The 44,737-nt window shown below is 71.7% G+C and carries 41 protein-coding genes; 24 read left to right on the forward strand and 17 right to left on the reverse strand.

The genetic code is table 11. The features are described from left to right. Positions 1-109: 109 nt before the first annotated feature. The 4 genes from MZC64_RS46465 to MZC64_RS46480 all read right to left on the reverse strand — a co-directional run bounded on the left by MZC64_RS46465 (position 110) and on the right by MZC64_RS46480 (position 1,624). Positions 110-430, reverse strand: a complete 321-nt coding sequence (locus MZC64_RS46465) for a hypothetical protein (protein WP_247766090.1) — start codon at positions 428-430, stop codon at positions 110-112. A gap of 35 nt (positions 431-465) precedes the next feature. Next, entirely contained in the window at positions 466-723 is a 258-nt protein-coding gene (locus MZC64_RS46470; RefSeq protein WP_247766089.1) for a hypothetical protein, read from the reverse strand. Beyond that, positions 720-1,016 (reverse strand): hypothetical protein, encoded by a 297-nt coding sequence (locus tag MZC64_RS46475; RefSeq protein WP_247766088.1) that lies wholly within the window; start codon positions 1,014-1,016, stop codon positions 720-722. Before MZC64_RS46475 ends, MZC64_RS46470 begins: the two co-directional genes overlap by 4 nt. Positions 1,017-1,342: 326 nt before the next feature. Next, positions 1,343-1,624: a hypothetical protein gene (locus MZC64_RS46480; RefSeq protein WP_247766087.1), complete on the reverse strand. Its 282-nt coding sequence runs from the start codon at positions 1,622-1,624 to the stop codon at positions 1,343-1,345. A gap of 181 nt (positions 1,625-1,805) precedes the next feature. Here MZC64_RS46480 and MZC64_RS46485 point away from each other — a divergent pair, with 181 nt between their 5' ends. The 6 genes from MZC64_RS46485 to MZC64_RS46510 all read left to right on the forward strand — a co-directional run bounded on the left by MZC64_RS46485 (position 1,806) and on the right by MZC64_RS46510 (position 5,299). Continuing rightward, positions 1,806-2,252 (forward strand): XRE family transcriptional regulator, encoded by a 447-nt coding sequence (locus MZC64_RS46485; RefSeq protein ID WP_247766086.1) that lies wholly within the window; start codon positions 1,806-1,808, stop codon positions 2,250-2,252. 16 nt (positions 2,253-2,268) lie between these two features. Further along, a complete protein-coding gene (locus tag MZC64_RS46490) occupies positions 2,269-2,772 on the forward strand; it encodes an ImmA/IrrE family metallo-endopeptidase (protein WP_247766085.1) in 504 nt (167 codons plus the stop codon). A gap of 1 nt (position 2,773) precedes the next feature. Then, positions 2,774-3,952, forward strand: coding sequence for an MAB_1171c family putative transporter (locus MZC64_RS46495; RefSeq protein ID WP_247766084.1), 1,179 nt, complete (start codon positions 2,774-2,776; stop codon positions 3,950-3,952). An 87-nt stretch (positions 3,953-4,039) separates the two neighbouring features. After that, positions 4,040-4,612 carry a biotin transporter BioY gene (locus MZC64_RS46500; RefSeq protein ID WP_185009671.1) on the forward strand — a complete coding sequence of 191 codons (573 nt, stop codon included), beginning with the start codon at positions 4,040-4,042 and terminating at the stop codon, positions 4,610-4,612. Between the two features lie 122 nt (positions 4,613-4,734). Further along, a complete protein-coding gene (locus tag MZC64_RS46505) occupies positions 4,735-4,992 on the forward strand; it encodes a hypothetical protein (protein ID WP_247766083.1) in 258 nt (85 codons plus the stop codon). Then, positions 4,982-5,299, forward strand: coding sequence for a type II toxin-antitoxin system PemK/MazF family toxin (locus MZC64_RS46510; protein WP_247766082.1), 318 nt, complete (start codon positions 4,982-4,984; stop codon positions 5,297-5,299). Before MZC64_RS46505 ends, MZC64_RS46510 begins: the two co-directional genes overlap by 11 nt. Positions 5,300-5,323: 24 nt before the next feature. On the opposite strand, the gene MZC64_RS46515 is transcribed toward MZC64_RS46510, so the two are convergent. After that, positions 5,324-7,789, reverse strand: coding sequence for a glycoside hydrolase family 3 protein (locus MZC64_RS46515; protein WP_247766081.1), 2,466 nt, complete (start codon positions 7,787-7,789; stop codon positions 5,324-5,326). 205 nt (positions 7,790-7,994) lie between these two features. Between MZC64_RS46515 and MZC64_RS46520 the strand changes: the two genes are divergently transcribed. Next, positions 7,995-9,959 (forward strand): ATP-dependent DNA helicase, encoded by a 1,965-nt coding sequence (locus tag MZC64_RS46520; protein ID WP_282107023.1) that lies wholly within the window; start codon positions 7,995-7,997, stop codon positions 9,957-9,959. A gap of 19 nt (positions 9,960-9,978) precedes the next feature. On the opposite strand, the gene MZC64_RS46525 is transcribed toward MZC64_RS46520, so the two are convergent. Further along, entirely contained in the window at positions 9,979-10,473 is a 495-nt protein-coding gene (locus MZC64_RS46525) for a hypothetical protein (RefSeq protein ID WP_247766080.1), read from the reverse strand. A 128-nt stretch (positions 10,474-10,601) separates the two neighbouring features. Between MZC64_RS46525 and MZC64_RS46530 the strand changes: the two genes are divergently transcribed. The 3 genes from MZC64_RS46530 (at position 10,602) to MZC64_RS46540 (ending at position 13,551) form a co-directional block, all read left to right on the forward strand. Continuing rightward, positions 10,602-11,099 (forward strand): NUDIX hydrolase, encoded by a 498-nt coding sequence (locus MZC64_RS46530; protein WP_247766079.1) that lies wholly within the window; start codon positions 10,602-10,604, stop codon positions 11,097-11,099. 87 nt (positions 11,100-11,186) lie between these two features. Beyond that, positions 11,187-12,935: an ATP-binding protein gene (locus MZC64_RS46535; protein ID WP_247766078.1), complete on the forward strand. Its 1,749-nt coding sequence runs from the start codon at positions 11,187-11,189 to the stop codon at positions 12,933-12,935. A 34-nt stretch (positions 12,936-12,969) separates the two neighbouring features. After that, entirely contained in the window at positions 12,970-13,551 is a 582-nt protein-coding gene (locus MZC64_RS46540; RefSeq protein ID WP_247766077.1) for a GNAT family N-acetyltransferase, read from the forward strand. On the opposite strand, the gene MZC64_RS46545 is transcribed toward MZC64_RS46540, so the two are convergent. From MZC64_RS46545 to ctaD, 3 genes are all read right to left on the reverse strand, one after another. Continuing rightward, positions 13,535-14,290, reverse strand: coding sequence for an aminoacyl-tRNA hydrolase (locus tag MZC64_RS46545; RefSeq protein WP_247766076.1), 756 nt, complete (start codon positions 14,288-14,290; stop codon positions 13,535-13,537). The two genes, MZC64_RS46540 and MZC64_RS46545, sit on opposite strands and share 17 nt — an antisense overlap. Before the next feature lies 1 nt (position 14,291). After that, a complete protein-coding gene (gene serB / locus MZC64_RS46550; RefSeq protein ID WP_247766075.1) occupies positions 14,292-15,524 on the reverse strand; it encodes a phosphoserine phosphatase SerB in 1,233 nt (410 codons plus the stop codon). Between the two features lie 138 nt (positions 15,525-15,662). Beyond that, entirely contained in the window at positions 15,663-17,459 is a 1,797-nt protein-coding gene (ctaD, locus tag MZC64_RS46555) for a cytochrome c oxidase subunit I (protein WP_247766074.1), read from the reverse strand. Positions 17,460-17,613: 154 nt separating this feature from the next. Here ctaD and MZC64_RS46560 point away from each other — a divergent pair, with 154 nt between their 5' ends. Both MZC64_RS46560 and MZC64_RS46565 read left to right on the forward strand, forming a co-directional pair. Further along, positions 17,614-18,015 carry a hypothetical protein gene (locus tag MZC64_RS46560; protein ID WP_247766073.1) on the forward strand — a complete coding sequence of 134 codons (402 nt, stop codon included), beginning with the start codon at positions 17,614-17,616 and terminating at the stop codon, positions 18,013-18,015. Positions 18,016-18,069: 54 nt separating this feature from the next. Then, positions 18,070-18,666 (forward strand): DUF305 domain-containing protein, encoded by a 597-nt coding sequence (locus tag MZC64_RS46565; protein WP_247766072.1) that lies wholly within the window; start codon positions 18,070-18,072, stop codon positions 18,664-18,666. Here the strand turns inward: MZC64_RS46565 and lepB are convergent. The 5 genes from lepB to MZC64_RS46590 all read right to left on the reverse strand — a co-directional run bounded on the left by lepB (position 18,656) and on the right by MZC64_RS46590 (position 22,718). Beyond that, complete coding sequence (gene lepB / locus MZC64_RS46570; protein ID WP_247766071.1) at positions 18,656-19,444, reverse strand: signal peptidase I; 789 nt, start codon at positions 19,442-19,444, stop codon at positions 18,656-18,658. The two genes, MZC64_RS46565 and lepB, sit on opposite strands and share 11 nt — an antisense overlap. 19 nt (positions 19,445-19,463) lie before the next feature. Beyond that, positions 19,464-20,156 (reverse strand): hypothetical protein, encoded by a 693-nt coding sequence (locus tag MZC64_RS46575; RefSeq protein ID WP_247766070.1) that lies wholly within the window; start codon positions 20,154-20,156, stop codon positions 19,464-19,466. 123 nt (positions 20,157-20,279) lie between these two features. Next, positions 20,280-20,993, reverse strand: a complete 714-nt coding sequence (locus MZC64_RS46580) for a hypothetical protein (protein WP_247766069.1) — start codon at positions 20,991-20,993, stop codon at positions 20,280-20,282. Between the two features lie 118 nt (positions 20,994-21,111). Continuing rightward, positions 21,112-22,152, reverse strand: coding sequence for a hypothetical protein (locus MZC64_RS46585; protein ID WP_247766068.1), 1,041 nt, complete (start codon positions 22,150-22,152; stop codon positions 21,112-21,114). Beyond that, positions 22,149-22,718 (reverse strand): RNA polymerase sigma factor, encoded by a 570-nt coding sequence (locus MZC64_RS46590; RefSeq protein WP_247766067.1) that lies wholly within the window; start codon positions 22,716-22,718, stop codon positions 22,149-22,151. The genes MZC64_RS46585 and MZC64_RS46590 overlap by 4 nt, the downstream gene beginning before the upstream one ends. Before the next feature lie 115 nt (positions 22,719-22,833). On the opposite strand from MZC64_RS46590, the gene MZC64_RS46595 reads away from it, so the two are divergent. The 8 genes from MZC64_RS46595 to MZC64_RS46630 all read left to right on the forward strand — a co-directional run bounded on the left by MZC64_RS46595 (position 22,834) and on the right by MZC64_RS46630 (position 33,849). Further along, complete coding sequence (locus MZC64_RS46595; RefSeq protein ID WP_247766066.1) at positions 22,834-23,592, forward strand: L,D-transpeptidase family protein; 759 nt, start codon at positions 22,834-22,836, stop codon at positions 23,590-23,592. 159 nt (positions 23,593-23,751) lie between these two features. After that, entirely contained in the window at positions 23,752-27,606 is a 3,855-nt protein-coding gene (locus tag MZC64_RS46600) for a Pls/PosA family non-ribosomal peptide synthetase (RefSeq protein ID WP_247766065.1), read from the forward strand. Further along, complete coding sequence (locus MZC64_RS46605; RefSeq protein WP_247766064.1) at positions 27,603-28,892, forward strand: M1 family metallopeptidase; 1,290 nt, start codon at positions 27,603-27,605, stop codon at positions 28,890-28,892. The genes MZC64_RS46600 and MZC64_RS46605 overlap by 4 nt, the downstream gene beginning before the upstream one ends. Positions 28,893-29,026: 134 nt before the next feature. After that, entirely contained in the window at positions 29,027-29,836 is an 810-nt protein-coding gene (locus MZC64_RS46610; protein WP_247766063.1) for a poly-gamma-glutamate hydrolase family protein, read from the forward strand. Positions 29,837-29,858: 22 nt separating this feature from the next. Then, complete coding sequence (locus tag MZC64_RS46615) at positions 29,859-30,242, forward strand: VOC family protein (protein ID WP_247766062.1); 384 nt, start codon at positions 29,859-29,861, stop codon at positions 30,240-30,242. 84 nt (positions 30,243-30,326) lie between these two features. Beyond that, positions 30,327-31,013, forward strand: a complete 687-nt coding sequence (locus MZC64_RS46620; RefSeq protein ID WP_247766061.1) for a response regulator transcription factor — start codon at positions 30,327-30,329, stop codon at positions 31,011-31,013. After that, entirely contained in the window at positions 31,010-32,053 is a 1,044-nt protein-coding gene (locus tag MZC64_RS46625) for an ATP-binding protein (RefSeq protein WP_247766060.1), read from the forward strand. The genes MZC64_RS46620 and MZC64_RS46625 overlap by 4 nt, the downstream gene beginning before the upstream one ends. Positions 32,054-32,121: 68 nt before the next feature. Further along, complete coding sequence (locus MZC64_RS46630) at positions 32,122-33,849, forward strand: DUF4153 domain-containing protein (RefSeq protein WP_247766059.1); 1,728 nt, start codon at positions 32,122-32,124, stop codon at positions 33,847-33,849. On the opposite strand, the gene MZC64_RS46635 is transcribed toward MZC64_RS46630, so the two are convergent. The 3 genes from MZC64_RS46635 to MZC64_RS46645 all read right to left on the reverse strand — a co-directional run bounded on the left by MZC64_RS46635 (position 33,808) and on the right by MZC64_RS46645 (position 37,393). Continuing rightward, on the reverse strand, positions 33,808-34,533 hold the full coding sequence (locus tag MZC64_RS46635; protein ID WP_247766058.1) for a DUF2306 domain-containing protein: 726 nt from the start codon (positions 34,531-34,533) through the stop codon (positions 33,808-33,810). The two genes, MZC64_RS46630 and MZC64_RS46635, sit on opposite strands and share 42 nt — an antisense overlap. Positions 34,534-34,643: 110 nt before the next feature. Next, positions 34,644-36,194 carry a sensor domain-containing diguanylate cyclase gene (locus MZC64_RS46640; protein ID WP_247766057.1) on the reverse strand — a complete coding sequence of 517 codons (1,551 nt, stop codon included), beginning with the start codon at positions 36,192-36,194 and terminating at the stop codon, positions 34,644-34,646. Continuing rightward, on the reverse strand, positions 36,194-37,393 hold the full coding sequence (locus MZC64_RS46645) for an FIST signal transduction protein (protein ID WP_247766056.1): 1,200 nt from the start codon (positions 37,391-37,393) through the stop codon (positions 36,194-36,196). The genes MZC64_RS46640 and MZC64_RS46645 overlap by 1 nt, the downstream gene beginning before the upstream one ends. A gap of 437 nt (positions 37,394-37,830) precedes the next feature. Between MZC64_RS46645 and MZC64_RS46650 the strand changes: the two genes are divergently transcribed. The 4 genes from MZC64_RS46650 to MZC64_RS46665 all read left to right on the forward strand — a co-directional run bounded on the left by MZC64_RS46650 (position 37,831) and on the right by MZC64_RS46665 (position 44,571). After that, positions 37,831-38,253, forward strand: coding sequence for a hypothetical protein (locus tag MZC64_RS46650; protein WP_247766055.1), 423 nt, complete (start codon positions 37,831-37,833; stop codon positions 38,251-38,253). 88 nt (positions 38,254-38,341) lie between these two features. Continuing rightward, positions 38,342-41,323 (forward strand): type 2 lanthipeptide synthetase LanM family protein, encoded by a 2,982-nt coding sequence (locus MZC64_RS46655; protein ID WP_247766054.1) that lies wholly within the window; start codon positions 38,342-38,344, stop codon positions 41,321-41,323. Positions 41,324-41,365: 42 nt separating this feature from the next. After that, complete coding sequence (locus MZC64_RS46660) at positions 41,366-41,593, forward strand: hypothetical protein (protein ID WP_185009726.1); 228 nt, start codon at positions 41,366-41,368, stop codon at positions 41,591-41,593. Between the two features lie 86 nt (positions 41,594-41,679). Further along, entirely contained in the window at positions 41,680-44,571 is a 2,892-nt protein-coding gene (locus MZC64_RS46665) for a LuxR family transcriptional regulator (protein ID WP_247766053.1), read from the forward strand. The last annotated feature ends 166 nt before the right edge of the window (positions 44,572-44,737 follow it).

Raw genomic sequence — 44,737 nt, forward strand, 5'->3', positions numbered from 1 at the left:
CCAGCATCGCCAGACCGGCGAAAGTCGCGGCCAGCACACCCCGTCGAACCATCGAACCCATTGCTTGTCTCTCCCCTGTTTGTCCGGAACTGACGTGGTCGCGCCTACGTCAGCGGGTGCAGCTGATGACCACGTTGGCGCTGAAGTAGCCCGCGCCGTGCGAGTAGGTCCGGCTGTAGGTGGTCACGCACTGGCTCTCCAGATAGCCAGCCACCGCGGCGGACTGCAGCGCGTAGTCCATCGCCTGCCTGAGCGCCCGCTTGGGCGAGCCGCCCGCGGAACCCTGACCGGTGAAGGTCCGGGTCTCCAGCGTGCCCGCTTCGCTCGCGGCGACCGGGGCCGAGTTGAGGGCGGGCGCGGCCTGTGCCGCCACCGGAGCCAGCATCGCCAGACCGGCGAAAGTCGCGGCCAGCACACCCCGTCGAACCATCGAACCCATTGCTTGTCTCTCCCCTGGTTCTGAACTCACGCACTCCTGCCCAGCTGGGCGAAGGAGGTCCTCGACTGACGGCAGCCGAGCACGACATATCCGGCGAGGACCCGGTTCACCGGTTCCGCGCAACCGCTCAGCACGACCTCGCACCGCTCGGACGGGAAACCCGCGGTCCTGGCCTGGAACAACGCGTTCTGCCGCGCCCTGGCCAGTGCCTCCTGGCGGTTCTCCCCGAACCCGTTCCCGATGAAGGCCGCGATCAGCGAAGGCCGTCCGCGACCGCTCCTCATCGCTGGCAGAAGACGTTCGCGGTGGCATACCAGATGCCGATGATGCTGCTCGGGCGGACGCTGGAGCTGTGCAGGTAGCACTGCGAACGCAGGAACCCGGCCGAGACCGCCTGACTGAAGGCGAAGTTCGACGCGCTGGTGATCGCGCCGCCCGGGGTGGTGTTCTGCGCGGTCGCACTGAACATGCGGGTCTCCCGCACCGACGTCGTCCCCGCGTCGGCGGCGAGTGCGGGCGCGGCGGCGCTCAGCACGGCGCCGGTGGCCAGCACGGCGGCACACAGCAACTTCTTCATGGTTGTTCCCCCTGCATTTTTTTGAAGACCGCCGGCCCCACCGGCCGACGGAGAAAGGGAGGGATGGCCTCCGGTGCACGCACGGGAGGCCATCCCACTGAACGTCCGGCCGGGACGGCACCCGACCGACAGGCTTCGCTGGGGGGCGTGAACGCCACCGATCGACGGCAGCCTGCGCCGGGCCGGACGTTCGTGTGAAGGGCCGCCGGGGCGTCCGACTGGGGGGCGCACGCCCCGGCGGCGATGTCCTCACGGTTCCGACCAGGACCGGCATCCCCCCTGTGGTAGCCGGCCACGCGGGTCAGCGCGTGAGGAGTCTGGTCAACTCAGATGCATGCCACGACCGCGTGGCCCTCCCAGTACGGCGGCAGCAGCGGCTGCGCGCTGTACTGGGTGAGGTGGCAGCGCGAAGCGGTGTAACCGCCGGCCGCCGCCGCCCGGTATGCGTTGTGCTGGGCCTTCTGGATGGCTTCCTCGCGCTGTTGGGCCAGGCTGCGCCCCTCGAAGCTCGCGGCGAGCGCCGAGGTCCCACCGACCTCGACGGCCTGCGCGGCCGGGGCGAACCCCAGCGCGGCGGCCACCACAAGCACTGCTGCGAGCTTCCGCATGTCTCCCCCTGCTCGTCAGCCTTGGTCGACTGACTTCCCCTTGGTCATTCATCTCAGCTAACGTTGTCTGGACACAAGTTAGCTCCGCATGACACGGGCTGTCAACTGATGTGGATGAGTTCCCTCCAACTCGTTCACTTCAGCTGATGCCCGCCGGATCTCCACACCCACAGAGGCGCAGATGACCGACGAGCAGGACCGCCAGCCAGAAGCCGGCACGCTCGCCGAACGGATCGACCACCTGTTCCAGGTGATCCGTCGCCCCAACGGCGAGCAGCACAGCCATGAAGAGGTAGCGAAGGCCTGCCGGGAGAGCACCGGCGAGACCTTCTCCGCGACCTACCTCTGGCAATTGCGCACCGGCCGCAGGGACAACCCGACCAAGCGGCACCTGGAGGCCCTGGCCGGGTTCTTCCAGGTGCCACCGGCCTACTTCTTCGACGACGAACAGGGGGCGGCGATCGCCAAAGAGCTGGAAATTCTGGGCGCGTTGCGCAACAGCGCGGTGCGCGATGTGGCCCTGCGCGCGGTGAACCTCTCCGAGGAGGGCCTTGGCACGATCACCGACATCATCGATGCTATTGCCCGCAGAGAGGCGCAACGGGGCGAGAGCGAGAGTGTTCGCTGACGCCAGGGGGAGAGACGTGCGGTACTCGCGAAACGCGCTGTGGCGGCGCTGCGCTCAACTGGTGTCCACTGTGGACATTCCAGAGCCGTTCGAGGTGCCGCTGCTGGTCGAGGCGCTGGCGGCCAGACGGGGTCGGCCGATCGAGCTGATCCCGTTGGCCGCCAGGCCGAACACGCCGTGCGGGGTGCTGGCCGCCACCGACCGGGCGGACTACGTCTTCTACTCGGTGGACACCTCGCCACTGCACCAGGAGCACATCCTGTTGCACGAGCTGGGCCATTTGCTGTGTGGCCACGCGGGTGACGGCGAACTGCACGAGACGGTGGCCCAGCTGCTGATGCCGAACCTGCCGGTGGAACTGGTGCGCCGGGTGCTCGGCCGCACGGGCTACGCCCAGGAGCAGGAGCAGGAGGCCGAACTGGTGGCCTCGCTGATCATGCACCGGGCCCGGCGCGCGCGGCCCGCGCCGGTCACCGGCGGGCTGGCCCGGCTGCGCTCGGCGTTCGGACCGGGGGTCTGAGGTGATCAGTTATGTCAGCGCCGGGCTGCTGGTGCTGATCAGCGTGGGCAAGTTGCTGGCCAGCCGGGGCGGGCCGCCCAGCCCCGGCATGCGCTACCTGATCGGCTTCTTCCTGAGCCTGGCCGCCGGACTGATCATCGCGGCCGAGCCGACCACCCCGCTGATCATGGCGATCGAGCCGTTCCCGCTGACCGGACGGCTGGTGTCCAACGCCTGCCAGATGCTGGCGGTGCATTTCCTGGTCCGGCTGGCCCGCTCCACCCAGACCCCGGAGCCGCGGACCAGGCTGTGGCCGCTGCTGCTGTGCTGGCTGGCGATGACCGGACTGATGCTGCACCTGACCCGGAAGCTGCCGGAGTACATCGCCAACGGCGGCACCGATCTCGCCTTCTACCCCAGCGTGGCCGGGTACCAGGCGGTGCTGGTCGGGTACGGGGTGAGCTGCCTGGTGATGTTCACCAGGGTGATCATCAGGCACGCCCGGCAGTGTCCGCCCGGCACCTTCCGCACCGGGCTGCGGGTGATCGGGCTGGCCGGGGTGACCACGGTGGTGTGGGGACTGGTGGCCGGGCTGCCCTCGGTGTGGCTGGTGCTGTTCCGCACCGAGCTGGCCTACTTCATGCCGGTGGTCGGCTGGCTCGGGCTGGCGGTGGCGCTGATGTGGGTGGTCGGCGCGGTGCTGACCACCTGGCAAGGGGTGCTGGAGCGGCCGCGCCGGTGGCTGGCGGCCTACCGCGGCTACCGGGCGGTGACGCCGCTGTGGTCGGTGCTGGTGCGCGCGCTGCCGGGGATCGTGCTGGCCTCGCCGCCGGGCTGGCCGGTGCGGATCGAGTTCGCGTTGTACCGGCGGCTGATCGAGATCAGGGACGCCTTCCTGACCCTGCGCGCGCAGGTGCCGCCGGAGGTGCCCGGCTGGGTGCGCGCGGCGGCCCGGCGACACGGGGTGGCCGCGCTGCCCGCGGTGCTGGCCGCGGCGGAACTGGCCGCGGCGCTGGCCGTGCGGGAGACCGGTCAGCGCTGGCCGCAACCGGCGGTGGACCCGGCCACGGCGGCGGCCAGCATCGAGGCCGAGACGGCCTGGCTGACCGAGGTATCGGCCGCCTTCGCGGACTCGCCGGTTGTAGCCGAGGTCCGGGCCCGAGCCGGAGCGACCTACGTCACAACGGCCGAAGCCGCCTGAATTTTGTAGGTATCCGACAATTTCGCCCGGGTCCGCGCCGAGTTAGGGTCAGCGAGCAAGAGATCCCACGTCTCCTGGAGGTCACGGGTGTCCGTGCTCACCGTCTCACCGCAGCGCCGGGTCCTGGCCGACCTGGTGCCCGGCGCCCTGGTCCGCGATATCGCGCTGGTGCTCGGCGGCGCCGCGCTGACCGGCCTGGCCGCGCAGATCGCGGTGCCCATCCCGGGCAGCCCGGTGCCGGTGACCGCCCAGACCTTCGCCGCCCTGCTGGTGGGCGCGACCCTGGGCTGGCAGCGCGGCGCGCTGTCCATGCTGGTCTACCTGCTGGCCGGCCTGGCTGGCGTGCCGTGGCACACCAGCGCGGGCTCGGCCACCATCGGCTACATCGTCGGCTTCGTGCTGGCCGGCGCCCTGGTCGGCGCCCTCGCCCAGCGCGGCGGCGACCGCACCCCGCTACGCACCGCGGGCACCATGCTGCTGGGCAACGCGGTGATCTACGCCGTCGGCGTGCCCTGGCTGATGCTCGCGGCCGACTTCACCGTGTCCGAAGCCCTGGTCAAGGGCCTGCTGCCGTTCCTGATCGGCGACCTGGTCAAGACCGCCCTGGCCGCGGGCCTGCTGCCGGCCGCCTGGGCCCTGGTGGGTCGTCGCGACTCCTGATCTCCGCCCGGCACAGAAGGCCCCCGGTCAAACCACCCGGGGGCCTTCGGCTTTTTGCCGCCCATCAGCGCGTAATACACCGTGTAGTACAGATGTCTTGCAGTCCGTACTACACTGGACACGTGACAGCGGACCCTGAAGTCATCAACTTCCGTCCGGACGCGGAGACCCGAGAGGCACTACGTGTGCTGATGCGGGCTTGCCATGCTGACCGCAGCACGGTGATCCGGCGCGCGATCGTGCAAGCGGCGCAGGAGGTGGAGGCCGCCGAGGCCGCCGAGGACCTGCGCGCCGAAGCTGCCCGGGTGGCTGCGAGTGAGAGCGACCGCGCCGAGATGGCCGCGGTGCAGGAAGAGTTGGCTGACCTGCGTGCGTGGTGACATCTACCGGCTACGTGCTTCTCGAGACGCTCGTGGCCACGAACAGGCCGGCGGCCGCTTCGGTGTGGTCGTACAAGCAAGCGAACTGGAAGCCCTCTCAACCTGGCTGATCGCCCCGACCTCGACCTCGGCCCACCCCGCGCGCTGGCGTCCCGAGATCGAGGTACTGGGCCGGACCACACTGCTGCTCTGCGAACAGACGACCGCGTGCGCGCAGGAGCGACTCGGGGACCTGGTTGGCCGGTGTTCCCTTGGCGAGATGCAACAGGTCGATGTTGCCCTGAAACTCGCGCTTGGACTTACCTGAGCGCAGCAGAGACCACCCGTGACATCAGTGCACGGTGACGACCGCGGTCAGGGGCAGGTCGCGGCTGTTGCGGCCGATTTCGGCCAGGTAGCTGCCGTGTTCCCAGGCCCAGTCGCCGCGCTGTTCGTCGTAGACGGCGAATGCCTTGGCGGCCAAGCGGATCTCCACTTCCAGGGTCTCCCCCGGTCCGGCCTCGGCCACCGCGAATCCGGCGAGCACCCGGGGTGGGCGGTCGTAGCGGCTGGCGTGGCGGCCCAGGTAGACCTGGACGATCTCGCGGCCGGGGCGGGCGCCGGTGTTGGTCAGGGTGACCCGGACCGGGACGGGCTCGCCCGCGTGCAGGGTGGCGGCGGAGACCGCGGAGGTGGCGTGCGCGGTGCGGTAGTCCCAGGTGGTGTAGCCCAGGCCGTGGCCGAAGCAGAAGGCCGGGTCCAGGCGGTGCTGGTCGTAGGCGCGGTAGCCGATCAGCAGGCCCTCGGGGTAGGGCAGCACGCCCTCGGTGGGGGTGGTGTCGAGCACCGGGGCCTGTTCGGCGGTGCGGGGGAAGGTGGTGGGCAGGCGGCCGCCGGGTTCGGCGCGGCCGTGCAGCACATCGGCCAGGGCGTGGCCGGCTTCCTGGCCGGGGAACCAGGTGTAGAGCACGGCGGCGACCTGGTCCGCCCAGGGCATCAGCACGGGTGAGCCCGCGTTGACCACGACCACGGTGCGCGGGTTGGCCGCGGCGACCCGGCGGATCAGCTCGTCCTGGCCGGGCGGGAGTTCCAGGGTGGTGCGGTCGTGGGACTCGCTCTCGATATCGGCGTTGGTGCCGACCACGACCACCGCCACCTCGGCCGCCGCGGCCTGCCGGACGGCTTCGGCCAGCTCGTCTTCGGCGTCCCGGCCGGGGGCGCGGTGGGTGAGGCCGCAGCGCAGGTAGCCGTGCGGGGCGGCGATCGGCAGGTGCTCCACCACCAGCTCCACCGGAGTGTCCACATCGGACAGTTCGATGGCGCCCAGCTGCTCGGTGATGTTGTCGAAGCTGTCCACCAGGCTGCCCCAGCCCGCGCGCACCGGTTCGATGATCTGGTGCCCGTTCACGGTGAGGCTGGTCGGGCCGAGCGCGGTGACGCCGAAGGTGTGCGTGCCCGCGACCCGGGGCCGGTAGTGCGCGCGCATGATCACGCGCAGGTCGTCGCGGCGCCACCGCTGTTCCGGCAGGCCGAGCCAGGCCAGCCGGGCGGTCTCGCGGTGCTCGCTGCCCAGGAAATCGCCGTCCCTGGTGCTGTACTCGACCAGGAAACCCGGTTCACCGGTGTGCGGGTTGGTGCAGTCGGCCAGGTCGATCAGCGGCTGCCGGCCGCCGGGACGGACGCCCTCGACCGGGTCCAGGCCAAGGCCCTGCGCGAAACTGACCACCCGGCGCGGGGACAGATCGGCGCTGCCGCCGCCGCGGGTGGCGGTGTGCGCGGCGTTCGGGCCGATCAGCGCGATCCGGGTGCCCTCGGCCAGCGGCAGCAGGTTGTTCTCGTTGCGCAGCAGCACCATGCCGCGGGTGGCGGCCTCGCGCAGCAGGTCGGTCTGGGCGGCCGAGCCGACCGGGTAGGAGCTGGTCACCTCTGGCGCGGGGAAGCCGTCCAGGACGCCGGTGTCGGCGGCCAGTCTGAGCAGCCGCAACACCTTGTCGTCGATCTCTGCCTCGGCCACCTCGCCGTCGCGCACGGCCTGGACGAGCTTGTCTCCCCACGGGCCGTCCGGGCCCGGCATGACCAGGTCCAGGCCGCCGGTGGCCGAGTCCGCGGTGCTGCGGGCGGCGGTCCAGTCCGAGACGATCGGGCCCGCGAAGCCCCATTCGCCCTTGAGCACACCCACCTGGAGCGGGTGGTTCTCGGTCATCGTGGTGCCGCGCACCGCGTTGTAGGCGGCCATCACCACCTTGACCCCGCCGGCGCGCACCACCGTCTCGAACGGGGCCAGGTACAGCTCGCGCAGCGCGCGTTCGGCGAGGTCCACGCTGAGGGTGAAGCGCTGGTTCTCCGAGTCGTTGGCCACGAAGTGCTTGGCGCAGGCCGCGACCCCACCCGCCTGCACCCCGCGCACGTAGGCCAGCCCGATCTCGCTGACCAGCAACGGGTCCTCGGAAAAGCACTCGAAGTGGCGGCCGCCCAGCGGGCTGCGGTGCAGGTTGATGGTGGGCGCGAGCAGCACCTGCGCGCCCTTGGCCCTGGTCTCCTCGGCCAGCAGCAGGCCGATCCGGTGCACCAGCGCGGTGTCCCAGGTGGCGGCCAGCGCGGTCGGGCTGGGGGTGTGCGCGGAGGGGTCGCGCTCGTCGAAGTGGGCGCCGCGGGCGCCGGCCGGGCCGTCGGTCATGACCAGGCGGCGCAGGCCGATCCTGGGCTCCTCGGGCAGGCCCCAGGCGTCGGCGCCGGTGAGCAGGCGGACCTTGGCGGGTAGGTCGAGTGCGCCGATCAGGGCCTTCAGCCGGTCCTCGATCTCCTCGGCGCTGCTCATCCAGGCTCCTCCAGACATCGTTGTACTGGCTGCGACACCACCGTATCGCCGGAGGACGGGCTTGTCGGCGGCGCGCGGTAGCGTTCTTCGCGTGCCCGAAGCCCTCACCCTGCAGCAGAACCTGACCACGGTCCCGGACGTCCGCACGCTGCTGTCCGCGGCCGTCGGCGGCGTGGGCGGCACCGAACGGCCCGGTCAGGTGGACATGGCCGAGGCGGTGGCCAAGGCGATCCGCACCGGCGAGCACCTGGCCGTGCAGGCGGGCACCGGCACCGGGAAGTCCCTGGCCTACCTGGTGCCCTCGGTGCACCACGCGATCACCGAAGCGGCCACCGTGGTGATCTCCACCGCGACCATCGCGTTGCAGCGCCAGCTGGTCGACCGCGATCTGCCCCGGCTGGCCAAGACGCTCAAGCCGTTGCTGGGCCGGGAACCCACCTTCGCCATCCTCAAGGGGCGGCGGAACTACCTGTGCATGCAGCGGGTGCACACCGGCGCGCCGGAGGAGCCCGAGGAACAGGCGCTGTTCGACCCGTTCGCGGTGTCCGCGCTGGGCAGGCACGTCAAGCGGTTGCACGAATGGTCCTCGGAGACCGAGACCGGCGACCGGGACGAGCTGGTGCCGGGCGTGCCGGACCAGGCGTGGCGGCAGGTGTCGGTCACCGCGAAGGAGTGCGTGGGCGCGGCCAAGTGCCCGATCGGCCAGGACTGCTTCGCCGAGCGGGCCCGCGCCGAGGCCGGTCGGGCCGACGTGGTGGTCACCAACCATGCCCTGCTGGCCATCGACGCGCTGGAGGGCTACAAGGTCCTGCCCGAACACGACGTGGTGGTCGTGGACGAGGCGCACGACCTGGTCGACCGGGTCACCTCGGTGGCCACCGCCGAGCTGACCAGCACCGCCATCGCGGTGGCCGCCCGGCGCTGCGGCCGCTTGGTGGAACAGGACACCGCCGACGCGTTGCTGGAAGCCGCGGACAACCTGTCGCTGACCCTGCAGGAGCTGGAACCCGGCCGGATCGACCAGCTGCCGCAGGTGCTGGGCGGCGCGCTGGCCGCGGTGCGCAACGCCGCGCACGCCTGCATCAGCTCGCTGGGCCCGGAACGCAAGGAGGACATCGAGGGCACCGCGGCGCGCAAGCTGGCGCTCTCGGTGCTGGACGAGGTGCACGACACCGCGGTCCGGCTGCTGGCCGCCTTCAAGGCCGAGCCGGACAAGCGGCACGACGTGGTCTGGCTGGCGGGCGATTTCGGCGAGTTCAACCGGGCCCCGTCGCTGCGGGTGGCCCCGCTGGGCGTGGGCGGCCTGCTCCGCGAACGGCTTTTCGCCCAGCGCACGGTCATCCTCACCTCCGCCACCCTGGCCCTTGGCGGCAGCTTCGACACCCTGGCCCGGCAATGGGGCCTGGCGGGCAACGGAAAACCCGCCACCGACCCGGACGCCCCCGCCGACCGCAAGGCCGAGGGCACCGCCACCGACAAGGCTCCACCATCCACTTCAGACAGTCCAGAGTGGACTGGCATGGACGTGGGCTCCCCCTTCGAGCACCGTTCCAGCGGCATCCTCTACGTGGCCAAGCACCTGCCCTCCCCCGGCCGGGACGGCCTGGCCGAGGCATATCTGGACGAACTGACCGGCCTGGTGGAAGCCGCCGGCGGGCGCACCCTGGGCCTGTTCTCCTCGATGCGCGCGGCCAAACAGGCCAGCGAGGCCCTGCGCGAGCGGGTCAAGTTCCCGATCCTGTGCCAGGGCGAGGACGCGACCAGTCAGCTGGTGAAGAAGTTCGCCGAGGACACCCAGACCTGTTTGTTCGGCACGTTGTCGCTGTGGCAGGGGGTGGATGTGCCGGGACCCGCGCTGCAACTGGTGGTGATGGACCGGATTCCGTTCCCCCGCCCGGACGATCCGCTGGCCTCGGCCCGGCAGCGCGCGGTGCAGGCCAGGGGCGGCAACGGCTTCCTGACCGTGGCCGGCACCCACGCGGCGCTGCTGCTGGCCCAGGGCGCCGGGCGGTTGCTGCGGTCCAACGACGACAAGGGCGTGATCGCGGTGCTGGACTCGCGGCTGGTGACGGCCCGGTACGGCGGCTTCCTGCGGGCCTCGCTGCCGCCGTTCTGGATGACCACGGATCCCGAGGTGGTCAAGGCCGCGCTCAAGCGAATCGACACCTGAGCGCGGCCAGTGCGCAGGATCAGACCTTGACCTTGAGCGAGACGCTCGCGCCACGGCTCAGGTCGTCGTAGGCGCGCTTGCGGTCCACGCCGATGTACCAGGTCTGCTGGCCCTCGAAGGTGCCACCGAGCACGATCTCCTTGACCGCGCCCTCGCCGGGCAGGCGCTTGGGGCCGCGGTAGGTGTCCTGGGTCCAGTTGTAGCAGGAGACGATGACCCGGATGAAGGCGTTCCCCTTGATGGCGATCGGGTCGCCGCTGCCGTCCTGGGTGGGCTTCTCACCGGCCGGGAGGTAGCTGATGTTCTTCTCGGTGACGGTGGCCGAGTAGGTGAAGGCGACGCCGACGCCGGTGCTGTCCGGCGAGGTGACGACCTTCTTCAGCACCACCGGCGTGCAGGCCGCCACGGGAGTGGCCGCGGCGGCTGCCGGGGCGGCCACGGCGCCCAGGGCGAGCAGGGCCGCACCGGTGGCGGCGAGGCGGCGGAAACCGTTGCGGGAGAGCACCTTCGACATCGAGATCCTTTCGGGCTGAGCGGCCGGGATGGCCGCTCGTCAGGTACCGACTACATCAGAAGATCGTCGGTGAATTCTTCACCTCACAGAAATAGTGATCAGGAACTCTTCGGGTTAGGGTCGGGGTCATGGGGGCCACATCACCGCGCATCCGGCTGAGCGCGCGCATCCTGCTGCTCGACGACCAGGACCGGATCCTGTTGTTCCACAACCGCTACGGCCGGGCGAACGAGCGCACCTGCTGGTCCACCCCTGGCGGCGGGGTCAACGACGGCGAGCCGCTGGCCGAGGCGGCGGCGCGGGAACTCCGCGAGGAGACCGGGTTGCGGGTCACTGCGGCGGCGGTCGGGCCGGTGGTGGCGACCACCTCGGGCATGTGGACCTACAGCCGCACCCCGACCCTGGCCACCGAGTACTACTTCCACCTGCGCGTACCCGCCTTCACCGTGGACACCACGGCCCAGGAGGACGGCGAACTGTCGCACCTGCTCGGGCACCGGTGGTGGCCGGTGGCGGAGCTGGGGTCGATCCCCGCGCAGGTGCTGCCGATCGGGCTGGCCGAGCTGTTGCGCGTGATCGAGGACGGTCCGCCTGTGGAACCGATCACGTTGACCTGGTTCGGCTGAGGCCGACACGCCGGGGGCACCCAGTTGGCATGCTAGCTGGCATGCCAACTAGCATGCTTGCTAGTAAGTGAGCATGCTGGAGGGATCATGCTGGACGAGGAGCTTGCCGAGATCGTGGCGAACCTCCGTGTTCTCGGCAGCGACGTCGCCGGTGTCGAGGCCAAGAAGGCGGCGGGCGGCCTGCCTCGGTCCGTGCGCGAGACGCTCTCGGCCTTCGCCAACACCCGCGGTGGCACGGTCATCCTCGGCCTGGACGAACAGTCGGGATTCACCGCGACCGGCTTGTCCGACGCCGCCAAGATGTCGGCGGATCTGGCCGACCTGTGTGCCACCGGCCTGGAACCGCCGCTACGACCGCTGATCGGCATCCACCGGTTCGAGGGCGCGCAACTGCTGGTCGCCGAGATTCCGGAACTCTCGCTGGAGAGCAAGCCCTGTTATTACCGTGGTGCCGGGATCACCCAGGGCAGTTATCTACGGCTCGGTGACGGCGACTACCGGATGAGCAGCTACGAGGTTCAGCTCCTGCTCGCCAACCGCGGCCAGCCACGTCATGACGAGGAGCCTGTGCCCGGCACCAGTCTGGCCGATTTCGACCCAGCGCTGGTCGCCGAACTCGTCTCCCGGCTCCGAACACGCAGACCGTATGCCTACGGCGAACTGGATGACGCGGCAGTGCTGCGCCGGATCCGAACGCTCGTACCTGATGGGAACGGCGCGGATGTCGCCTCACTCGGCGGGCTGCTCGCGCTGGGCAGATATCCACAGGAGCACTTCCCGCAACTCATGATCACCTTTGTGCACTACCCCACGGTCGACGGAGCCGATCTCGACACCGGCGAGCGCTTCGTCGACAACGTGGTGGCCGAAGGACCGATTCCCGTGATGGTGCGGGACACACTGCTGGCGCTGCGCAAGAACATGGCGCGCCGATCCGTCGTCCGCGACGCGGGCCGCGCTGACGTCTGGGAGTACCCGGAGGCCGCCCTGCGGGAGGCGGTGGTCAACGCCCTGGTGCATCGCGATTTGTCCAACGAGTCTCGCGGTACGCAGGTGCAGGTGGAGATGTACCCGGATCGTCTGGTCGTACGCAATCCCGGCGGTCTGTTCGGTCCGGTGTCCGAAGACCGGCTGGGTGAGGAGGGCGTCTCCTCCACCAGGAACGCCACCCTGCTGCGAATTCTCGAGGACGTGCCCATACCCGGCAGCAACAGGGCGATCTGCGAGAACCGCGGCTCGGGCATCCGCACCATGCTCAGCGCACTCCGGTCCGCGCAGCTGGGCGCGCCCGAGTTCAGGAACCGGGTGAGCACTTTCACCGTGACCTTCCCGAACCACACGCTGCTCAGCGACGAGGTCATCGCCTGGATCAACTCACTCGGCGAACGCGGCCTTTCCCAGAGCCAGTGCCTTGGCCTGGCGATCCTGCGCGGCGGCGGCCTGCTCGACAACCAGACCTACCGGAACGCGACGCGAGTCGACTCAAGGGTGGCGACTCAGGAGCTGAGCGACCTGATCGCGCGCGAACTCGTCGAGCAGGTGGGGACGCACCGGTGGACCCGCTACCGGCTGGCTGGTGGGCTCATCCGGACCCCGGCCGCGGGCGAGGCACCGAAGGGCCGGGCCGACCGGCGCGTGGACGTGCTGAACGCGTTGGCTGACAACGAACTTTCCCGCGCGGAGCTGGCCGCGACGACTGGACTGACCGACAAGACCGTGGCCAGGTGGCTGGGCATCCTCCGCAAGGAAGGACTGGTGGTGGCCACGGAGGAACAGGTGCGGAGCCCGACGGTGCGTTATCGCCGTACCGGCAAGATCGCGTTCGACCAGGCGTGAGCGCGTCGCCAGCCTGTTCGGGGAAGATCGGTGGGTGCCGATTCTTGTGGAACCCGCGCTGCCCACCGGTCACCTGCGCGACCGGACCCAGCCCCGGCTGGCCGTCGACGATGAGCTGACCCTGCGCCCCTGGCAGGCCGGGGACGCCGAGGCGGTGCGGAACGCCTTTGCCTGTCCGGATATCCAGCGCTGGCATGTGCGGCGGATGGACACTGCCGCCGAGGCCCTGGACTGGATCGAGGGCTGGGCCACGCGCTGGCGGGCTGAGCGGGACGCCAGTTGGGCCGTGCTGGGGCCGGATGACGAGGTGCTGGGGCAGGCCGGGTTCCGGGGGTTGGATCTGGTGGAGGCGACCGCTGACGTGTCCTACTGGGTGTTGCCCTCGGCGCGGGGGCGGGGGGTGGCGGTGCGGGCGACCCGGGCGGTGGTGCGCTGGAGTTTTGCCGAGTTGGGGCTGGCCCGGCTGGGTCTGTGGCATTCCACCGCGAACCTGGGCTCCTGCCGGGTTGCCGAGCGGGCCGGGTTCGCGCTGGAGGGGACCTCGCGCAGTGCGGTGCGGCATGCCGACGGGCGGCATGACATGCACCTGCACGCGGTGGTCAGTGCGGCCAGCTGAACAGCACCGTGACGGTGCCGGGGGCGACCTCGGTGAAACCCGCGTCGCGGACGGCGGCCACCCGGCGTTCCCGCCAGGCGGCGGCCGGGTCGGGGCCGGGGTGCAGTTTGGCCCAGTCGGCGGGGGTGGCGGTGCGGACGGCGCAGGCGTAGTCCTGGTCGGCCCAGCGGGCCAGGTCCGCGGGGGACAGCAGGGCGGCGCCGATCATGGTGGCGTGGCCGACCTGGGCGGCGGCCTTGCCGACGGTCATCTCCACGTCGGGGTTGAGCCACAGCACGGGGCGGTCGTCCGGGGGTGGGCCTGGGGTGTCGTCGGGGAGTTCGCTGCCGGAGATCTGCAGGCGGGAGAGCACCCTCGGGGATTCCGCGACCAGGCCGGGGACCAGGGCGCGGACCTCGGCGCCCTGGTGGGACACGGTGATGCCGGGGAGTTCCTGCACGGCGTCCCAGTGCGCGCCGCGGGCGCGGCGGGAAACCTTGCGGATGCGGTTGTCCAGCCAGAGCCGGATCTCGTCGTGCCATTCGCCCTCGGGCTGGGCCTCGGGGGCCAGGCAGACGGCGAGGGAGGCGGTCGCGGCGGCTTCCAGCAGCGCTGTGCGCGGGGCTGGGTCCTGGCGTTCGATGCGCAGGACCAACGGCATGGCTCGGACGGTGGCGGGGTCTTCGTCGCTTGTGTCCACTGTGGACTGGGCGGGTAGGCCGAGCCAGGTGGCGTAGCGGGCGGCCAGGGGTTCGAGCATGTCAGCCGACCTCGATGCGCTCTTCGACCAGGCCGTCGGCGGCGTCGGCGGCCTCGACCTCGGCCCTGGTGACGCCCAGCACGAACAGCACCGCGTCCAGGAACGGGTGCGACAGCGCGGTGTCGGCCACCTCGCGCAGCGCGGGTTTGGCGTTGAAGGCCACGCCAAGGCCGGCGGTGCTGAGCATGTCGATGTCGTTGGCGCCGTCGCCCACCGCCACGCACTGGGCGAGGGGGATGTCGTGTTCGGCGGCGAAACGGCGCAGCGCGACCGCCTTGCCCGCGCGGTCCACCACCTCGCCGGTGACCCGGCCGGTCAGCTTGCCGTCGACGATCTCCAGCTCGTTGGCGGCCACGAAGTCCAGCCGCAGTTCCTCGGCCAGGCCCGCGATGACCTGGGTGAACCCGCCGCTGACCACGCCGCAGCGGAAGCCGAGCCTGCGCAGGGTGCGGATGGTGGTGCGGGCGCCGGGGGTCAGTTCCAGGGTGCGGCCGACCTCGGCCAGCACGCCGGCGGGCAGCCCGGCCAGCAGGGACACCCGGCGTTCCAGGGACTGGGTGAAGTCGAGTTCGCCGCGCATGGCGGCCTCGGTGATCTCCCGGACCTGCTCCTCGCAGCCGGCGTGCGCGGCGAGCATCTCGATGACCTCGCCCTGGATCAGGGTGGAGTCCACGTCGAAGACGACCAGCCGCTTGGCCCGCCGGGTCAGCCCGGCCTGCTCGACCGCGATGTCGACCTGGGCGCGCACCGAGACCTCGGCCATCGCGGCCCGCAGCTCGGCGTCGGCCTCGTCGGTGTCCCCGGCGGAGACCGCGAGTTCCAGGCCGGTGACCGGGTAGTCGGCCACCCGGCGGATCGAGTCGATGTTGGCGCCCAGCGCGGCCAGCCTGCGGGCGACCTCGGTGAAACCGCGGGCGGTGACCGGGCGGCCCATCACCACCAGCACGTGGCTGGAGCCGTGCTGGGCCGCGGAGCGCTCGCGGGCGCCGATCTCCACGTCCACGTGCATGCCGACGCTGGCCATGGCCTGTTCGGTCAGCTCCTGCAGGCCCTCCGGGTCGTGCGTGGTGGACACCAGCACGCCGAGCACCAGGCGGCTGCGGATCACCACCTGTTCGACGTCGAGCACCTCGACCCCGTGCCGGGTCAGCGCGGCGAAGAGCACCGAGGTGACCCCTGGCTTGTCCGGGCCGGTGACGGTGATCAGCACGGTGGTGGCTTTGCGGGTACTCACGGTTACCGAGTCTCCTCAGTCGACGGCGTCCTGCTCGATGCCCTGGCCGGAAAAGAGACGAGCCCCACAGCCGCCGGTGCGGTGGCTGTGGGGCTCCTCGTCGAGCCTTGCTACCCGGGTCTACCCAGGTCGTTCAGCTCAGCGTGATTTCGGGTCGTCGCCGTGCTGTTCCGGCGGCTGGGTGGCGTTGGCGGCGATCTGCGAGGGCGCGGCCGGAGCCTCCTTGACCGCGACGGCGCCGTGCTTCTCCCGGTGCTTCTTGCCCACCTCGGCCTCGGCCCGCATCCGCTCCACCATGTGCGGGTAGTGCAGCTCGAAGGCCGGGCGCTCGGAGCGGATCCGGGGCAGCTCGGTGAAGTTGTGCCGCGGCGGCGGGCAGGAGGTCGCCCACTCCAGCGAGTTGCCGTAGCCCCACGGGTCGTCGACCTTGACGACCTCGCCGTAGCGGTAGCTCTTGAACACGTTCCAGATGAACGGCAGCGTGGACGCGCCGAGCAGGTACGCGCCGATCGTGGAGATCGAGTTGAGCGTGGTGAACCCGTCGCTGGGCAGGTAGTCGGCGTAGCGGCGCGGCATGCCCTCGTTGCCCAGCCAGTGCTGGACCAGGAAGGTCAGGTGGAAACCGATGAAGGTCGTCCAGAAGTGCAGCTTGCCGAGCTTCTCGTCCAGCAGGCGCCCGGTCATCTTCGGGAACCAGAAGTAGATGCCGGCGAAGGTCGCGAAGGCGATCGTGCCGTAGAGCACGTAGTGGAAGTGCGCCACCACGAAGTAGGTGTCCGACACGTGGAAGTCGATCGCGGGCGCGGCCAGCAGCACGCCGGTGAGGCCACCGAAGAGGAAGGTGATGATGAAGCCCACCGAGAACAGCATCGGCGTCTCGAACGTCAACTGACCGCGCCACATGGTGCCGATCCAGTTGAAGAACTTGATGCCGGTGGGGACCGCGATCAGGAACGTGGTGAAGGCGAAGAAGGGCAGCAGCACCGCGCCGGTGGCGTACATGTGGTGCGCCCACACCGTCACCGACAGCGCGGCGATGGTGATGGTGGCCCAGATCAGCGCCTTGTACCCGAAGATCGGCTTGCGGCTGAACACCGGGAAGATCTCCGAGACGATGCCGAAGAAGGGCAGCGCGACGATGTAGACCTCGGGGTGGCCGAAGAACCAGAACAGGTGCTGCCAGAGGATCACGCCGCCGTTGGCCGGGTCGAACACATGCGCGCCCAGGTGCCGGTCGGCCAGCAGGCCGAGCAGCGCGGCGGTCAGGATCGGGAAGGCCATCAGCACCAGCAGGCTGGTGACCAGGATGTTCCAGGTGAACACCGGCATCCGCCACATGGTCATGCCGGGCGCGCGCAGGCACAGCACCGTGGTGATCATGTTGACACCGCCGAGGATGGTGCCCAGACCGGAGACCACCAGACCGGAGATCCACAGGTCGGCGCCGATGCCGGGCGAGTGGATCGCGTTGGACAGCGGCGTGTAGGCGAACCAGCCGAAGTCGGCCGCGCCACCGGGGGTGATGAAGCCCGCCACCACGGTGAGGCCGCCGAAGAGGTACAGCCAGTACGAGAAGGCGTTCAACCGCGGGAACGCCACATCCGGGGAGCCGATCTGCAGCGGCAGGATGTAGTTGGCGAACCCGAACAGGATCGGCGTCGCGTACAGCAACAGCATGATCGTGCCGTGCATGGTGAACATCTGGTTGTACTGCTCCTGCGAGAGGATCTGCATCCCCGGCAGGGCGAGTTCGGTGCGGATCAGCAGGGCCATCACGCCGCCGACCATGAAGAAGGCCATTGACGTGACGAGGTAGAGAATGCCGATCTGCTTGTGGTCCGTGGTGCGGAGCATCCGCAGCAGGAACGAACCCTTGACCGTCTGACGCGTCGGGAACGGACGCGTGGCGATCGGCTGAGGGGCTACGGCCGTCACGGTGCCTCCTGCACTGGCCTGTTGACCTGGTAATCACCTGCACTTGCCTGACCGCGGGCATGCGTAGGCAGACCGCGCATGGGAATCGTAGACCGCGAGTCCCGCCAGGGCTCGGTCGGGCTGGCAGGTCGCGGTGTGACGTTAGGCTGGCGGGGTGACCACGGCGCTGCGACCACGCCCGATGCGGGTACTGGGGCTCGCGCTGCTCGTGTTCACGGTGAGTTTCAGCGTGCTGGTGATGCATCAGGTCACCCATCCGAGTCACGGCGCGCACCAACCGGGGACGGCCGCGCACGAGCACCACGGCACCGGCCTGGTGCGGGTGTCCGCCCCGGCGGAGCAGCCGGTGCCCGGCGGGCACGACTCGATGCTGCACCTCTGCCTCGGCCTGATCGTCACGGTGGCCGGGCTGCTCGCGCTGGTCCTGCTGGGCTGGCTGCGCCGCGATCCGGCGGCCGCACTGGACGGACTGGCCGCGCGGCTGGTCTCGCTGGTCCCACGGGGACCGCCGCCCAAGCTCTTCGACCTCGACACCCTCGGCGTGCTTCGACTCTGACCGGACCGGGTTGCCCCATTCCGTCATATTCGTAGGCATTCGAGGAGCTTTGTCATGCGCAAGAACAAGCTGGTCCTGGCCGGTCTGGGTGTGCTCACCGCGATCACGCTGTCGGCCTGCGGCGGCGGAACGTCGTCCGGGCACAACGACGGGCACGCGGGCGGTCACCCGGCCACCAGCGCCCCGGCGGCCGACGCCGGGCACAACGCGGCCGACATCACCTTCGCCCAGGGCATGATCCCGCACCACCAGCAGGCCCTGGACATGAGCAAGCTGGTCCCCACCCGCACCGACAACGCCAAGGTGCGCGACCTGGCCAAGCGGATCCAGGACGGCCAGCAGCCGGAGATCGACACCATGACCGGCTGGCTGAAGTCGTGGAACGCCCCGGTCCAGCCGGAACACGGTGGCGGCCATGGCGCGCACGGAATGATGTCCGCCGAGGCGATGAAAGAGCTGACCGCCGCGAGCAAGGCCGACTTCGACAAGCGCTGGCTGACCATGATGGTCGAGCACCACCGCGGCGCGGTGGAGATGGCCAAGACCGAGCTGGCCCAGGGTCAGTCGGCGGCGGCCAAGCACCTGGCCGAGGAGGTCATCTCCGCGCAGGAGAAGGAGATCGCGGAGATGACCGGCCTGCTCAAGGGCTGAGCACCGGCTGCCGTCGTCGGCGCCGCCAGGCCAGCGCGCCGACGACGGCCAGCCACAGCAGGGTGATGATGACCAGCAGTGCCCCGGTCACGATGGTCCAGAACGCGTACCGGTAGCCGTAGTCGGTGGCCGCCGCCCCGGCCAGGCCGGCGTCGGTGAACACCAGGCTCGGCGAGACCTGCCGCACGCCCTCGCCGGGGGTGACCACCGCGACCACCACCGCCTTGATCGCGCTGCGCGGCACCGAGCCCTTGAACTCGTTGTCCAGGTAGGCCCGGGAATCGCGGGAGTTGCCGCGGTAGTCGCCGAGCAGCAGCATCCGGTCCTGCGGCACCCGCACGGTGAACCGCTGCGGCTGGTGCTTGCCGCCGGTGACCGGATCGTCGGTGCGCAGGTAGGTCTCGGTGATGGTGCGGCCGTTGACCTGCAACCGGCCGTCCAGGTCGCAGCAGGTCACGCTGTCGCCGCCGATGCCGACCACCCGTTTGACCAGCTGTGCGCCGGGTTCCCGGCCGGGCCAGCCGCTCTCGTTCGGATCGAAGACCACCACATCCCCGCGCTGCACCGAGACACCGCCGTCGGTCACCGGCCTGGTGATCGCCCGCTTGCCCGCGGCCAGGGTGTTCTCCATCGAGGAGGTCTCCACCCGGAACCGGTCATAGCGGTTGGTCAGCACGCCGATGCCGACGAAGGCCAGCACCAGGCCCAGCACGCAGATCACCAGCGGCAGCCGCCAGCCCGCCCGGACCGGACCACTCTCGTCCTCGTTCCCGGTCATCCCGGTCCCCTTCCCGGCCTCAGCCGCGGCGACGGAGCAGGCGCGGCACGAACAGCGCCGCCGCGCCGAGCAGGATCAGCCCGGCCGCCAGCGGGATCAGCCAGCCGCCGTCGAAGCCGGTGGTGGCCAGGCCGGGGCTGCTGGTGCTGGTCACCGGCGGCGGGGTGGTGCTGATCGGGGGCTGGCTGGTGCTCGACGACGTGGTGGTGCTCGTCGGGCGCGTGCTGGTCGGCGTGGTGCTGCTGCTCGTGGTCGTCTTCGTCGTGGTGGTGGTCGTGGTGCTGGTCGTGGTGGGCGGAGTCTTGCTCCCGCAGGCGAACCAGTTCGTGGTCAGCGCGGGTTTCTGCGGCTGCGCGGGCGATTCCAGCGGCGCGTGCAGTCGCGGCCACGGCAGTGCGGTGAACGCTGAGGCTGGATAGATGTTGTAGCCGGGTCCGCCCTGGATCACGACCCCCGTGAGAGTGACACCCGGATCCACCGCGGTGACGGTGAGGTACCGGGAGTCCCTGGTCACGGTGACGTCGACCTGTTCGCCCTTGAGCCCGCTCGCCGCGCACCCGGTGGCCACCCCGGCGACCGGGGTGGCGCGTTCATCCCCGGACCAGGGGATCTGCGGGTCCGCGCCGGCCGCGACCGCCGCCCCGAGCCAGGTGGTGAGGACCACGGCGGCCAGGGCGGCGGCGCGAGAAAGGGTGGGCGCGAGGGCGTGCATCAGCGAGGGCTCCTGCTCAAGACGGTGAGGGTTGAATCCAACAGTCCCATCGCCGCCGGAACAGCACTCGCTACCTGCTCGTTAGCCGTTCGTTGTGTGCACCGCGCAACGCTGCCACCCGATTCAGCGACCTCGCCGGTTGCGCAACCGGGTCAGGCCGAGCACGAGTCCGCCCGCGACCACGAGTGCGGCGCCCAGCCCGATCAGCCAGCCGCCGTCGAAGCCGGTGTTGGCGAGGTTGTCGTCATTGGCCACCGGGACCGGGACCGGGGTGCTGGTCGGTACGGTGGTCCGCGGCGTGCTGGCGGTGGAGGTGCTGGGTGTGCCGGCGCCGCTGGTCGTCGTGGTGGTGATCGCGGTGCTGCTGCCCGGCTTGGTGGTGGCCGAACTGGAGTACGGCTTGGTCGTGGTGCTGGTGGTCGGCTTGGTGGTGGTCTGGGCCTGGCCGCAGGCGAACCAGTGGCTGATCTCCGGGATGTTGCCGTTCTGGCCGACCAGCGGGGAATGCAGGCCCGGCCAGGGCAGCAGGCCGAGGCCGGCCGGCAGGTACACGTTGTAGCCAGGACCGCCCTTGACCACGATGCCGGTGACGGTCAGGCCCAGCGGCACGCCGGTGACGGTGAGGTGGGTGCCGCCGGCGATGTTCACCGTGAGCTGGCCGGTGATGAGCTGGCCGGGCAGGTTCGCGTGCGCGCAGGTGGTGGCGTTGCTGGGGAAGGCGGTGGCCCTCGGGTCACCGGCGGAGGTCGCGGTCGGCTGCGCGGTGGCCGTGCCTAGGAGACCCGCGGAGAGCAGCAGCGTCAGGGCGAGCAGACGGGAGAGGGTGATCGGACGCATGGCCACTGCTCCTGGGGAGGTCGGGATCGGCGCCTGATCCTGCGCTCTGAACAGGGCTTTTTCACCCGACTGACACCCAGCTCTTGGCCAGGTCGTGGCCGTTTCGTGGCAAATCCGCTCAGCGGACCTCTGCCAGCGACCGCACCGCGCCTTCGGCCAGGTACAGCGTGTAGCTGACCGAGGCCACCGGGTAGGTCTGCCGCTGGGTGTCCTTGGGCGGCGCGACGGTCTCGCTCTGGCTGAGCAGGGTGTACGTGGCCGGGTCGATGACCAGCTCCCGGCGCAGGCCCGGCGAGTTCTCGTAGACCAGGGCGCGGCCGGCCCGGCCGAGGCGGTCGGTGGCCGGGGTCTCGGTGACCTCGGCGGCCCGGGTGGCCACCGTCCAGGCGGCGGCGCGCTGCTGCGGGGTGGCGCCGATGGCCAGCAGCACCTCGACCGCGTGCCGGAGCTGGTCCCACCTGCTCGCCGCACCCTCGAAGTGCTTCTGCCCGTTGTGGCGGCTCTGCCGGATCAGCTCGTCGAACTGGATGGTCAGTTCGTCCGCGGTCGCGGCGAGTTCGGTGACCGGGCGGTTGCCGACCCGGTCGGTGGGCAGCAGGTTGATGGTCTGGTAGCTCAGGCCGCTGGCCTCGGGATCGGTGCGCGGGCCCACGCCGGGCACGGTGCGGTCCTCCGGGGTCAGCCGCAGGCCGAGGTTCTTGCCGGTGTTGTCGGCCAGCCAGTTCGCGCACAGGCCGCGGTTGTCCACCGGGGCGCAGTTGAGCACCTGGTGCGGTTCGAGTTTGGCCCGGATCGCCCGGGGATCGCCCAGTTCGGCCCACAGTTCGGCGGTACCGCGGATCTCCGCGGTGATGTCCACGAAGTCACCGCCCAGATGTTTCGTGCTGACGTACTGGTTGCCGGTGATCACCTTGCGGTAGCCGATGTGCCCTGGCGCGGGCGACATCTGGGTCGGAGTGTCCGGAGTGGACGGTTGCAGCAACGCGGGCACGGCGGCAGCCGCGCCCAGGCCCAGCACGGTGACCGCGGCCACCGCCAGCCAGGCGAAGCCGGATCGTTTCGTCCGTCCACTGTGGACTGACTCTTCGTCGGCCACCTGGAGCAGCCCGTCCAGCATCCGTTGTTCCAGTGGGCTCAACGGTTCCCGGTCCTCGCTCACAGCGAACCCACCAGCGCGAGCACCGGGGCCGGCAGTGCGGCGCGGAGTTTGCGGCGAGCCCTGGCCAGGCGCATCCGGGCCGCGGCCGGGGCGATGCCGAGCACCGAGGCGGCCTCGGCGGAGGTCAGCCCGTCCATCGCGACCAGCAGGAACAGCTCGCGTTCGGCCGGGCTCAGCGCGTCCACCGCGTGCTGCAGCAGTTCGGCGCTGCGCGCGGCGTCGATCCGCCCGGCCAGCTCGCTGTGGTCCTCCGGGCTCAGCTCGCGGCGGCCGTAGACCCGCTGCAACGCCCTGGCCTCGCGGCCCCTGGACCGGCCGTGCGCGGCGATCAGGGTGGCGGCGATGCCGAACAGCCAGGCCCTCGGCGTGCCCCTGGCCGGGTCGTAACGCCCGGCGGTGCGGATGACCTCAAGGAACACCACCGCCACCAGGTCGGCGGCGTCGGTCGGGTTACCGAGCCTGCGCCCGGCGTAACCGAGCAGGGCACGCACGTGCCGACGGTACAGCTCGGCCAGCGCTTCCCGGTCGTGACCGATGCGCGGCACCAGGTCCTCGTCCTCCGCCATCACGACCGGAATACGCCGAAGTCACCTGGTTGGTTGCCCAGGGATGTTGCGCTGCCCACGTTATCGGCCAAGCACTGGTGAGCGAACCTTTCGGAAAGGCGTGAGGACTGTGGGCGTGCGCGGGCGATATGTGGTCGGTGCGTTGCTGGCGGCGGCGGTCGGCGGGACGGGCGTGGCCGCCTACACCGTGCTGACCCCACGGGGACCGGTGACCGTGGCGGAACAGCCGGTGACCGTGCAGCCACAGGCCGCGCCGGTGCCGGTGCACGAGGTCGCGCCACCGCCCTCGGCCCCGCTGGCCGAGGGCGCGCGCGGACCCGAGGTGCTCGCGGCACAGAAGGTGCTGGCCGATCAGGGCTACCAGGTGCGCGAGGTGAACGGCGTCTTCGACACCGAGACCCGGCACGCGGTGATCGCTTTCCAGAAGGTGCACGAGCTGGAGCGGACCGGGATCATCGAGGCCGCCACCGCCGCCGCGCTGCGCCACCCGGTGCGGCCGGTTGCCCAGGCACGCAAGGGTTTCCGGGTCGAGGTGGACCTGGCCAAGCAGGTCACCTACTTCCTGGACGACAACGGTGCGATCGAGCGCATCTACGACTCCTCCACCGGCCGGGACCAGCCGGGCAAGCACACCCCGGCCGGGGAGTTCGCGGTCACCCGGCAGATCAACGGCTGGCGGCACGCCCCGCTCGGCCCGATGTGGCGGCCCTCCTACATCGGCCAGGGCGGCAGCGATCAGGGAATCGCCTTCCACGGCGGGGAACCGGTGGAGACCTGGCCGGCCAGCAACGGGTGCATCCGGATGACCGATGCGAGTGTCAACGAGACGTTCGCCCTGCTGCGAGTGGGTACGAAGGTGCTCGTGCACCCGTGAGTTGAGCCACGACTGAGTGGTTCGCGGTGCGGTTGTTCACTTTTCCTGGGTATGGTGTCCGTTTGGCGTTGGCCTGTCCGGCGTTGAGACACCTACTTCCCGGGAAGGCCGGAGTTGACCTCAGTCGACGAGTCCTTGTTCGCCCCCACGACTATTCCGTTGGCACCAGCCGTTTTCCGCGCTGGTGCGACCCCGGCTGAGCGGACTCTGCTCGACATCCTCAACACCACGGCCCGTCGGCACCCGACCGCTCCCGCGGTCGACGATGGCAGCACCACCCTGACCTACCGCGCCCTGCTCGCCGAGGTCGAGTCGGTGCGGCAACGCCTTGCCGCACACGGCATCGGCCGCGGCGACCGGGTCGGTGTGCGCATTCCTTCGGGCACGAACGAGTTGTACGTGGGCATTCTCGGCGTGCTCGCCGCGGGCGCGGCCTACGTGCCGGTGGACGCGGAGGATCCGGACGAACGGGCCGAACTGGTCTTCGGCGAGGCCGTGGTGTGCGCGGTGCTCGGCGCCAACGGCGCACTGACCCCGCACGCCACCCCCGGCGGTTCGGTGGGTTCGCCCACCCTGGACGACGACGCCTGGATCATCTTCACCTCCGGCTCCACCGGCAAGCCCAAGGGTGTGGCGGTCAGCCACCGCAGCGCGGCCGCGTTCGTCGACGCCGAGGCCGGGCTGTTCCTCACCGAGGAGCCGATCGGGCCCGGCGACCGGGTGCTGGCCGGGCTGTCGGTGGCCTTCGACGCCTCCTGCGAGGAGATGTGGCTGGCCTGGCGGCACGGGGCCTGCCTGGTCAGCGCGCCGCGCTCGCTGGTGCGCACCGGCATGGACCTGGGCCCGTGGCTGGTCCGCAACGAGATCACCGTGGTCTCCACGGTGCCCACGCTGGCCGCGCTGTGGCCGGCGGAATGCCTGGACGACGTGCGGCTGCTCATCTTCGGCGGCGAGGCCTGCCCGCCGGAACTGGCCGAGCGGGTCGCGGTCGAGGGCCGCGAGGTCTGGAACACCTACGGGCCCACCGAGGCCACCGTGGTCGCCTGCGCCGCCCCGCTGACCGGCACCCCGCCGGTGCGGATCGGCCTGCCCCTGGACGGCTGGGAACTGGCCGTGGTGGACGCGGCCGGAGCGGTCGTGCCGATGGGCGAGACCGGCGAACTGGTGATCGGCGGGGTCGGGCTGGCCAGGTACCTGGACCCGGCCAAGGACGCGGAGAAGTACGCGCCACTGCCCGCGCTCGGCTGGGACCGCGCCTACCGCAGCGGCGACCTGGTGCGCGCCGAGGAGGCGGGCCTGCTGTTCCTGGGCCGGGCCGACGAACAGGTCAAGCTCGGCGGACGGCGGATCGAACTGGGCGAGGTGGACGCGGCCCTGCAGGCCCTGCCCGGCATCGCCGGCGCCGCCGCGGCGGTACGCAACACCAAGGGCGGCAACCAGATCCTGGTCGGCTACCTCGCGCCGGCCGCCGCTGACGAGCCCTTCGACAAGGCAGCCGCCTTGGAGCGACTGCGTTCCGCGCTGCCCGCGGCGCTGGTGCCGCTGCTGGCCGTGGTCGACACGCTGCCCACCCGCACCTCCGGCAAGGTCGACCGCAGCGCGCTGCCCTGGCCACTGACCACCGACGAACTGCCCGGCGCCGCACCGCAGCTGGCCGGCACCCAGGCCTGGCTGGCCGAGCAGTGGACCGAGATCCTCGGCCTGCCACCGGAATCCGCCGACGCCGACTTCTTCGCCAGCGGTGGCGGCAGCCTGGCCGCCGCGCAGCTCATCTCGCTGGTGCGGCGCAGTTACCCGGGCAGCTCGGTGAGCGACCTCTACCAGCACTCCACCCTGGACCGGCTGGCCGCGCGGCTGGACGAGCTGGGCGCCGAGGAAGCCACCGTGCGCGTGGTCGCGCCGACCCCGCGCCGGGCCGCGCTGATCCAGCTGCTGGTGCTGCTGCCGTTGCTGACCCTGGTCGGCCTGCGCTGGATCGTCGCGCTGGCCGCGCTGAACAACGTGCTCGCCCTGTTCGGCTCCTACTCCTGGGCGCCGACCATCTCCTGGTGGTGGGTGGGCGCGGGCGCCGCGCTGCTGTTCAGCCCGCCGGGACGGATCGCCATCGCCGCCGGTGGCGCGCGGATCCTGTTGCGCCGCCTGCGTCCGGGCAGCTACCCGCGGGGCGGCAGCGTGCACCTGCGGCTGTGGACCGCCGAACGACTGGCCGTGCTCAGCGGCGCGGGCAAGCTCTCCGGCGGCTGGATCACCACCTACGCCAAGGCTCTCGGCGTGCGCATCGGGCCGGATGTGGACCTGCACGCCGCTCCCCCGGTGACCGGCATGCTCAAGCTGGGCAAGGGTTGCGCGATCGAACCCGAGGTCGACCTGTCCGGGCACTGGCTGGACGGCGATGTGGTGCACGTGGGCCGGATCCGGATCGGCGCGGGCGCGGTGATCGGCTCGCGCAGCACGGTCTTCCCCGGCGCGCGGATCGGCAAGCGGGCCGAGATCGCCGCCGGGTCGGTGGTGCGTGGTTCGGTGCCGGCCGGTCAGCACTGGGGCGGGGTGCCGGCCACCCGGTCCAGCAAGCCCAAGAGCAAGCGGCCGCACAAGACCGCCGCGCGCAGCCGCCGCTGGTCCTTCCTCTACGGCAGCACCTCGCTCGGCCTGGACCTGCTGCCGGTGCTGGCCGTGCTGCCCGCGATCGCGCTGCTGGGCTGGTTCGTCGCCGACGACACCACGCTGTCCGGGGCGATCGGCAGCGCGCTGCTGGCCGCGCCGCTGGCCGCGATCGCCTACCTGGCAGCCACCGCGTTGTTCGTGCTGGTCGGGGTGCGGTTGTTCAGCCTGGGGCTGCACGCCGGTTATCACCCGGTGCACGGCCGGATCGCCTGGCAGGCCTGGACCGTGGAACGGTTGATGAACCACTCCCGGTCCGCGCTGTTCCCGTTGTACGCCAGCCTGTTCACCCCGGTCTGGCTGCGCATGCTGGGCATGAAGGTGGGCCGCCGGGTGGAAGCCTCCACCGTGCTCGCGCTGCCCTCGCTGACCACGGTGGCCGACGGCGCGTTCCTGGCCGATGACACCATGGTCGGCTCCTACGAACTCGGCGGCGGCTGGCTGCGCATCGACGAGGTGCGCATCGGCAAACGCGCCTTCCTGGGCAACTCCGGGATGACCGCGCCGGGTCGTTCGGTGCCCAACCGCGGCCTGGTCGGCGTGCTCTCCGCCGCGCCCAAGCGGGCCAAGGCGGGCAGCTCCTACCTGGGCATGCCGCCGATCAAACTGCCGCGCAACACCGAGAAACGCGATGAGGGCCGCACCTTCGCCCCGCCGCGCCGCCTGGTGCTGGCCCGCGCGCTGGTCGAGCTGTGCCGGGTGATCCCGGTGATGGCCACGGTCGCGCTGGCCGTGCTCACCCTGGCCGCCTTCGAGATCGTCGCCGCGCAGGCAGGGTTCGGGATCGCGCTGCTGGTCAGCGGCCTGGTGCTGTTCGGGGCCGGGGTGCTGGCCTGTGTGGTCTCCAGTGCCGCGAAATGGGTGCTGGTCGGGCGGTTCCGCGCGGTGGAGCACCCGCTGTGGAGTTCCTTCGTGTGGCGCAACGAATTGGCCGACACCTTCGTCGAGGTGCTCGCGGTGCCCTGGCTGGCCGGTGCGGTCGGCGGCACCCCGCTGATGAACCTGTGGCTGCGCTCGCTGGGCGCCAGCGTAGGCAAGGGCGTGTGGTGCGAGACCTACTGGCTGCCCGAGGCCGACCTGGTCAGCCTGGGCGCGGGCGCCAGCGTGAACCGCGGCTGTGTGGTGCAGACACACCTGTTCCACGACCGGATCATGCGGATGGACGTGGTCACCCTGGCCGCGGGCTCGACCATGGGCCCGCACGGCATCGTGCTGCCCGGGGCCACCGTCGGCGCGGGCGCCACGGTCGGACCCGGCTCGCTGGTGATGCGCGGCGAGACCGTCCCGGCCGACACCCGCTGGCTGGGCAACCCGATCGCCGCCTGGCAGCCGGAAGGATCCCGCCGAGGGTGAACCACCAGCCCTACTTCCCCCAGCACGGCAACGAGGGGTACCGGGTCCGGCACTACGACCTGGACCTGGACTACCGCCCCAGTTCGCACCGGCTGACCGGCCGGGCCAGCGTGATCGCGGTCGCCGAGCAGGCGCTGCCCTCGATCGTGCTGGACTTCGGCCGGTTCCGGGTGGACCGGGTGCTCGTCGACGGCAAACGGCCCGCCAAGTGGTCGCACGCCAACGGCAAGCTCCGGCTGCGCCCGGCCAGGCCGCTGGCGCCGGGCGCGGAGTTCACCGTGGAGGTGCGCTACGCCGGTCCGCCGCACCCGGTGCGCAGCGCGTTCGGCGAGATCGGCTGGGACCAGCTCACCGACGGCGCCATCGTGGCCAGCCAGCCCACCGGCGCGCCGAGCTGGTTCCCGTGTGACGACCGGCCCGATTCCAAGGCCACCTACCGGATCGCGGTGACCGCGCCCAGCGACTACACCGTTTTCGCCAACGGCAGGCTGCGCTCGGTCAAGGAGCACGGCGGCAGCGCCACCTGGGTGCACCACCAGTCCGCGCCGATGCCCAGTTACCTGGCCACCGTCCAAATCGGACGGTACGAGATCCTGGAGCTGCCCGGTCCGGTGCACCAGCCCGCCGGGGTGCCCGCGGCGCTGGAATCGGTGTTCCGGCACGACTTCGGCCGCCAGCCGGAGATGCTGCGGGTGTTCCAGGAGCTGTTCGGCCCTTACCCGTTCGAGGAATACGCGGTGGTGGTCGCCGACGACGACCTGGATGTGCCGATCGAGGCGCAGGGCCTGTCCGTGTTCGGCCGCAACCACCTGGACGGCCGTCGCGGGCACGAACGCCTGGTGGCGCACGAACTGGCGCACCAGTGGTTCGGCAACAGCCTCACCCTGGCCGACTGGCGGGACATCTGGCTGCACGAGGGTTTCGCCTGCTACGCGGAATGGCTGTGGTTCGAGTTCGCCGACGGCGTGCCCGCAGGCGTTCCCGCGCAACGGTTCATGCGCAAGCTGGCCGGGCTGCCGCAGGACCTGGTGATCGGCGATCCCGGCCCGGCCCGGATGTTCGACGACCAGGTGTACGACCGGGGCGCGCTGACCTTGCACACACTGCGGCGGCACCTCGGCGATCCGGCGTTCTTCAAGCTGCTCAAGGAATGGACCGCCACCCACCGGCACGGTTCGGTGCGCACCAACGACTTCATCGCCCTGGCGCAACGGCATAGCCCGCACCCGCTGGACGAGCTGTTCCGGAAGTGGCTGTTCGAACCGGCGCTGCCCCCGGCCGGGTGAGCCGGGGCAACCCCGGTTCGCACACCCCTCCGGCGCCGAGTTGGCCCAAGTCGTACGCATGGTTGGCCCAACCGGTCGTACCACTTTGGCCAACCAGACGGCCGACCCCGGCCCGCTGACGCAGAATGGCCGGTATGAGCACCGCGAGCAGGAGAACCTTCCTCGGTCTGGCCGCCGTGACCGCGTTCCCGGTGCTGACCGCCCGGCCCGCGCTGGCCGCGGACAAGTACCCGTCCAACACCGCGCTCTACGCCGACCCGGAGCTGGCAGAGGGCATCGACTACGCCCGCCGGTACCGCCGGCCGGAGCGCTTCGACGACGATCTGAGCAAGCGGTTTCCCTTTCCGGACACCGCGATCCTGGCCCCGCACGGCGGCGCGATCGAGGGCGGCACCTCCGAGCTGTGCCACGCCATCGGCGGTTACCACCCGGGCACCCTGGAACCCTCGCCGGCGGACGGGCCGCGGTATGACCTGTGGATGTTCGAGGGCATCCGCCCGGCCGACAACAGCGAACTGCACGTGACCTCCACGCACTGCGACGATCCGGTCGCGCGCTCGCTGGCCGGCGGGGCATGGCGGGCGGTGGGCGTGCACGGCTGCTCCCCCACGCCACTCGGCCTGCCAGCCGGGGCGCGGGCGGTGCTGGTCGGCGGGCGGGACGACCTGCTCCGGCAGGCGCTGCTGAACCGGTTGGGGGCGGCCGGTTTCCAGGTCGTAGACGGGGTGAGCCACCCGACGCTGTCCGGGCGGGATCCGGCGAACATCGCCAATCGCACCCTCAGCGGCGGCGGTGGCCAGCTGGAACTCACCACCGGGCTGCGGGATGCCATGTTCGGCATCAACACCCGGCCGGAGCGCCGGCACACCACGACTCCAGTCTTCTGGGACTTCGTCTCGGCCGTCCGGGTGGCGATCGCGGATGTGGCGTTGACCTCCAGTTAAGTAGAGATTCTAACTTCGTTGTATGGCAATCGAACTGAACCACACCATCGTCCAGTCCACCGACAAGAAGGTCGCCGCGGAGTTCCTCACCGGGCTGCTCGGCCTGCCGGACGCCGTGCCGTTCGGGCCTTTCCTGGCCGTGGAACTGTCCAATCAGGTCACTCTCGACTACCTCGACGTCGAGGGCACCCCGGTGCCCAACCACTACGCGTTCATGATCACCGAGGCCGAGTTCGACGAGATCTACGGCCGGATCACCGAGCGCGGGCTGGACCACTGGGCCGACCCGATGCAGACCAGGCCGAATGAGATCAACACCAACGACGGCGGTCGCGGGGTGTACTTCCTCGGGCCGGACGGGCACGTGCTGGAGATCATCACCCGCCCGTACGGCAGCGGTGAGTGACCGGACCTGAACCCGTCGTAGCCTGCACAGTATCTTCACACTCTCTCCGCCCCCTCTCCATGGCGGCCGCCTAGGGTCGGTGCCATGGCTGGGGAAACACACCGGGTGCTGGTGGTCGAGGACGAGTTGACCATCGCCAGCTCCATCGCGGTCCGGCTGCGGGCCGAGGGCTTCGCGGTGGAGCTGGCGCACGACGGACCGGCCGCGGTGGCCAAGGCCGCCGAGCTGGATCCGGACCTGGTGGTGCTGGACATCATGCTGCCCGGCTTCGACGGGCTGGAGGTGTGCCGGCGGATCCAGGCCCGGCGCGCGGTGCCGGTGCTGATGCTCACCGCGCGGGACGACGAGACCGATCTGCTGGTCGGCCTGGCCGTCGGCGCGGATGACTACCTCACCAAACCCTTCTCCATCCGGGAGCTGGCGGCCCGGGTGCACGCGCTGCTCCGGCGAGTGGAACGGGCCGCCCAGGCCCGCACCGCCGGAGTGTCGCTGCGGGTGGGGGACCTCGAGATCGACCCGGTGGAACGGCGGGTGCACCGGGCCGGGACCGAGGTCCACCTCACCCCCACCGAGTTCGAGCTGCTGACCCGGCTGGCCGAACGGCCACGCGCGGTGCTGCCCAGGGAGCAACTGCTCGCCGAGGTGTGGGGCTTCGCCGGACCGGCGGCCACCCGCACCGTGGACAGTCACGTGAAAGCGTTGCGGCGCAAGCTCGGCAGCGATGTGATCCGCACCGTGCACGGCATCGGCTACGCGCTGGAGACGCCGTGAGGAAGCTGCGGCGGTGGGCCAACGCGGTCTGGGATGTGCTGCCCAGGCCGTTGGATCCGGTGCGGTCGATCAAACTCAAGCTGGGCCTGCTGGTCCTCGGTTCGGTGACGGTGGCGCTGGCCTTCTTCTGGTGGCAGATCGGCTGGATCCCGCCGCGCACCACCATCACCGCGCTGCTCGGCGCGCTGCTGGCCTCCCAGCTGATCGCGCACGGGATGACCAAACCGTTGCGGGACATGACCTCGGCCGCGATCGGCATGGCCGCCGGGAACTACCGCGAGCGGGTGCGGGCCACCTCCAAGGACGAGGTCGGCCAGCTCGCCACCGCGTTCAACCAGATGGCCGCGGACCTGGGCGCCGCCGATCAGCAGCGCCGCGAGCTGATCGCGAACGTCTCGCACGAGCTGCGCACGCCGATCACCGCGTTGCGCGCGGTGCTGGAGAACGTGGTGGACGGGGTCACCCAGCCCGATTCGGCCACCATGCACACCGCGCTGGCGCAGACCGAACGCCTCGGCACGCTGGTCACCGAACTGCTGGACCTGTCCCGGATCGACGCGGGGGCGCTCACCCTGGACAAGCGGCACTGGGCGCTGGCGCCGATGCTGGCCCAGGCGGTGGCCGAGACCGAGGTGATGACCGCGGTGGCCGGCCGGGGGGTGCGCTTCACCGTGGCGGTGGACCCGCCGGAGGCCGTGGTGCTGGCCGATCAGGCGCGGCTGCGCCAGGTGCTGGTGAACCTGCTGGACAACGCGGCCCGGCACGGTCCGCCGGGCGGGCGGGTGTGGATCAGCGCCAGCGCTGGGGTGGAGTCGGTGGTGCTCGAGGTCCGCGATGAGGGGCCGGGAATCCCGCTGGCGGAACGGGACCGGGTGTTCGAGCGGTTCACCAGGGGGGAACGGGCCGGCGGCGGCGGGACCGGGCTGGGCCTGGCCATCGCGCGCTGGGTGGTGGATCTGCACGGCGGCACGATCGCCGCGGCTGGACCGGATTCCGGCGGCTGCCGGATCCGGGTGACGTTGCCGAACTTGGCTGACTGACCGGGTTTTCTCGCACTTGCCGGGCCATGGATGTGGCCGGGCCGATGGCTGCTGCCTTGAGGATGAGGATGAACGGGAAAGCACACGACGGGTGGGACCAGGCCGCCGAGGCAGCCAAGGAGCCGGGGGCCGGGCCGGGCGAACCGGAGGTCGGCGCGGAGCAGCCGGACACCGCCGAGGGCACAACGCATCCGGACACCGCGGCTGAGGATGCGGCCGAGACCGGCGACCCGGTGAAGCCCGTGGAGCCGGAGAAGGCCGAATCGGCGTCCCACAACGGCCAAGACTCCGTACCAGAACGGCCAACACTCGGGGTGGGGGTGGCTGTCGCGGCGCCGCCGGTGTTCGCGGCGTTGCCGCCGCGGCCGTACGCGCCGGGGGCGGTGGTGCTGGCGGCGGTCGGGGTCGGGCTGGCCGGGGCGTTCGCGTTGCCGCTGGACCGGCCGGGGATCGGCTGGGGGCTGGTCGGGCTGGTGCTGGCTGCGGCCGTCTGGCTGGTCGCGCGGCGGGACGGCGAGGTCGAACTGCGAGCCGGGGAACGGGTGCTGCGGCTGGGCTGGGGGCTGCTGGCGATCGGGTTGCTGGCGGTGGGGGCGGTGCGGGACGCGTCCTGGCTGTTCACGTTGTGCGTGCTCGGCGCGGGGGTGGCCGGCTCGCTGGCGGCCGGCGGCGGGAAGTCGTTCTTCAGCCTGTTCGCGGGGGCCTTCTCGGTGCCGATCACCGCACTGGTGCGGCTGGACTGGGTGATCCGCGGGGCCGCCGCGTTGCGGGTGCGCGGCACCCGGGGGCGGATGCTGGTGTCGGTGGTCGTCTCGGTGGTGCTGCTGCTGGTCTTCGGCGCGTTGTTCGCCGGGGCGGACGCCTCCTTCGCCGCGCTGGTCTCCGCGGTACTGCCCACTGTGGACGGTCCGGCGTTCGTGCGCGGTGGATTTGTGTTCTGGGTGCTGCTGTTCGGCACCGCCGGGGCCTGCCTGGTGGCGGTCAAGGGCGCGCCGAAGGCGGCCGAGCGGTCGGCGCGCACGATCGGACTGGCGGAGTGGGCGTTGCCGGTGGCGGTGCTGGTGCTGCTCTTCGGCGGGTTCGTCGCGGTGCAGATCGCGGCGTTGTTCGGCGGCGACCAGTACGTGCGGCAGACCGTCGGCCTGACCTACGCCCAGTACGCCCGCGGCGGGTTCTGGCAGCTCAGCGCGGTCAGCGTGCTCACCCTCGCGGTGATCGGCCTGGCCACCCGGTGGGCGCCGAAGGACACCGGGGCGCAGCGGCTGTGGCTGCGGGTGCTGCTCGGCGCGCTGTCCGTGCTGACCCTGGTGATCGTGGCCTCCTCGATCAGCCGGATCCTGACCTACCAGGAGGTCTACGGCGCCACCGTGCTGCGCCTGCTGGTGCTGACCTGCGAGCTGTGGATCGGCTTCGTCTACCTGGTGGTGCTGGCCGCCGGGGTGCGGCTGCGCGGGTCCTGGGTGCCCCGGATCATGGTCACCTCCGCCCTCACCGTCCTTTTCGGACTCGCGGTGGCGAACCCGGAACGCATTGTGGCGGAAGGGAACATGGCCAAGGTCTCGCGACTGGACGCCTGGTACCTGGCGGAGATGTCGGCCGATGCGGTGCCGGTGCTGGACGGCCTGCCCGAACCCATGCGCAGCTGCGTGCTCGGGCCGATCAGCCGCAACCTGACCGCCGACCCGAGCTGGCGGGACTGGAACGCGGCCAGGTCGAGCGCCAGGGAGCTGCTCGCCCGGCGGCCGCTGGCACCGCTAGGCGACTGCGACAGCCGGGGCCTGCCGCGGCCCTACTGAGCGCTTCTTCCTGCGCTGCAACCACCATTCGGCGGCCAGCAGGGTCACCGTCCAGCCCAGCCAGGCGGTCAGGCCGGAGATCGCCTGGCCGAGGGCGATCTCGCTGCCGCCGAAGATGGTCGCCAGCTGCGGTTCCAGCCACAGCCCGACCGGGATGCCCCACAACCGGTTGGTGATGATCGACATGGTCAGCGCGAAGCTGCGGATCATCCACTTGCGATGGTCGCCGAAGCGGCGCTGCCGGGCCGCGTGCACCGCGGTGGCGGTGAAGGCCAGCCACAGCACCGCCAGCATCACGTTGCTGACCTGGTTGATCGGCCCGAACGGGCTGTTCGCGCCGACGATGAACCCGCTCACTCCGGCCGGGAGCACCCCGGCGAAGACGTAGACCCGGCCCAGGTGCTTGTGCGCCAACGGATACCGCTGCCGGAACCACGGCCATACCTGGAGGCTACCGCTGATCATCGCCACCGAGGCGAACAGCACGTGCGCCACCAGCAACGGGTAGTGCCAGCTCGCGCCGTCGGGCGCGGGCACCCGGGACTGGGCCGGGTCGAAGGTCAGGTAGCGCGGCAGGGAGAACGCCAGGAACACCGTCACCAGCAGGAACAGCGGGGCCACCCAGGGCCGTCGCCACCACCGCGTCGCGGCCGGTTCCCGTTGCGCGGTCAGGATGTCCGTCATCGTCTCCCCCGGAGTTCGCGTACTCGGTCGAGGGAAACGTTAGGCAGCGCGCGGCCCGGATCCGATGGCGGCAGACCGTGCATTCACGGTGGGCAAAGCCCTACCTCCGATCAGCCGGTCCGATCGGGCAGATCCTCCGAGCCGGTGATCAGCATGCCGTCGGAGAACACCTCGTACCGGCCGCGCCCGGCCCGCTTCGCCTGGTACATGGCCACATCCGCGCGCCGCATCAGGTCGGCGGCATCGGCCGTGCCACGTGGGCTGAGCGCGATGCCGATACTGGCGTTGACCCGCAGCTGCCTGCCTGCGATGAGCATCGGCTCGGCCAGCGCGTTCAGGATCCGTTGCGCCACCAGCACCGCGTCCTCGGTGTTCTCCACCCCGGTGAGCAGCACCGCGAACTCGTCCCCGCCCAGCCGGGCGGCCACATCCGAGCTGCGCAGCTGGGATTTGAGCCGTTCCGCGGTGCAGATCAACAGGTTGTCGCCGGCCGCGTGGCCCAGGGTGTCGTTGACCGCCTTGAACCGGTCCAGGTCCACGAACAGCACCGCCACCCGGTCCGGGCCCGCGGTCAGCGGGGTGGCCTGGGTGAGCAGCTGGGAGAGCTGGTCCAGGAACAGGCCGCGGCTGGCCAGTCCGGTCAGCGAGTCGTGGAAGGCCCGGCGCATCTGCTCGACCGTGTTGGCGTCGGTGAGGGCCAGGCTGACGTGCTCGGCGAAGGAACGCAGCATCTGCACGTCGGCGCCGGCGTAGCGGCGGGTGGCCTGGCCGGAGCCGATCAGCAGGCTGCCCGCCACCTCCCCGCTGTCATAGACCGGGGCGGCCATCGCCGCGCGCAACCGCCCGTCGGTCAGCCGGTGCAGCAGCGCGGCCTCCGGCAGCCGCCCGTAGCGCACCACCACGTCCTCCACCAGCACCGCCTCGCCCGCGGCCCCGGTCTCCACCAGCCGCACCCCGGACCGCTGTTCCTGCTGGTCCGGGCGCAGACCGACGCTGGCGGCCAGCCGCAGTTCGTCCGGCTCGGCCGAATCCCGCAGCCACAGCCCGACGATGCCGGCGCCGAGCAGGTCCGCGGCCGCGTTGGTGATCATGTCCAGGATCTGCGGCAGCGGGCGGCGGCGGGAGATGGCCCGCTGCACCTCGAACAGGTGCTCCATCAGCCGTTGCCGCTGGCGCAGGGTGGCCACCAGTTCGGCGTTCTCCGCGGCCTGCCGTTCGCTGCGCTCGCGCATGGCGTGCTCGGCCTGCAGCGTGCGCAGCATGGTCAGGGTCAGTTCCAGCAGCCGGGCCATCCCGCGCATGAGGTGGCGTTCCTCGACCGAGAACTCCTCCGCCCAGCGGGCCAGCACCAGGTGCCCAGGGTGGCTGCCGCCCCAGCCGGTGGCCACCGCGTGCGTGCGGCCCAGACCCGGCACCTCCAGGTCCTCGCGCTCCTGCCGGGTCACCTCCAGCAGTTCGGCCACCGGCGCCGCCCCGGCCGGGAAGCCAATGCAGGCGGTCACCTCACTGCCGAAGACCACCGCGGCCACCTCGGCCTCCAGGGCCTGGGCGGCCCGTTCCACCGCGCCGTGCACCGCCGAGTCCTCATCGGGGTAGGCCGAGACCACGGCCAGCAACTCCAGTAGCTGCTGGCCGTGCAGGGCCTCAAGGGAGTCCGCCATCAGCCGAGCGCCAGCACCGCGAGAGTCTGGTTGTGGAACCCGTCGATGCCGCGCACCCGCGCGATCTCGCCCGAGGTGTGGAACCCGCCGAAGGGCCTGCCCGCGCAGCGCCCGGCGAAGGTCTCGTTCTCCCGGCGGGTGCCGTCCTGGCCGAGCACCGGCAGCAACGCACTGCAACTGAAGGTGAGCAGCCCCAACGGTTCCGTGCCGTCCAGCCCGTCGATCGCCTCGGCGCATGCCTCGTCGGCCGCGGCCAGGATGGACTGCTCGTCCCCGCACATCGCCCAGGTCAGGCAGCCGTGGTCGATCGCGCTGCCGCCGCTGATGGTCCGGCCCGCCAGGTCGAACCCGGTGGCCAGATTGCGCGGCTGCACCCCGCTGCGCCGCTGCACGCCCAGCGGACGCGGCAGCGCGAACCGGGTGAACTCGGCTGCGTCGACATAGGCTTCCGGTGGTGCGCCCAGCCGGTCCAGGTAGACGTCCATGGCCGGGCGGTCGTCGAGCGTGTACACCCGGCCGTCCCCGGTGCTGGTGACGATCATCGGGTCACCGAACTTGCGCCAGCCGTGTTTGACCGAGACCGACAGCGGCCCGGCCGAGACGATGGTGGCCGCGACCACCGCGTCGGTGTGCACCTTGCCGTCGTGGAAGAGGAAGGTGCTGGCGACCAGCCCCCGGCTGGTGTCCCGCTGCTCGGCCGCCGCGCCGCCGACCATGGGCACCCCCGCGCCGAGCACGCCGTAACAACCACGCAGGATCGACTCCTGCTCCCGCACCAGGCTGTCGGTGAGCAGCAACATCACCTTGTTGGGCAGCCCCGAGCGGTCTTCGGCCGCGGCGGCGACCTCGGCCCCGGCCACCCGCTGCCGCCCGGCCACCCCCTCGGCGACCGCGGTGGTCACCGAGAAACCCGGTCCACCCATGGCGATCGCCACGATGGACCCGCCGCGCGAGCCACTCGGACTGATCTCCCCGCGGGACGAACACCCGATCACCGGCACGCCAGGAGCGGCCATGGCCAGCCCCTCGGCCACCTGCGCCGGGTCGTAGACCACGGAGGCGAAGACCAGTAGCAGCCGCGCATCCTCGCCGTTGAGCGCGCCCGAAGCGGCCCGGAAGGCCGCGATGGCGGCATCCGGCCCAGCAGCCGAGCCCACACCCAGCCAGCGGCCATCGGCCCCGACGCCGTTTCCGCTCATTCACCCCTCCAGCCGGTGAGTCCGGTACCAAAGTAGTGCCAGCCCGGCGTCACCACCATGAGGCGCGAGTATCCGACACCCACCGGAGTCATCGGAGGTCTTGTCCAAGTTGGCCGATGTTGCGCGATGCAACGAGGTTCCGGCCAGTCCGGTCGCGAGCCGAGGCTACCGTCCATTGTGGACACTTGCTGGCCGTGTTCAGGCAGTTCCGCCTGCCACGCCCAGTCACCCGGGAAGATGCGTGCCCACCACGCATGCGCCACCCCCGCCCCACCACGCACGCTCACTCCACCCCCACCCGGACGGAGTGCGTGCGATGCCCTTGCGGGACCTCGGTTTCAGCGCGGCGGCCGAAGCCGTCTACCGCGCCCTCCTGGACAACCCCGACACCACCCCCGACCACCTCGCCTGGCTGGCCAACGCCCCCCCTCGACCCGGTGCTCGACGCCCTGCTGGACCTCGGCGTCGTCCGCCCCACCCCGGACAGCCCCTGCGGACTCACCGCGCTCAACCCCGCCACCGCCCTGGCCGAACTCATCAACCGCGTCGAGCAGGACCTCCTCCGCCGGCACCGCCGCGCCGGGGACACCCGCGCCGAACTCCCCGAACTCATCGCCCGCTACCACCCCACCAACACCGACACGCTGCCCGGCGAGCCGCTCAGCGAGGTCGACCGCCGGGTGCTCGAACTGCTGGCCTCCGGGATCACCGATGAGGCGGCGGCCAGGGTGGTCGGGTTCTCGGTGCGGCAGTTGCGGCGGCGGGTGGCGGCGTTGATGGCGCGGCTGGAGGCGGCCAGCCGGTTCGAGGCGGGGGTGGCGGCGGCGCGGCGGGGGTGGGTGCGGGCGGCAGGAAGGTGACATCTCGCTGGTCAGGTTCCTGACCTACCCAGGCCGGCGGAAATGTGCGTGCTTCCTACCCATGACTACGTGGTGGTGGGGTGGCAGCGTGTTCGCTGTGCCTGACGCCACCCGCCGCACCCGCCCCGAGGTCCAGCTGGACCCGAGCTGGTGGGCGCCCGCCCTCGCCCTGCACGAGCGGGCCGAGCACGGCGTGCCGACGGGCGCAGGCGACCGGCCCAAGCACTGGGACCAGGACGGACTGGACGCCGCGTTCGCGCTCCGGCTGGCCGAGCTGAACCTCACCCCGGCAGCGGCCCAGGCCCTGCGCACCGAACCCGCCGCCGAGCTGGCCGCGCGGATCCGCAAGCCGGACTGGGCGGCCTCCGCCGAGACCGCGGTGCGGATCGCGGCCTCGCTCACCGGGTCCTCGGCCGAGGGCCTGGACTGGCGGGACGCGCTGGCCCGGCCGCTGCGCCCGTTCGTGCTCGACGCCGCGGACCAGGTGGCCGCGGGCGCCGCCACGCTGCCCACCAGCGCCCTGGACCTGACCGGCGTCGCGGACAGCTTCAGCCGCACGCTGTCCCGCCGCCTGCTCTCCATCGCCGCCCGCACCCTGGTCGGCGAGCTGCACCGGCACCGCACCACCGGGCGGCTGCGCGGCCCGGACGGCCGGGCCCGGTTCACCGACTTCGCGCACCAGCTCACCGACGCCACCGGGCTGGCCGAGCTGATCACCGACTACCCGGTGCTGGCCCGGCTGCTCGCCCAGACCAGCGCGAACGCCGCCGAGGCCACCGTGGAACTGCTCGCCCGGCTCAGCGCCGACCACGCCGAACTGGTCGCGACTCTCTTCCAGGGCACCGATCCGGGTCCGCTGGTGGAGATCGAGGCGGGCAAGGGCGATCCGCACCGCGGCGGGCGCTCGGCCACCCTGCTGCGCTTCGCCGACCGGCGGCGACTGGTCTACAAACCGCGGGACCTGGGCGCGCACCTGCTGCTCGGCCGGCTGCTGGACTGGACCGAGAGCCACCTGCCCGGCCTCGGCCTGCGCGCCGCGCCCACCCTGGCCAAGGACGGCTACGGCTGGTCCGCCTACCTGCCCGGCGCGCCGGTGCACAGCCACGCCGAGGCGGCCGAGTTCTACCGCAAACAGGGTGCGCTGCTGGCCCTGCTGCACGCGGTGCAGGCCACCGACATCCACTGCGAGAACCTGATCGCCGACGGCGACACCCCGGTGCTGGTCGACCTGGAGACCCTGTTCCACCCCGACCTCACCGGCGCCCCCGGCACCGGCGATCCGGCCGCGGACGCGCTCACCGCCTCGGTGCACCGGACCGCGTTGCTGCCGCTGATCGTGGTCGGCGAACAGGGCGCGCTGGACATGTCCGGGCTCGGCGGCGACGGCGGCCGCACCGCCCCGGGCAGCGTGGTGGACTGGGCCGAACCGGGCACCGACTCGATGCGCCTGGTCCGCGCCGCCACAACCTTCGACGGCGCCCGCAACCGCCCCGTCCTGGACGGCCGCGCGATCGACCCCGGCGAGCACGAAACCGCGCTGCTGGACGGATTCCGGCTGGTCTACGACGTGATCAGCGCGCACCCGGACGAGCTGGCCGCGCTCGCCGAATCCGCCGCCGACCTGCCGCTGCGCGTGGTCACCCGCCCCACCTGGACCTACTCCACCCTGCTGGACGAGACCACCCACCCCAGCCTGCTGCGCGACGCCCTGGACCGGGACCGCGCGCTGTCCGTGCTGTGGTCCGGCCGCTCGCACCCGGTGCTGGCCCAGCTGCTGCCGCACGAGCTGGCCGACCTGTGGGCGGGGGACGTGCCGCTGTTCACCAGCGCCCCCGGCGGCGGCGAGATCCGCACCGCGGCGGGCAAACCGCTCAGCGTGCCGCTGGGGCGGACCGGACTGGCCGCCGCACTGGCCGCGATCGGCCGCTTCGGCGAGGTGGACCGGCAGGACCAGGAGTGGATCATCTCCGCCGCGCTGGCCACCCGGCAGCCCGCGGGCGATCACCAGGACGCGGCCCCGCTGCCCGGCCCGCGCACCGGCAGCGCGGCCGAACCGGACCGGCTGCTCGCCGCCGCCTCCGCGGTGGCCGACCAGATCGTGGCCCGCGGCATCCCCGGCGGCGACCGGGTCAACTGGCTCGGCCTGGAACTCGTGGACGACCGGCAGTGGCTGGTGCTGCCGATGGGCGCCGGCCTGGCCACCGGGCACATCGGGGTGGCGCTGTTCCTGGCCCAGCTCGCCGGGGCCACCGGCGTGACCCGCTACGCCGACACCGCCCGCCGGGCCCTGCGCGGGGTGCCCGAACTGCTCGCCGCGCTGGAGCGCTCGCCCCGGCTGCGGGACGCGGTCGGCTGCGGCGGCGCCCAGGGCCTGGGCGGCATCGCCTACGGCCTGGCCCGCCTGTCCGTGCTGCTGGCCGAGGACACCCTGCGCGTCAACGCCGAGACCGCGGTCCGGCTGGCCGGAGCCGCCGCCACCGCGGGCGCGGACCCGAGCTGGGCCACCGGGACCGCGGGCTGCCTGACCGCGATGCGCGCCGTGCACACGATCACCGGACTGCCCGCCGCGCGGGCCCTGGCCGACGGCTGCGTCGCACACCTCGCGCACTGCCTGGACCAGGACCTGGCACTGCCCGGCGGATTCGCCAACGGTTTCGCCGGACTGGCCTGGGCGCTGGCCCAGGACGGCCGGCGTCCTGACCTCGCGGCCGAGGCCACGCGCCGGTCCTCGGCCGCGGGGCCCGGCTGGTGCGCCGGCGCCGCCGGGCTTGCCCTGGCCACCGGCGACCTCGGCGACCTCGCCGACCACCCCGTCCTGCGCGACCTCAGCCTCTGCCACGGCGAGCTGGGCGTGCAGGAAGTGCTGACTGTGCTGGACGGCCCACCGGCCGCCCGCCGACGCCGCGCCGGACAGGTGCTCGACGCCCTGCACCGGCTCGGCCCGACCTGCGGCGCACCCGCCGGTGTGCCCACCCCCGGCCTGCTCAACGGGCTCGCCGGGATCGGCTACGGCCTGCTCCGCCTCGCCTGCCCCGAACAGGTCCCCTCGGTCCTGTTGCTGCACAGCTGATCCGACCCCCCAGCAGATTCCCCGATGACAGGAGAAACTCCCTTGTCGAAGCACATCCAGACCCCCGAGCTGCACGACTTCACCGAGCCGGTCGGCGCCCTGCGGCTGCTGCCCGAACTGAACTTCGGCGCCCGCGCGGTCGCGCTGACCCGGCTCGCGCTGCCGGTGGGCCTGCTCGCCGTCGGCTTCTTCGGCAGCGCCGCGGGCGCGCCGGTGGACGAGAGCACCGCGGCCGGCATCACCACCTGCTGCCCGCCAGTCACCCTCTGATCCCAGCTCTGCCCAAGCGGGCAGCCGAAAGGCCAGTCGGGTCACGGGACCTGACTGGCCTTTCGGCAGCGGCTAATGTCCGCTGAGTGCGGCACCGTTCGTCGATCCTGATCGGTCGGGACACCGAGCTACAGGCCGTGATGGCCGTCCTCGCGGCGGCCCGCGCCGGACGCGGCGGCGCGGTCTTCCTGGTGGGCGAGAGCGGGATGGGCAAGTCCCGGCTGGCCGCCGCGATCGCCGAATCGGCCTACTCCGCCGGGATGAGCCTGATGCGCGGACGGGCCAGCGCGATCGACCCGATGGCCCCGTTCCGCCCGCTCACCGAGGCGCTGCTCTCGCTGCTGCGGTCCGAGGACGTGCAACCGGCCGCGCTCGGCCCCTACGGCCCGGTGCTCGGCCGCCTGCTGCCCGGCTGGGGCGACGGCGGCAGCCGGGAGGGCGATTCGCTGGTCATCCTGGCCGAGGCGGTGCTGCGGCTGACCGGGCTGGTCGGCAAGGACCGCGGCTGCCTGCTGGCCCTGGACGACCTGCAGCACGCGGACGCGGAAACCCTCGCCGTGCTGGAGTACCTGATCGACAACCTGGACCTGCAGCCCACCCTGCTGCTCGGCGCGATCCGGGACGAGCCCTGCGCGGCGCTGCGGATCGCCCGCGCCGCCGCCCAGCGCGGTCAGTGCGTGCTGATCGAGCTGAACCAGCTGGACCGGGCCGGACTCGCCGCGCTGGCCGCCGCCTGCCTGGACGTGGCCGCGGTGCCGCCGGCCATCACCGACCTGCTGTGGGCGGGCAGCGGCGGCAACCCGTTCATGATCGAGGAACTGGTGGCCAGCATGGCCGAGGGCGGCCTGATCACCGCCGCCGGCGGCGTGGTCAGCATCGCCGAGGAACTGCCCGCCACCCTGCCCACCACCGTCTCCCGGGCACTGGCCCAGCGGGTGGAGGCGCTCAGCCCGCAGGCCCGCGACCTGCTCACCGTGGCCGCTGTGCTCGGCCAGCGCTTCCCGCTCACCGTGGTGCAACGGGTCACCGGCCTGTCCGACCGGGAACTGCTCAGCCTGCTGCACGGCGACCTGGCCGCCCAGCTGGTCGCGCCGGATGAGACCACCGCGGACTGGTACGCCTTCCACCACCAGCTCAGCCGCGAGGCCGTGCTGGCCCAGATCGACAAGTCCACCAGGGCCGAACTGGCCGCCACGCTGGCCGACGCGGTCGAGCAGGTGCACCCCGGCCTACCCGAGGCCTGGTGCCAGGTCGCCGCCACCCTGCGCCGCGCCGCCGGTCAGCACGGCGCGGCCGGCCGCCTCTACACCGAGGTCGGCAAACGGGCCCTCGCCCAGGGCGCGGCCGGTTCCGCGGTGGCGCTGCTGGACCAGGCGTGGGAACTGCTCCGGCACGACGAGGCCGCCAGCCGGGCCAACGCCCTGGAACTGCTCGTGCACGCACTGGCCGAGGCCGGCGAGGTGGAGCGCGCGCTGGACTCGGTGGCCATCCTGGACCAGGTCGGCGGCCTGGACCCGCGCCGCCGCGCGCACCTGCACACCCGGCTGGGCTGGGCCGCCGCGGTGGCCGGGCGCTCCGCGGACGGGATCGTGCAGGTCGAGGCGGCCCGCGCGCTGCTCGGCCCGGACCCGGCCGCCGAGGACACCGCGCCGATCGACGTGGTCGCCGCGCACCTGGCCCTGGACATCCCCGGCCCCAGCCAGCTCGCCACCGCCGAACGACTGGCCCGGCAGGCCGCCGAGGTGGCCGAGACGGTGCCGCTGCCGGTGGTGGCCTGCCAGGCCTGGCAGTTGCTCGGCGCGATCACCCGGCACCGCGACCCGGAGGAGGCCACCGCCTGCCTGGAACGGGCCCGCTCGGTCGCGGTCCGGCACCAGCTGCCGATCTGGGAGATCCACGCGCTGATCCGGCTCGGCAACGACGATGCGCTGCGCACCGGCGCGCTGGACCGCCTCGAACACACCCGCGAACTGGCCTCGGCCGCCGGCGCGATCACCGCCCGCTACCAGGCCGAGGCGAGCATCGCGCTGCACTCCATCCTGCGCGGCGAGTTCGACACCGCGCAGACCCTCATCGACGGCGTGCTGCCCGCCACCACCCGGCTGAAACTCCTGGAGACCACCCAGTACGTGCTGCTGCTGCGCGCGGTGCTGGCCGGACACCTGGGCCGTCGTCGCGAACTGGAGGAGGCGCTGGCCGAGTTCCGCGCCTGGCACGGCGACCCGGCCCTGCACGCCCCCCGCATCCACGGCCTGGCAGGCAGTTTCTGCGCGCTGCTGGAAGAAGACCGGCCCCGCGCGCTGACCGAACTCGCCCGCGCTCTCGACGGCGAGGACGGCGAAAGCTCGGTCTTCCACCTCTCCGGCCGGCACGGCCTGCACCTGCTGCTCACCGTGCTGTGCGGCCACACCGGCCGCGCCGCCTACGAGGAACTCGCCGCCAACCCGGCGGGCGGCCTGCGCTGGGACCGCCAGTTCGCCAGCTTCGCCAGGGCCGTCCTGCTCGGCCGGGAAGGCCGCGGCGAGGAAGCGACCGAGGCGGTCTTCGAGGCCCTGCGAGTCGGCCAGCCGTACGAGATGAGCAGGCACCTGGGCCTGCGCCTGGTCGGCGAGGAGGCGCTCCGCGCGGGCTGGGGCGAGCCAGTGGACTGGCTGCGCACCGCGGAGGGCTACTTCCACCGGTTGGAGGGCTCCTCGGTGGCCGGCGCCTGCCGGGCCCTGCTGCGCAAGGCGGGCGTGCGGGTCTCCCAGCACCGCGAGGGCGCCGGCGGCATCCCACCCGGCCTGCGCTCGGTCGGCGTCACCGTCCGCGAGTTCGAGGTGCTCCGCCTACTGGTCGGCCGCCTGGGCAACCGCGAAATCGCCGAACGCCTGCACCTGTCCCCCCGCACGGTGGAACGCCACGTCTCCAACCTGATCACCAAAACCGGCCTGCCCAACCGCATCGCCCTCAGCGAATACGCCGCCGACCTCGACTGACCGCCGTCGCCATCCGCCCACTTGGCCACACTGGTACGCCCACTTCGGCCAAGCCGGCGTACGAGTTTGGCCAACTGGGCGTACGAGTTGGCGGTTTCTAGTGGTGGTTGCATCGTGGTGGGCTAGCGATGCTTGGTGAGCAGGGTGTGCATGCGTTGGGCTGGAC

This window comes from Crossiella sp. S99.2 (assembly GCF_023094165.1).
GTDB lineage: Bacteria > Actinomycetota > Actinomycetes > Mycobacteriales > Pseudonocardiaceae > Crossiella.

Bases quoted from the DNA above. Each gene is read 5' to 3' on its own strand.
- MZC64_RS46520 (WP_282107023.1), top strand. From the start codon at position 7,995: ATGGCCGAGGCGGTGGCCAAGGCGATCCGCACCGGCGAGCACCTGGCC.
- MZC64_RS46545 (WP_247766076.1), bottom strand. From the start codon at position 14,290: ATGCTCGAACCCCTGGCCGCCCGCTACGCCACCTGGCTCGGCCTACCC.
- MZC64_RS46610 (WP_247766063.1), top strand. From the start codon at position 29,027: ATGAGCACCGCGAGCAGGAGAACCTTCCTCGGTCTGGCCGCCGTGACC.
- MZC64_RS46590 (WP_247766067.1), bottom strand. From the start codon at position 22,718: ATGGCGGAGGACGAGGACCTGGTGCCGCGCATCGGTCACGACCGGGAA.
- MZC64_RS46565 (WP_247766072.1), top strand. From the start codon at position 18,070: ATGCGCAAGAACAAGCTGGTCCTGGCCGGTCTGGGTGTGCTCACCGCG.
- MZC64_RS46645 (WP_247766056.1), bottom strand. From the start codon at position 37,393: ATGAGCGGAAACGGCGTCGGGGCCGATGGCCGCTGGCTGGGTGTGGGC.
- MZC64_RS46475 (WP_247766088.1), bottom strand. From the start codon at position 1,016: ATGAAGAAGTTGCTGTGTGCCGCCGTGCTGGCCACCGGCGCCGTGCTG.
- MZC64_RS46640 (WP_247766057.1), bottom strand. From the start codon at position 36,194: ATGGCGGACTCCCTTGAGGCCCTGCACGGCCAGCAGCTACTGGAGTTG.
- MZC64_RS46620 (WP_247766061.1), top strand. From the start codon at position 30,327: ATGGCTGGGGAAACACACCGGGTGCTGGTGGTCGAGGACGAGTTGACC.
- MZC64_RS46530 (WP_247766079.1), top strand. From the start codon at position 10,602: ATGGGGGCCACATCACCGCGCATCCGGCTGAGCGCGCGCATCCTGCTG.
- MZC64_RS46470 (WP_247766089.1), bottom strand. From the start codon at position 723: ATGAGGAGCGGTCGCGGACGGCCTTCGCTGATCGCGGCCTTCATCGGG.
- MZC64_RS46525 (WP_247766080.1), bottom strand. From the start codon at position 10,473: ATGTCGAAGGTGCTCTCCCGCAACGGTTTCCGCCGCCTCGCCGCCACC.
- lepB (WP_247766071.1), bottom strand. From the start codon at position 19,444: ATGACCGGGAACGAGGACGAGAGTGGTCCGGTCCGGGCGGGCTGGCGG.
- MZC64_RS46485 (WP_247766086.1), top strand. From the start codon at position 1,806: ATGACCGACGAGCAGGACCGCCAGCCAGAAGCCGGCACGCTCGCCGAA.
- MZC64_RS46515 (WP_247766081.1), bottom strand. From the start codon at position 7,789: ATGAGCAGCGCCGAGGAGATCGAGGACCGGCTGAAGGCCCTGATCGGC.
- MZC64_RS46615 (WP_247766062.1), top strand. From the start codon at position 29,859: ATGGCAATCGAACTGAACCACACCATCGTCCAGTCCACCGACAAGAAG.
- MZC64_RS46580 (WP_247766069.1), bottom strand. From the start codon at position 20,993: ATGCGTCCGATCACCCTCTCCCGTCTGCTCGCCCTGACGCTGCTGCTC.
- MZC64_RS46630 (WP_247766059.1), top strand. From the start codon at position 32,122: ATGAACGGGAAAGCACACGACGGGTGGGACCAGGCCGCCGAGGCAGCC.
- MZC64_RS46535 (WP_247766078.1), top strand. From the start codon at position 11,187: ATGCTGGACGAGGAGCTTGCCGAGATCGTGGCGAACCTCCGTGTTCTC.
- MZC64_RS46480 (WP_247766087.1), bottom strand. From the start codon at position 1,624: ATGCGGAAGCTCGCAGCAGTGCTTGTGGTGGCCGCCGCGCTGGGGTTC.
- MZC64_RS46465 (WP_247766090.1), bottom strand. From the start codon at position 430: ATGGTTCGACGGGGTGTGCTGGCCGCGACTTTCGCCGGTCTGGCGATG.
- MZC64_RS46635 (WP_247766058.1), bottom strand. From the start codon at position 34,533: ATGACGGACATCCTGACCGCGCAACGGGAACCGGCCGCGACGCGGTGG.
- MZC64_RS46575 (WP_247766070.1), bottom strand. From the start codon at position 20,156: ATGCACGCCCTCGCGCCCACCCTTTCTCGCGCCGCCGCCCTGGCCGCC.